At 68.5% G+C, this 57135-nt stretch carries 56 protein-coding genes (2 of these 56 running past the window's edge); 33 read left to right on the forward strand and 23 right to left on the reverse strand.

The annotated features are described in order from the left end of the window. A protein-coding gene (locus A3CU_RS0106225) for an acetyl-CoA C-acetyltransferase (RefSeq protein ID WP_027941550.1) crosses the window boundary here: on the forward strand, positions 1 to 683 show its 3' portion. Its footprint begins 589 nt before the window's first position; 683 of the gene's 1272 nt are visible here — the last part of the coding sequence; its start codon lies beyond the left edge, outside the window; its stop codon occupies positions 681 to 683. Position 684: 1 nt separating this feature from the next. Here A3CU_RS0106225 and A3CU_RS0106230 read toward each other — a convergent pair whose 3' ends face one another. Continuing rightward, positions 685 to 1185 carry a DoxX family protein gene (locus A3CU_RS0106230; protein WP_027941551.1) on the reverse strand — a complete coding sequence of 167 codons (501 nt, stop codon included), beginning with the start codon at positions 1183 to 1185 and terminating at the stop codon, positions 685 to 687. 155 nt (positions 1186 to 1340) lie between these two features. Here A3CU_RS0106230 and A3CU_RS0106235 point away from each other — a divergent pair, with 155 nt between their 5' ends. Then, complete coding sequence (locus A3CU_RS0106235; protein WP_027941552.1) at positions 1341 to 2537, forward strand: ATP-binding protein; 1197 nt, start codon at positions 1341 to 1343, stop codon at positions 2535 to 2537. A 319-nt stretch (positions 2538 to 2856) separates the two neighbouring features. Here A3CU_RS0106235 and A3CU_RS0106240 read toward each other — a convergent pair whose 3' ends face one another. After that, complete coding sequence (locus A3CU_RS0106240; protein ID WP_027941553.1) at positions 2857 to 3540, reverse strand: TetR/AcrR family transcriptional regulator; 684 nt, start codon at positions 3538 to 3540, stop codon at positions 2857 to 2859. 135 nt (positions 3541 to 3675) lie between these two features. On the opposite strand from A3CU_RS0106240, the gene A3CU_RS0106245 reads away from it, so the two are divergent. The 3 genes from A3CU_RS0106245 to A3CU_RS50900 all read left to right on the forward strand — a co-directional run bounded on the left by A3CU_RS0106245 (position 3676) and on the right by A3CU_RS50900 (position 5902). Next, on the forward strand, positions 3676 to 4608 hold the full coding sequence (locus A3CU_RS0106245; RefSeq protein WP_027941554.1) for an NAD-dependent epimerase/dehydratase family protein: 933 nt from the start codon (positions 3676 to 3678) through the stop codon (positions 4606 to 4608). An 83-nt stretch (positions 4609 to 4691) separates the two neighbouring features. After that, positions 4692 to 5618, forward strand: coding sequence for a bifunctional helix-turn-helix transcriptional regulator/GNAT family N-acetyltransferase (locus A3CU_RS0106250; RefSeq protein ID WP_027941555.1), 927 nt, complete (start codon positions 4692 to 4694; stop codon positions 5616 to 5618). 2 nt (positions 5619 to 5620) lie between these two features. Further along, positions 5621 to 5902 carry a hypothetical protein gene (locus A3CU_RS50900; RefSeq protein ID WP_084143105.1) on the forward strand — a complete coding sequence of 94 codons (282 nt, stop codon included), beginning with the start codon at positions 5621 to 5623 and terminating at the stop codon, positions 5900 to 5902. A 49-nt stretch (positions 5903 to 5951) separates the two neighbouring features. On the opposite strand, the gene A3CU_RS43650 is transcribed toward A3CU_RS50900, so the two are convergent. From A3CU_RS43650 to A3CU_RS0106280, 6 genes are all read right to left on the reverse strand, one after another. Further along, entirely contained in the window at positions 5952 to 6719 is a 768-nt protein-coding gene (locus tag A3CU_RS43650) for a hypothetical protein (RefSeq protein WP_052371488.1), read from the reverse strand. Continuing rightward, on the reverse strand, positions 6716 to 7054 hold the full coding sequence (locus A3CU_RS0106260; protein WP_027941556.1) for a PadR family transcriptional regulator: 339 nt from the start codon (positions 7052 to 7054) through the stop codon (positions 6716 to 6718). Before A3CU_RS0106260 ends, A3CU_RS43650 begins: the two co-directional genes overlap by 4 nt. A gap of 2 nt (positions 7055 to 7056) precedes the next feature. Then, positions 7057 to 7875 carry a CPBP family intramembrane glutamic endopeptidase gene (locus A3CU_RS43655; RefSeq protein ID WP_169739597.1) on the reverse strand — a complete coding sequence of 273 codons (819 nt, stop codon included), beginning with the start codon at positions 7873 to 7875 and terminating at the stop codon, positions 7057 to 7059. 310 nt (positions 7876 to 8185) lie between these two features. After that, positions 8186 to 8767, reverse strand: a complete 582-nt coding sequence (locus A3CU_RS0106270) for a peroxidase-related enzyme (RefSeq protein ID WP_027941557.1) — start codon at positions 8765 to 8767, stop codon at positions 8186 to 8188. Positions 8768 to 9090: 323 nt separating this feature from the next. Further along, a complete protein-coding gene (mctP, locus tag A3CU_RS0106275) occupies positions 9091 to 10683 on the reverse strand; it encodes a monocarboxylate uptake permease MctP (protein WP_084143121.1) in 1593 nt (530 codons plus the stop codon). A 92-nt stretch (positions 10684 to 10775) separates the two neighbouring features. Beyond that, positions 10776 to 11054 (reverse strand): DUF3311 domain-containing protein, encoded by a 279-nt coding sequence (locus A3CU_RS0106280; RefSeq protein ID WP_027941559.1) that lies wholly within the window; start codon positions 11052 to 11054, stop codon positions 10776 to 10778. Positions 11055 to 11492: 438 nt separating this feature from the next. Here A3CU_RS0106280 and A3CU_RS0106290 point away from each other — a divergent pair, with 438 nt between their 5' ends. Further along, positions 11493 to 11747, forward strand: a complete 255-nt coding sequence (locus tag A3CU_RS0106290) for a helix-turn-helix domain-containing protein (RefSeq protein WP_027941560.1) — start codon at positions 11493 to 11495, stop codon at positions 11745 to 11747. A 6-nt stretch (positions 11748 to 11753) separates the two neighbouring features. Here A3CU_RS0106290 and A3CU_RS0106295 read toward each other — a convergent pair whose 3' ends face one another. From A3CU_RS0106295 to A3CU_RS0106320, 6 genes are all read right to left on the reverse strand, one after another. Next, a complete protein-coding gene (locus A3CU_RS0106295; RefSeq protein ID WP_027941561.1) occupies positions 11754 to 12629 on the reverse strand; it encodes an LLM class F420-dependent oxidoreductase in 876 nt (291 codons plus the stop codon). A gap of 190 nt (positions 12630 to 12819) precedes the next feature. Then, positions 12820 to 14643, reverse strand: coding sequence for a phosphoenolpyruvate carboxykinase (GTP) (locus A3CU_RS0106300; RefSeq protein ID WP_027941562.1), 1824 nt, complete (start codon positions 14641 to 14643; stop codon positions 12820 to 12822). Positions 14644 to 14941: 298 nt separating this feature from the next. Then, positions 14942 to 15628, reverse strand: a complete 687-nt coding sequence (locus A3CU_RS0106305) for a hypothetical protein (protein ID WP_027941563.1) — start codon at positions 15626 to 15628, stop codon at positions 14942 to 14944. A gap of 91 nt (positions 15629 to 15719) precedes the next feature. Next, complete coding sequence (locus tag A3CU_RS0106310; RefSeq protein WP_027941564.1) at positions 15720 to 17555, reverse strand: dynamin family protein; 1836 nt, start codon at positions 17553 to 17555, stop codon at positions 15720 to 15722. Further along, positions 17552 to 17962: a nucleotide exchange factor GrpE gene (gene grpE, locus A3CU_RS0106315; protein ID WP_245616897.1), complete on the reverse strand. Its 411-nt coding sequence runs from the start codon at positions 17960 to 17962 to the stop codon at positions 17552 to 17554. The genes A3CU_RS0106310 and grpE overlap by 4 nt, the downstream gene beginning before the upstream one ends. Before the next feature lie 5 nt (positions 17963 to 17967). Beyond that, positions 17968 to 19476 (reverse strand): dynamin family protein, encoded by a 1509-nt coding sequence (locus tag A3CU_RS0106320; protein ID WP_084143122.1) that lies wholly within the window; start codon positions 19474 to 19476, stop codon positions 17968 to 17970. A gap of 460 nt (positions 19477 to 19936) precedes the next feature. On the opposite strand from A3CU_RS0106320, the gene A3CU_RS0106325 reads away from it, so the two are divergent. The 5 genes from A3CU_RS0106325 (at position 19937) to A3CU_RS43660 (ending at position 23883) form a co-directional block, all read left to right on the forward strand. After that, positions 19937 to 20875 (forward strand): ABC transporter ATP-binding protein, encoded by a 939-nt coding sequence (locus A3CU_RS0106325; protein ID WP_027941567.1) that lies wholly within the window; start codon positions 19937 to 19939, stop codon positions 20873 to 20875. A gap of 9 nt (positions 20876 to 20884) precedes the next feature. Next, positions 20885 to 21655, forward strand: a complete 771-nt coding sequence (locus tag A3CU_RS0106330; RefSeq protein WP_027941568.1) for an ABC transporter permease — start codon at positions 20885 to 20887, stop codon at positions 21653 to 21655. Positions 21656 to 22064: 409 nt separating this feature from the next. After that, positions 22065 to 22568 carry a hypothetical protein gene (locus A3CU_RS0106335; RefSeq protein ID WP_027941569.1) on the forward strand — a complete coding sequence of 168 codons (504 nt, stop codon included), beginning with the start codon at positions 22065 to 22067 and terminating at the stop codon, positions 22566 to 22568. Between the two features lie 48 nt (positions 22569 to 22616). Next, positions 22617 to 23336 carry a tRNA (guanosine(46)-N7)-methyltransferase TrmB gene (gene trmB, locus A3CU_RS0106340; RefSeq protein WP_027941570.1) on the forward strand — a complete coding sequence of 240 codons (720 nt, stop codon included), beginning with the start codon at positions 22617 to 22619 and terminating at the stop codon, positions 23334 to 23336. Between the two features lie 82 nt (positions 23337 to 23418). Continuing rightward, positions 23419 to 23883 (forward strand): MarR family winged helix-turn-helix transcriptional regulator, encoded by a 465-nt coding sequence (locus A3CU_RS43660; protein WP_052371490.1) that lies wholly within the window; start codon positions 23419 to 23421, stop codon positions 23881 to 23883. Here the strand turns inward: A3CU_RS43660 and A3CU_RS0106350 are convergent. Both A3CU_RS0106350 and A3CU_RS43665 read right to left on the reverse strand, forming a co-directional pair. Then, a complete protein-coding gene (locus A3CU_RS0106350; protein WP_027941571.1) occupies positions 23846 to 25792 on the reverse strand; it encodes an FtsX-like permease family protein in 1947 nt (648 codons plus the stop codon). The genes A3CU_RS43660 and A3CU_RS0106350 overlap by 38 nt on opposite strands. Next, positions 25789 to 26511 (reverse strand): ABC transporter ATP-binding protein, encoded by a 723-nt coding sequence (locus A3CU_RS43665; RefSeq protein ID WP_052371510.1) that lies wholly within the window; start codon positions 26509 to 26511, stop codon positions 25789 to 25791. The genes A3CU_RS0106350 and A3CU_RS43665 overlap by 4 nt, the downstream gene beginning before the upstream one ends. Positions 26512 to 26621: 110 nt before the next feature. Between A3CU_RS43665 and A3CU_RS0106360 the strand changes: the two genes are divergently transcribed. From A3CU_RS0106360 to A3CU_RS0106370, 3 genes are all read left to right on the forward strand, one after another. Beyond that, positions 26622 to 28352, forward strand: coding sequence for a sensor histidine kinase (locus A3CU_RS0106360; RefSeq protein ID WP_245616899.1), 1731 nt, complete (start codon positions 26622 to 26624; stop codon positions 28350 to 28352). A 94-nt stretch (positions 28353 to 28446) separates the two neighbouring features. Then, positions 28447 to 29097 carry a response regulator gene (locus A3CU_RS0106365; protein WP_027941573.1) on the forward strand — a complete coding sequence of 217 codons (651 nt, stop codon included), beginning with the start codon at positions 28447 to 28449 and terminating at the stop codon, positions 29095 to 29097. A gap of 91 nt (positions 29098 to 29188) precedes the next feature. Continuing rightward, positions 29189 to 30493 carry an amidohydrolase family protein gene (locus A3CU_RS0106370; protein ID WP_027941574.1) on the forward strand — a complete coding sequence of 435 codons (1305 nt, stop codon included), beginning with the start codon at positions 29189 to 29191 and terminating at the stop codon, positions 30491 to 30493. A 248-nt stretch (positions 30494 to 30741) separates the two neighbouring features. Here the strand turns inward: A3CU_RS0106370 and A3CU_RS0106375 are convergent, their stop codons facing one another. Next, on the reverse strand, positions 30742 to 31425 hold the full coding sequence (locus A3CU_RS0106375) for an SDR family oxidoreductase (RefSeq protein WP_027941575.1): 684 nt from the start codon (positions 31423 to 31425) through the stop codon (positions 30742 to 30744). A gap of 57 nt (positions 31426 to 31482) precedes the next feature. Between A3CU_RS0106375 and A3CU_RS0106380 the strand changes: the two genes are divergently transcribed. Next, positions 31483 to 32811, forward strand: a complete 1329-nt coding sequence (locus A3CU_RS0106380; RefSeq protein WP_027941576.1) for an MFS transporter — start codon at positions 31483 to 31485, stop codon at positions 32809 to 32811. A 145-nt stretch (positions 32812 to 32956) separates the two neighbouring features. After that, on the forward strand, positions 32957 to 33604 hold the full coding sequence (locus A3CU_RS0106385) for an HAD family hydrolase (protein ID WP_027941577.1): 648 nt from the start codon (positions 32957 to 32959) through the stop codon (positions 33602 to 33604). Between the two features lie 121 nt (positions 33605 to 33725). On the opposite strand, the gene A3CU_RS0106390 is transcribed toward A3CU_RS0106385, so the two are convergent. Both A3CU_RS0106390 and A3CU_RS0106395 read right to left on the reverse strand, forming a co-directional pair. Next, positions 33726 to 34817: an inositol-3-phosphate synthase gene (locus A3CU_RS0106390; RefSeq protein ID WP_027941578.1), complete on the reverse strand. Its 1092-nt coding sequence runs from the start codon at positions 34815 to 34817 to the stop codon at positions 33726 to 33728. Positions 34818 to 34865: 48 nt separating this feature from the next. Then, on the reverse strand, positions 34866 to 35417 hold the full coding sequence (locus tag A3CU_RS0106395; protein ID WP_027941579.1) for a PadR family transcriptional regulator: 552 nt from the start codon (positions 35415 to 35417) through the stop codon (positions 34866 to 34868). Between the two features lie 207 nt (positions 35418 to 35624). Here A3CU_RS0106395 and A3CU_RS0106400 point away from each other — a divergent pair, with 207 nt between their 5' ends. From A3CU_RS0106400 to A3CU_RS43675, 3 genes are all read left to right on the forward strand, one after another. Beyond that, entirely contained in the window at positions 35625 to 36023 is a 399-nt protein-coding gene (locus A3CU_RS0106400) for a DUF5318 domain-containing protein (protein WP_027941580.1), read from the forward strand. Between the two features lie 67 nt (positions 36024 to 36090). After that, positions 36091 to 38706 (forward strand): transglycosylase domain-containing protein, encoded by a 2616-nt coding sequence (locus A3CU_RS43670; protein WP_043840659.1) that lies wholly within the window; start codon positions 36091 to 36093, stop codon positions 38704 to 38706. An 85-nt stretch (positions 38707 to 38791) separates the two neighbouring features. Beyond that, positions 38792 to 40363: a glycosyltransferase family 87 protein gene (locus tag A3CU_RS43675; RefSeq protein ID WP_052371491.1), complete on the forward strand. Its 1572-nt coding sequence runs from the start codon at positions 38792 to 38794 to the stop codon at positions 40361 to 40363. 3 nt (positions 40364 to 40366) lie between these two features. Here A3CU_RS43675 and A3CU_RS0106415 read toward each other — a convergent pair whose 3' ends face one another. Beyond that, on the reverse strand, positions 40367 to 41140 hold the full coding sequence (locus A3CU_RS0106415; RefSeq protein WP_027941581.1) for a deoxyribonuclease IV: 774 nt from the start codon (positions 41138 to 41140) through the stop codon (positions 40367 to 40369). Positions 41141 to 41284: 144 nt separating this feature from the next. On the opposite strand from A3CU_RS0106415, the gene A3CU_RS0106420 reads away from it, so the two are divergent. From A3CU_RS0106420 to dnaB, 11 genes are all read left to right on the forward strand, one after another. Continuing rightward, the gene (locus A3CU_RS0106420; protein WP_027941582.1) at positions 41285 to 42115 is read left to right on the forward strand and encodes a hypothetical protein; all 831 of its coding nucleotides are present in this window, start codon (positions 41285 to 41287) and stop codon (positions 42113 to 42115) included. Between the two features lie 156 nt (positions 42116 to 42271). Further along, entirely contained in the window at positions 42272 to 43126 is an 855-nt protein-coding gene (locus tag A3CU_RS0106425) for a hypothetical protein (protein ID WP_052371492.1), read from the forward strand. A gap of 79 nt (positions 43127 to 43205) precedes the next feature. Further along, entirely contained in the window at positions 43206 to 43529 is a 324-nt protein-coding gene (gene rpsF / locus A3CU_RS0106430; RefSeq protein WP_156960254.1) for a 30S ribosomal protein S6, read from the forward strand. An 11-nt stretch (positions 43530 to 43540) separates the two neighbouring features. Continuing rightward, positions 43541 to 44020 (forward strand): single-stranded DNA-binding protein, encoded by a 480-nt coding sequence (locus tag A3CU_RS0106435; protein WP_027941585.1) that lies wholly within the window; start codon positions 43541 to 43543, stop codon positions 44018 to 44020. Positions 44021 to 44055: 35 nt separating this feature from the next. Further along, positions 44056 to 44304: a 30S ribosomal protein S18 gene (gene rpsR, locus A3CU_RS0106440; RefSeq protein WP_027941586.1), complete on the forward strand. Its 249-nt coding sequence runs from the start codon at positions 44056 to 44058 to the stop codon at positions 44302 to 44304. Positions 44305 to 44316: 12 nt separating this feature from the next. Further along, a complete protein-coding gene (gene rplI, locus A3CU_RS0106445; protein ID WP_027941587.1) occupies positions 44317 to 44775 on the forward strand; it encodes a 50S ribosomal protein L9 in 459 nt (152 codons plus the stop codon). 167 nt (positions 44776 to 44942) lie between these two features. Next, entirely contained in the window at positions 44943 to 45353 is a 411-nt protein-coding gene (locus tag A3CU_RS0106450; RefSeq protein WP_027941588.1) for a hypothetical protein, read from the forward strand. Beyond that, a complete protein-coding gene (locus A3CU_RS50535) occupies positions 45350 to 45985 on the forward strand; it encodes a DUF3558 domain-containing protein (protein ID WP_084143106.1) in 636 nt (211 codons plus the stop codon). Before A3CU_RS0106450 ends, A3CU_RS50535 begins: the two co-directional genes overlap by 4 nt. Before the next feature lie 19 nt (positions 45986 to 46004). Beyond that, positions 46005 to 47354: a PPE domain-containing protein gene (locus A3CU_RS0106460; protein WP_027941590.1), complete on the forward strand. Its 1350-nt coding sequence runs from the start codon at positions 46005 to 46007 to the stop codon at positions 47352 to 47354. Next, on the forward strand, positions 47351 to 48160 hold the full coding sequence (locus A3CU_RS0106465; protein ID WP_052371494.1) for an ESX secretion-associated protein EspG: 810 nt from the start codon (positions 47351 to 47353) through the stop codon (positions 48158 to 48160). The genes A3CU_RS0106460 and A3CU_RS0106465 overlap by 4 nt, the downstream gene beginning before the upstream one ends. Before the next feature lie 421 nt (positions 48161 to 48581). After that, positions 48582 to 49985, forward strand: coding sequence for a replicative DNA helicase (gene dnaB / locus A3CU_RS0106470; RefSeq protein ID WP_027941592.1), 1404 nt, complete (start codon positions 48582 to 48584; stop codon positions 49983 to 49985). A 17-nt stretch (positions 49986 to 50002) separates the two neighbouring features. Here dnaB and A3CU_RS53395 read toward each other — a convergent pair whose 3' ends face one another. Continuing rightward, positions 50003 to 50299 carry a hypothetical protein gene (locus tag A3CU_RS53395; protein ID WP_027941593.1) on the reverse strand — a complete coding sequence of 99 codons (297 nt, stop codon included), beginning with the start codon at positions 50297 to 50299 and terminating at the stop codon, positions 50003 to 50005. Between the two features lie 5 nt (positions 50300 to 50304). On the opposite strand from A3CU_RS53395, the gene A3CU_RS43680 reads away from it, so the two are divergent. Further along, positions 50305 to 50805: an alpha/beta fold hydrolase gene (locus tag A3CU_RS43680; RefSeq protein ID WP_052371495.1), complete on the forward strand. Its 501-nt coding sequence runs from the start codon at positions 50305 to 50307 to the stop codon at positions 50803 to 50805. Between the two features lie 131 nt (positions 50806 to 50936). Here A3CU_RS43680 and A3CU_RS43685 read toward each other — a convergent pair whose 3' ends face one another. After that, the gene (locus tag A3CU_RS43685) at positions 50937 to 53933 is read right to left on the reverse strand and encodes a beta strand repeat-containing protein (RefSeq protein ID WP_052371496.1); all 2997 of its coding nucleotides are present in this window, start codon (positions 53931 to 53933) and stop codon (positions 50937 to 50939) included. Positions 53934 to 54078: 145 nt separating this feature from the next. Continuing rightward, entirely contained in the window at positions 54079 to 54930 is an 852-nt protein-coding gene (locus A3CU_RS0106490; protein WP_027941594.1) for a hypothetical protein, read from the reverse strand. 265 nt (positions 54931 to 55195) lie between these two features. Between A3CU_RS0106490 and A3CU_RS0106495 the strand changes: the two genes are divergently transcribed. Together A3CU_RS0106495 and macS are read left to right on the forward strand one after the other, a co-directional pair. Continuing rightward, positions 55196 to 56386: an AI-2E family transporter gene (locus tag A3CU_RS0106495; protein ID WP_027941595.1), complete on the forward strand. Its 1191-nt coding sequence runs from the start codon at positions 55196 to 55198 to the stop codon at positions 56384 to 56386. Continuing rightward, a protein-coding gene (gene macS / locus A3CU_RS0106500; protein WP_027941596.1) for a MacS family sensor histidine kinase crosses the window boundary here: on the forward strand, positions 56383 to 57135 show its 5' portion. The gene runs 399 nt beyond the window's last position; only the first 753 of its 1152 coding nucleotides appear in the window; it begins with the start codon at positions 56383 to 56385; its stop codon lies beyond the right edge, outside the window. The genes A3CU_RS0106495 and macS overlap by 4 nt, the downstream gene beginning before the upstream one ends.

Raw genomic sequence — 57135 nt, forward strand, 5'->3', positions numbered from 1 at the left:
CCGCGGCCAGCCACCAGCGCCTGGCCGCCGCCTACGAGCGCGGCTTCTTCGACGACCTGGTCACCCCGTACCTGGGTCTGAAGCGGGACCAGAACCTGCGCCCCGACTCCACGCCGGAGAAGCTCGCCAAGCTCAAGCCGGTGTTCGGCGGCCGGCCCGGAACGATGACCGCGGGCAACTCCACCCCGCTTTCCGACGGCGCTTCCACCGTCCTGCTGGCGACGGAGGACTGGGCGGCGCGGCGGAACCTGCCCGTGCTGGCCTACCTGACCTTCTCCCAGACCGCGGCCGTGGACTACGTGCACGGCGGCGAGGGCCTGCTGATGGCGCCCGCCTACGCGGTGCCGCGGATGCTGGCCAAGGCCGGGCTCTCCCTGGCGGACTTCGACTTCTACGAGATCCACGAGGCGTTCGCCTCTCAGGTGTTGGCCACCTTGAAGGCCTGGGAGGACCCCGCTTTCGCCAAGGAGCGCCTCGGCCTGGACGCCCCGCTCGGTTCCATCGATCGGAACAAGCTGAACGTCAACGGCTCGTCATTGGCCGCCGGGCACCCGTTCGCCGCGACCGGTGGCCGGATCGTGGCCACGCTCGCGAAGCTGTTGCACGCCAACGGCTCGGGCCGCGGCCTGATCTCCATCTGCGCCGCGGGTGGCCAAGGCGTGACCGCGATCCTGGAGAAGTAGGTCAGTTGCTGGAGATCTTCTTCGACGCCTTCTTCGAAGCCTTCTTTGCGTTCTTCGCGGCGTGACGAGCGCGCCAGGCGAGCGACGGCCTGCCCTCGGTGTCGGCGACGGCGAGCATCAGACCGCCGGCCAGCCCGGCGTTCTTGACGAAGTGAATGATCCGATCGTTCCGCTCCTCGGCGTCCTTGGCCTCCCAGAACGGGTGGCCCGCCACGGTGGTCGGCACGAGCGTGCCGAGCAGCGCGAGCGCGGACAGCCGGGGCGCCTTGCCGAAGGCGAGCGCGCTGCCCGCCACGATCTTCACGAGCGCGTCGGCCCGGACCAGGGTGACCGGGTCCGTCGGTACGTTCTCGGGCACCCGGTCGCGGCCGACCTTGTCCATCGCCTTGTCCACGAAGGGCTTCACCATCTGGGCGAGCCCCTCGGTCTGACGCAACGCGTTGATCCCGCCATAGATGAAGGACGAGGCGAGCAGGGGACGAGCCAGTTGACGCAGCATCATGGTTCAGAACGTACCCACTCAGTCCACCTACCACACTCTAAGCAAATCTTGTATTAAAGCTAGATTGGTGTAGAGAACGGTAGCGGCGGCGACACGCCATAGCGGTCTCTCGGGAAATCTCGGGTCGACGCTAGAAAGCCCGATAGCGTCCTGGCGTGGACCCCATCCGCAACCCGTTCGCACCCGGGGCCGGGCAACGTCCGCCCGAGCTGGCCGGGCGGGAACGCGAGCTCAAAGCCTTCGAGGTGGTGCTCCAGCGAGTCGCGCGGGGGAGGCCGGAACGCAGTCTCGTCCTGACCGGCCTGCGCGGCGTCGGCAAGACCGTGCTGCTGGGCGAGTTGCGGTCCATGGCGGTCCGGCACGGCTGGGGCGCCGGCAAGATCGAGGCCCGGCCCGAGGCCGATCTTCGACGGCCGCTTTCCGCCGCGCTGCACCGCGCGATCCGGGACCTCGCCGTGCGGCACCGCGCGCCGGACCGGGTCGAGGAAGTGCTCGGCGTGCTCAAGGCGTTCGCGCTCAAGGCGAACAAGCCGGACGCGAAACTGCGCGACCGGTGGCAGCCCGGCATCGACGTCCCCGCGGCGCAGGGCCGCGCCGACTCGGGCGACATCGAGATCGACCTGGTCGAGCTGTTCACCGAGGTCGCCGAACTGGCCGCGGACGTCGGCACGGGCGCGGCGCTGCTCATCGACGAGATCCAGGACCTCAAGCCGGCGGACGTGTCGGCACTGTGCGCGGCTTGCCACGAGCTGTCCCAGTCCGGGGCGCCACTGGTCGTGGTCGGCGCGGGACTGCCGCACGTGCCCGCGGTGCTGTCGGCCTCGAAGTCGTACTCGGAGCGGCTGTTCTCCTATTCGCGGATCGACCGGCTCGACCGGAGCCAGGCCGACCGCGCGGTGACCGTGCCGATCGAACGCGAGGAGGCGGCGATCGAGCCCGAGGCGCTCGATGCGCTCTTCGACGCCTCCGGCGGATACCCCTACTTCATCCAGGCATATGCGAAGGCCGCCTGGGATGCCGCTCCCGCCGACCCGGTCACCCGGGAGGACGTCCGGATGGCCGCGCCCGAGGCCGAACAGGAGCTGGCGGTGGGGTTCTTCGGCTCTCGATACGAGCGGGCGACCCCGGCCGAACGCGAGTACCTGGTGGCCATGGCGGAACTGACCCAGGGACGGGACGAGGGCGCGGGCACCTCGGACATCGCGGTCTACCTGGGCCGCAAGCCCTCGTCACTGTCGCCCGCCCGCGACAGCCTGATGAAGAAGGGCCTGGTGTACTCGGCCGAACGGGGACACATCGCGTTCACCGTGCCGCACTTCGGGCACTACCTGCTGGGCCGCACCGACGATTGAACTCTCTAGGCATATCTAGAACCCAAGCTAGATACGGGTATGGTTCGCGATAGCGCGACGGGTCAGCCATTCAGTTCAACGTTTCACCCAACCGAGTGAGCTGGAACACATAAGATCCAACGTGTAACGCGGCCCGCAAGGGCGGCGATACCCCAGATGACCCCGTGATGCTGGCGGACCCCCGACCTGGCAGCATCACGGGGTTTTCCAATTCCGGGTGCCGGTGGGTCTCCTGCCATGAAGTACACGCGGTCGCCTTGGCGCAGGTCATCCCCGAAGGAGCGAGTCCCGTCAAAGGGCCGCCGACCCGCAGGCAGGGTCAGCGCGGGATCCCGGCGAGGTCGGCCATGAGGCCCATGTGGTGGTCGAAGTATTCGGCGCGCGCCTCGATCATGCTTTCCAGGCGGCCGAACACCTCGAAGTTGATCAGGCCGAACAGGTGGGTCCAGCCGATCAGCACCCGGTCGAGCCGATCCTCCGGAAGATCACCGGGGTGTTGGTCGATCAGGCGACGCAGGTCCGTGCGAACGGGTTCGGGAACCGGCGACGACAATGGTTCCAGTTGTTCCGCGCCGTCGATGACGATGTAGGCGAGCAGCAATATCACCTTCGCCGCCGGCTCGACGGTCTCCTGCGGCGCAGCGTAACCAGGCACCGGGTAGCCGTAGAGCAGGCCGTATTCGGCCGGATGCGACAGCGACCATGCGCGCACCGCGTGACAGACGGCGAGCCACCGGCCGCGCAGGTCGTCGCGCGGCACGGCCGCTTCGGCCTCGGCCGCCGCCTTGCCCAGCGCCTCGTACCCATCGGTGATCAACGCGGTGAGCAGGGCGTCGCGACTCGGGAAGTACCGATACAGAGCCGAGGCGACAATGCCCATGTCCCTGGCCACCGCGCGCAGGGAGAGGTTGCCGCCTTCCACCGCAAGGCGCCTGCGTGCGACTTCCTTGATCTCCTGGCTCATCTCCGAGCGGACCCGGGCGCGCAACGAAGGTGCGGACATACCCACAGTGTCGCACAAGTCCGAGAACACCTGAACCGAACGAGAACAGTGTTCTTGACCGTGCTCTCATCGTGCGAGTACGGTGTGCTTATCAGAGAACGGCGTTCTCGTCCGATCGGAAAGGATGTCTCCCGCATGTCCCTCCACGTCGTCGTCGGTGCCGGCCCGGTCGGCTCAGCCACCGCACGGCTGCTCGCTGCCAAGGGCGAGCAGGTTCGCCTTCTCACCCGGAGCGGCCGCGGCCCGGAAGAGGCCGGGATCCAACGCATCGCCGCGGACGCGACCGACTCCGCGGCCCTTGCCCAGCACGCCGAAGGCGCCGTCGCCCTGTACTGCTGCGCAGGCCCGGCCTACCACCGCTGGTCCACCGACTGGCCACCGCTTGGCGCGGCCCTCATCCGGGCCGCGGAGGTCAGCGGCGCAGTGCTTGTCACCACTGGCAACCTCTACGGCTACGGCGAGGTCGACGCCCCGATGACCGAGCAGTTGCCGCTGCGTCCCAACTCCGTGAAGGGCCGGGTGCGCGCCAAGCTCTGGGCCGACGCACTGGCCGCACACCAAGCCGGTCGAATCCGCACCACCGAGGTCCGCGGGTCGGACTACCTCGGCGCAGGCACGCTCTCCCCGTTCAGTGTCCTGGTCCTGCCCAAAGTGCTCGCGGGTAAGCGCGGTTCGGTGCCGGCCGACCTGGACGCGCCACACAGCTGGACCTATGCCGGTGACGTGGCACGCACGCTGGTCGCGGCCGCAGCCGACGAGAACGCCTGGGGGCGACCATGGCATGTGCCCACCGCGCCGCCGCTGTCCATCCGTGCGCTCGCCACCCGCGCCGCCGAACTCGCGGGAGCGCCGGCAGCCCGGGTGGCCAAGATGCCCGGCTTCGCACTCCGCCTCGCCGGGCTCTTCAACCCATCCGCGCGGGAGATGCTCGAGATCCAATATCAGCTGCAACGACCGTTCGTCCTCGACTCGTCCGCCGCCACCACCGCCTTCGGGATCGAACCGACCTCGACCGACGAGGCGCTTCGGGAGATGATCGGAAGCTCGCACGCACCAGTCGCGAACTGATCAAGAAAACCCGCCAAACGGGTTGACCGGGCATGGTTCTGGGATATTCTTTGACGAAGTCAACGAAGTCGTTGGAGTTGTCAATGAATCAGCCGTCGATGGAACGTATCGCGCAGGTAAGGGCATTCAACCGGCTCTACACGGGGGTGATCGGCGTCCTCGATGAGGGGCTCGTCGGGTCTCCGTACTCGCTCAGCGAAGCCCGCGTCCTCTACGAGCTCGAGCAGGAAGACGTCACCGAGGTCACCGAGTTGCGGCGCCGGCTCGATCTGGACGCGGGATACGCGAGCCGGCTGCTGACCAGGCTGGCCGAGCGCGGCCTACTGGACAAGGAACGCTCCCCGGAGGACGCGCGGCGCCAGATCGTCCGGCTCACCGAAGCCGGCCAGGCCGAGCAGCACGTACTCGAACAGCGCACGATCGACCAGATCGGCGCGTTGCTGGACCGCCTGAGCGAGGAAGACCAGGGCCGGCTGGTCTCCGCCATGCGAGTGATCGGCAACCTGGTCGGCGGCACCCGGCCGGACTCGGCACTGGTACTGCGGCCGCCCCGCCCCGGCGACTACGGCTGGATCGTGCAACGGCACGGTGAGCTCTACAGCCGTGAGTATGGCTGGAACGTCGCCTTCGAGGCGCTGGTGGCCCGCATAGTCGCCGACTACGTCGAAACACGCGACCCGGAACGGGAAGCCGCCTGGATCGCCGAACTCGGCGGCGAACGCGTCGGCTGCGTGTTCTGCGTACGCGGCGCCAAGGAGAAGACCGCCAAGCTGCGCCTGCTGATCGTGGAACCCAGTGCCCGGGGACATGGGATCGGAAAGCGGCTGGTCGCCGAATGTCTCGCGTTCGCCACCGCCCATGGCTACACCGAGATGGAGCTGTGGACGCAGAACGTACTCACCGCGGCGAGGCATATCTACAAGACTTCCGGTTTCGAGCTTGTCGACTCCGAGCCCAACACCGACTACGGGGCCGAGCTGATCAGCGAGACCTGGCGCCGTCCGCTCTAGCGGTGTTCGTTGTCTACTGCGCGACCTGCGACCGCCGCACGTTGATGGGCATCGACGAGGTCGAGTGGGTCTACAACCTCACACCTGGCGTTATCTCGGTGGCCGGCAACTGCCCGCATGGGCATCCGGTCGTCGTACTGACGGGTGACTCGTTCACGCCACGAGCAGACCCGCGGACACCCCCGTACCAGCTGTCGCCGTGGGCCCGCGCCTACCGGCACAGGTGGTGGTCGCAGATGGCCCGCAGGCTGCGCGGGCGACGAAGGCACGGGCAGACAGCCTGACCCGCAATGCGGCAAGCCCAAGCGCTCGGCTCCCGACGGCACTCGCTCACTATTCGCGGTCGGCGCGCGCTTGGGCCCGCTTGAAGAGGAGTAGGGCGAGCACGATGACTCCGAGAACGCCAACGGCCGCGCCGATCAGGGCTCCGCTGGCGAAGTTGCCACCGACGTAGCTGTCCCCGACGACCATCACGACTGCGATAGCGGAGGTAATGGCCACCGCAACGACTATCAGCAAGCCGATCAGGAACAGGTAGAACCGCCGACTGTAAAAGGACTTCCGGTTCGGCCGGCGCTGCGGAAGGTCGATCGTCGCCGCCGGGCCGATCAGCGCCGCCTTGGACCGCTTGAAGTATGCGTAGCAAACCCATACGCCGCATGGCTCCCAGCCATCTGGCGCCAACTCGCCCTCCAGCGCCGTGGCGTCCGCCTCGAGAGTCTTTCTGCCGACGAGTTCTCGCCGGTACTCCCACTGCTGCGGGTCCTGCCCATCCCGCCGGCAGACGAACCTGCCGGTGCGGTCGACGCGTTCCACCTCCCAGCCCTGGTCGCCGAACGTTTCCAGCCAGCGCAGCTCCTCGAACGCATCCGCCCGCCAACGCCAGAGTTCACCGTCGGGCGAGCCGAGGGGACCGTCATCGTCGTTTCCCACCGGCAGCAGTTGCGCTGCGAACTCCGGCACCGGACCGAACTCGGTCTCGGGGTCCGTGCCGGTTTGCTCGAGGTGCGCTCTGAGGTCGTCGATCGTGACCGCAACCCGGTCTTCAGGAATGCCCGCTGCCTGCAGCCGTTCGGCGAGCGGGCCGAAGTAGGCGTTCAAGCGATTCCTCCCTTGGCCAACAGATTCCGTACGGCGACATCGAAGGACAACCAGAGTTCCCGTTGTTCTTCGAGGGTTTCGAGCCCGCGTTGGGTAACCCGGTAGTAACGACGGCCGGGTCCGCGCTCGGACGCACGAAACTCCGCTTCCACCAGCCCGCCTTCCTCCAACCGGTTGAGCACCGGGTAGAGGGTGCCACCGCGGATCTGTCCGAGCCCGGCGTTATCGAGGGTCTTGGCTATCTCGTAGCCGTAGCTTTCACCATCGGTCAGCGCGGCGAGTACGAGTAGGTCGAGGACTCCCTTGAGCCAACTCGCGCGTCGGTCGGTTGCCACACTCAACTCGCTTCCACGGTCTGCGCGGTCTTGTCGTGCGCGATGGGTCGATCGGTACGGAGAAAACGGGGAGCGAAAACCAGACTGACGATGTCCATGACCGCGTGCAGGAGGATCGGCACGACGAGACTGCCCGTGCCCAGGTAGAGCCCGGTCAAGATGATGCCGACGAGGGTTACCCGTACCGTCCCCAGCCAGCCCTGGTAGAGGTGCGCGAGTCCGAAGAACAACACCGCCAGGCCGCCCGCGACGTACGGGTCGAGACCGAAGACCCCGACTCCGAACCCGATCAGGAAGCCTCGGTAGACGAGCTCTTCACAGATCCCGGCCGTGACCGAGACCGCGACGGCGAGCCGACGCTCATCCGCTGTCCGAGGCAGTATCCCCTTGAAGGTCTCCAGGTTCGCTCGTTGCAGCTTCAGGTACCCGTCGCCGAATCGGACACCTGACGTGCGTGCCTTACGTGCCACGAGCCAGCCGGCAGCGCCCACCACCAGCAGGCCGAATGCCATACCCGCGAGCGCCGACGAACTGAGTGGCAGAGCGGCCGCGTCGAACCATTTCGTTGGGAGGGCGAGCCCGATCTGGGAGAACCTGGCGCCAGGTGACACGGCGATGATCAACGCGACGATCGCGACAAAGCTCCACTCCAGACCGATGATGCGCCAGTAGGAGCGCTTGAGTGCGCGGTCGTCGTGGTCCCTTCGCTGCTCCAGTCGGTCGTACATCCGCTTACCCAACAGCGGATCGAGGATCAGGACGACGAACAAAGGTATGGACAGCACCACGGCCGGCGTCGAGAACTCCGGCGAGCTTCCCATGTCGATCCCCTTCACCAGGCTCGAGGTCACCAGATGGTGTCCGATGCGATCTAGACTGTAGACCAAGCTAGTTAGCAATACAACCTAGATAGCGAAACCGCCACCCCGGCTACCAGAGGAGACGACATCCGCCGTAGAAGGCGGCTCGGACCTTGTGCCAGGAGATGCACAGCAACGCGGGGTGTTGAGGGACCCTCAACACCCCGCATTTACGCCCAGCGCCGGCGCGCCACCGACAGTCAGGCTGACCGGTTTGGCTCGCGGGCAAGGACATCCGCCGGATCGGCGAAGGCGAGACCCGCGAACCCGGTCAGGAACCGCGCTTCTGGCGACCCATCAGGTAGAACTCCGGATTCGGCCGGAGCGCGGTGAGATGCGCGAGACGGTTGGACATCGCGAACAGCGCGGTGATCGCGCCGACGTCCCAGATCTCGTCCTCGGTCAGCCCGGCCGCGCGCGCGGCAGCGAGGTCGGCCTCGCCGAACTGCGCCGAATCCTGGGCGAGCGCCAGCGCGAGGTCGACGATCGCGCGGCCACGCTTGTCGAGTTCGACCTGCCACGGGTTGCTCGACACCCGGTCCGACAGCTCCGGGTCCTTCGCGCGGATGCGCAGGATCGCGCCGTGTGCCACCACGCAGTAGGTGCAGTGATTGGCGCCGGAGGTGGCCACCACGACCAGCTCCCGCTCGGCCTTGCTGAGTCCTTCGGTCCGCTCCATGAGCGCGTCGTGGTAGTCGAGGAACGCCCGCAGCTCGGCGGGCCGGTGACCGAGTGCCCGGAAGATGTTGGGCACGAAGCCGGACTTCTCCGCGATCGCGCCGACCCGCTCACGCAGGTCTTCCGGTAACTCCGCCAGCTCCACCACCGGGAAACGGCTCACCTGATCACTCATGGTTCCACTGCTCCTACGCGAGTTTGCGCGCGACCGCGATCGCGTCGACGGGCCGCTCCATCCGAGATCAAGTCACGTTCTCGGCATACGCGCCCCGCCGCCCCGATAAGGGGGTCTGGGGGTTTGCCCCCAGTCGGGGTGTGGGGGCGGAGCCCCCACAAGACATGCCTTCGGGGCGCGCGTGCTGGTCACCTTGGTTGCCGCGCCTTGGCTACTCATGGTTCGACCTTACGCCGGACGGCCGGGCGCATGTGGCTGTCCGCACACGCGCCCGGCCGGTTCCCGGCTGTGTTTTTCCGGGGGCTTGCCCCCAGACCCCTTGATCAGTGCACGCCCACGGCGCGCAGGTCCCGGTCGTGCTCGTCGGTGTGGTAGTCGGCCGGCTCGGTGTCGTCGGTGCCGTTGAACACCTTGGCCCGCCGCGCGATCACGGTCACCACGACCGCCACCACCAGGTTCGCCACCAGCGCCACGAAACCGGGGTAGATCTGCATCTGCGAACCCGCGAACGGATGCCAGCCGAAGATCGACAGATTGCCCAGCGGCAGCGCGGTACCACCGAAGTGCGCGTGGCCAGTATTCGGGTTCGGGATGCCGTAGAGCATGATCACCCCCCACGCCATGCCGACCACCCAGCCGGCGATCAGGCCCCACCGGTGCAACCACCGCGTGTACAGCGTTATCGCCACCGCCGGCAGGGTCTGCAGGATCAGCACGCCGCCGATGAGCTGCAGGTCGATCGAGTACAGCGGGTCGATGAACAGGATGAACGCCACCGCTCCGAACTTCACGATCAGCGACGCCAGCTTGGCCTGCTTGGCCTCCTGCGCGGGTGTCGCGTTCCGGCGGAAGTACTCCTTGTAGATGTTGCGAGTCCACAGGTTCGCGGCGGCGATCGACATGATCGCCGCCGGCACCAGCGCGCCTATCCCGATCGCGGCGAACGCGATTCCGGCGAACCAGCTCGGGAACTGGGTGTCGAACAGCACCGGCACGACCGTGTTGGAATCAACATTGCCGGTGGCGGCGTTCGTGATCGGCTTGGTACCGGCGCTGAGCGCCACGAAACCGAGCAACGCGAGCAAACCGAGCAGCAGCGAGTACGCCGGCAACGCGATCATGTTCCGCTTGATCACGTTACGGCCGCGCGAGGCGAGCACGCCGGTCAGCGAGTGCGGGTACAGGAAGAGCGCCAGCGCCGACCCAAGAGCCAGCGTCACGTACTGCAACTGGTTGCTCGGGCCCAGCACGATCGACCCGGACGGCTTACCCGTCTTCGGGCTCGGTGCCGCGAGCTTCTGCTGGCTCACGTCGAAGATGTGCGACCAGCCGCCGAGCTTGGCCGGCAGGTAGAACACCGCCACCAGGATGACCAGGTAGATCAGGATGTCCTTGACGAACGCGATGAGCGCGGGCGCGCGCAGCCCGGACCGATAGGTGTAAAGCGCCAGAATGACGAACGCCACCAGCAACGGAAGGTGCCCGGCGAAGCCGCTGCCATTGAGCCCCATGGTGCGCAGCACGGCCTCGATGCCGGCCAGCTGCAGGGCGATATAGGGCATGGTGGCGACGATTCCGGTGATCGCGATCAGCAGGGCGAGCGTCGGCGAACCGAACCGGCCACGCACGAAGTCGGCCGGGGTGACGTAGCCGCGCGAACGGGACACCGACCACATGCGCAGCGCCGGGAGGAACACGATCGGATACAGGATCACCGTGTACGGCAGCGCGTAGAACCCGAGCGCGCCCGCGCCGAACACCAGCGCCGGGACGGCCACGAAGGTATAGGCCGTGTACAGGTCGCCGCCGACCAGGAACCAGGTGATCCAGCCACCGAACTTGCGCCCGCCCAGGCCCCATTCGTCCAGGTGGTCCAGGGTGTTCCCGGCACGCCAGCGGGACGCGACGAAGCCCATGACGCTGACCCCGATGAACAGCACGATGAAGATGCTCAGCTGGGCCCATTCCAGGGTGCTGCCCTGGCCGGCCGCGAGAATCGTTTCCGTCTTCACCGGTGCTCCCCCTCGTCCAGGTCGTCCACGGTGAGCCGGTCGGGTTTGCCGACGACGACCGGCTTGCCCTTGGTCATCACGTAAACGATGGCCACCGAAGCGACACCGACCAGAACGAACAGGAACTGGAACCAGTAGAAGAACGGAAGTCCGAACACCCTTGGTTTGTCAAAATTGAACCAAGGGGTAACCAACATCAGCAGGGGAACCAGGAGCACCAAGTTCCACGCACTGACCTGAAGCCCCGTTACGCGACCAGCATCTTTGCCAGGCATAAGACCACTCCTGTCGGCTTGTACGCGGCAACCCTAGAACTTCGAAGCCTCGCCGTCATCGGTGTGGAATGTATCGATTCGATCATTATTGCCCGGTTCGCGGAAACAAACCGACATTCAATCCCGCACGGCAATACCGTTCCGGGGAGCGCTGGGGCTACTTCGCCGACCCGTCTCGGCGCGGCGAGGCCCTTCTAGCGGCTTTCTTGACGGACACCACGACCAGCAGCAGGTAACCCACCGCCAGGATCAGCATGGCGACGGCTGCGAGCCACATCTCGGACCTCCTTTCCACACCCGGTAGTCCCTGTGACGAGGTGATCATGCGCAAGGTTGCCCTTCCGGCGGTTTTTCCTCGGTTGCGGTCGTGGTAGATGCACAGCCCGTGCACAGTTTTGTCCACAGGTTGTGGATGGTTCAACCGATTAAACTGAACTCATGGTGCGAGTACCGCTGACGGAAGCCGAACGCGAACGCGGCGAGCGGCTCGGTGCCATCCTGCGGGAGGCGCGTGGCTCCCGGAGCATGGTCGAGGTGGCCGCCCAGGCCGGAATCTCCGTGGAAACCCTGCGCAAGATCGAGACCGGTCGCATTCCGACGCCGGCGTTCTTCACGGTGGTCGCGGTGGCCGACGTGGTCGGCCTGCCGCTGGAGGCCCTCCGGGACGCGGTCGTCGGTGTGCCCGCGGGTTGAGCAGCCCTAGCGGAGCCGGGCGATGACCTGGGCGAAGGCGTCCAGGCTGGGCTCCAGCACGGTCACGTAGTTCAGGCCGAACCGCTCCTTGTTCTCCTGCAGTTGTTCGGCGATCTGCTCCGGCGTGCCCACGAGGAGGGTCGGCAGCTCGCCCAGCTGGTCAAGGGTGAGCGTCGGCCCGTATTGCCGGAGCTGTTCGAGCACGCCCATGCGGTCCTCGGTCACCGCGACGTACTGCACCAAGACGTTCAGCTCCACGTCATCGGCCCGCTCGCCGAGTTCGGCCCGGACGAACTCCACGCGATTCTTGAACTCGTCGGCGCCGGCCAGCCCCGCCATATTGCCTTCGCGATCCGGTGCCGCGCCGGTGAAGGCGATGACATCCGCGTGCTTGGCGGCCACGCCCAGTGTCCGGCGTCCCCAGCCACCGACCAGCAACGGCGGTCCACCCGGCCGCGCCGGCTGCGGCTTGTACCCGGGGTCGGCATACAGCCGGCGAAGCTCGGCGATGGTGCGCTCGAGATGGTCGATCCGCTCACCGGCGCTCGGAAACGGCAGGCCCGCGGCGTCGAACTCGGCCTTCACATAGCCCGCACCGAGACCGAGCTCCAGCCGGCCGTCGACGAACTGGTCGGTGGTCGCGACCTCACGCGCGAGCAGCGCCGCGTTGTAGAACGGGACATTGAGAACGAACGTGTTCAACCGCACCCGCTCGGTGACCTCACCCGCGAGGACAATCGCCGGGAACGGGGCATGCATACCCAGGTGGTCGGCCACGCCGATCACGTCGAAGCCGAGGTCCTCGGCCTTGCGGCACTTGTCCACCCACTCGGCCCGGCTGCTCGGAACCGTCATGTTCACGCCGACCCGAATCCCACCCATGACCCGAGCCTAGCGAAATGCGGGACTCACGCGACGAGAATGTCGAACTCGCACGACCGGAATGTGGGACTCGCGAGACGGGAACGTGGGACTCGCGAGACGGCAACGTGGGACTCACGCGACGAGAACGTGGGACTCACGCGAAAACCACCTCGCCGGCGAGCCGGCGAGGTGGTTTCTCGTCGTGGGATCAGCCGAGGCGGGACTTGAGCGCGTCCAGCTCGTCGCGCAGGGTCGACGGCACCCGGTCGCCGATCTTGTCGAACCACTCCTCGATCAGCGGGATCTCCTGACGCCACTCCTCGGGCTTGACGTCGAGCGCCGCCTGGATGTCCTCGAGCGGCTCACTCAGGCCCGCCGTGTCGAGGTCCTCGGCACGCGGAACGAAGCCGATCGGGGTCTCGACGGCGCTCGCCTTGCCCTCGATCCGTTCGACGATCCACTTCAGCACGCGCGAGTTCTCCCCGAAACCCGGCCACAGGAAGCGCTTGTCCTCACCGCGGCGGAACCAGTTCACGTAGAAGATCTTCGGCAGCTTCGCGGCGTCCGCGTGCTTACCCGTGTCGATCCAGTGCCGGAAGTAGTCACCCGCGTGGTAGCCGAGGAACGGCAGCATCGCCATCGGGTCGCGGCGCACCTCGCCCACCTTGCCGGCCGCGGCGGCGGTCTTCTCCGAGGACATCGTGGCGCCCATGAACACGCCGTGCTGCCAGTCGCGGGACTGCGTCACCAGCGGAACCGTGGTGGCGCGGCGGCCGCCGAACAGGATCGCCGAGATCGGCACGCCCTTCGGGTCGTCCCACTCCGGCGCGAGGATCGGGCACTGCGACATCGGGGTGCAGTAGCGCGAGTTCGGGTGCGCGGCGGGCTCGTCCGACTCCGGCGTCCAGTCCTGCTTCTTCCACGAGGTCAGGTGCTCGGGCTTGCCGTTCATGCCCTCCCACCACACGCCGCCGTCATCGGTCAGGGCGACGTTGGTGAACACCGTGTTGCCCTTCTCGAGCGTGCGCATGGCGTTCGGGTTGGTGTGCCAGTCGGTGCCCGGCGCGACGCCGAAGAAGCCGAACTCCGGGTTGACCGCGTAGAGCCGGCCGTCCTCACCGAACCGCATCCACGCGATGTCGTCACCGAGAGTTTCCGCGCGCCAGCCCGGAATCGTCGGCTGCAGCATCGCCAGGTTCGTCTTGCCGCAGGCACTTGGGAAGGCCGCCGCGACGTAGTACGCCTTGTTCTCCGGCGAAATCAGCTTGAGGATCAGCATGTGCTCGGCGAGCCAGCCCTCGTCGCGGGCGAGCACCGAGCCGATCCGCAGCGAGTAGCACTTCTTGCCCAGCAAGGAGTTTCCGCCGTAGCCGGACCCGTAGCTCCAGATCTGCCGTGTCTCCGGGAAGTGCGAGATGTACTTGACGTCGTTGCACGGCCAGGGCACGTCCTTCTCGCCTGGCTCCAGCGGCTTGCCCACCGAGTGCAGCGCCGGCACGAACGCACGTTCCGTGCCGTCCTCGGCGACGAACTTCTCCAGCGCCTGCGCCCCCATCCTGGTCATCACCCGCATCGACGCCACCACGTAGGCGAAGTCGGTGATCTCGATGCCCAGCTTCGGGTCATCCGAGCCCAGCGGGCCCATGCAGAACGGGACGACATACATCGTCCGGCCACGCATGCAGCCCCGGTACAGCTCGGTCATGGTGGCCCGCATTTCGGCGGGGTGGAGCCAGTTGTTCGTGGGGCCGGCGTCCTCCTCGCGTTCGGAGCAGATGAAGGTCCGCTCCTCGACCCGCGCCACGTCACTGGGGTCGGAGGCGGCCCAGAACGAGTTGGGCCTGTCCTTCAGCGGCACGAAGGTGCCCGCTTCGACGAGTTCGGAGTTGATCCGCGCGGCCTCCTCGTCGGATCCGTCGCACCAAACCACGCGATCCGGGGTGGTGAGCTCGGCGATCTCCCGCACCCACGCAAGCACACCGCTGTGTGAGGTCGGTGCCTTGTCCAGACCCGGGATGGCTACTGCAGTCATTCCTTCTCCTGACCTCGACGACGGAAGCATCAAGCGCACCGGGTGGCCCGGTGTGCAAGTTTCGGGGATTTTTTGAGAGTAACCGTGCCGCGACCGCACAACCGAGCCCTGACCTGTCGGTTCTCTCACAAAAACGATCAGGGAATCGATTCAGATATCGCCGGAACGGCCTATCGACAAAAAGGTTTCCTGTCCGCCGCGATCTTGCCGACACCGCACGGACGACAAAGCCGCCTCTCCGAGTGGAGAGGCGGCCTCGGCCTGGTGGCCGTTCATCGACGGCGACTTGGGGCTTTTGTCAGTTCTGTGAAATCCACTGCCCCGTCACGGAATCAATCTTCGCGACGCCCTCGACGTGCTGGTAGCCGGAGCCACCCCACAGGTGGTCGCTGTCGGCGGAGACCCCGCTGCTGCCGGTCGTCTCGGTCCACTGCCCCGGCCCGGTGTGCTGGTAGGTGTGGGACTCCCCGGTCGGCGTCACGACCGTTTCGATATCGGCCTTCCCGTCGCCGTCGACATCGGTGAACAGGATGGTGTTGCCCTGCGAGTCGGTCACCACCGCGGTGTCCGCCGTGCCGTCGTTGTTGGAATCCACCGTCGCCGGCCCGACATCCACCTGGCCGTCCGAGGTGTCCGCGACGATGCTGCCGGCATGCGCGGTGTCGGTTTGGTGCCCACTACCGGGATCCCCATCCGAAGCGACCCAGTCACCGGTCGAGTCGTCGTACGTGGCCTCCTGGACCACGTTGCCCTCGGTGTCGGTGTGGATGTACAGATCGGCGTGGCCGTCGCCGTTGGTGTCCGTGTAAGCGGTGATCGTGCCGTCCGCGTTGTCCAGGCGGACGGTGTCGTAGACCCCGTCGTGGTTGAGGTCCATGGTCTCTTCGGCGGTGTAGGTCTGGCCGTCGACGGTGATCTCCATCTCGCCGTCGTGGCCGGTGGTGTTACTGGCCTCCGTCGCTGAGCCGCTGTCGTCGATCCACACGCCGAAACTCCCCACTCTTTGGCCGCTAGGTGCCGGTGTCGTTTCTTCTATGACTCACCGTATGCCGGTTCGGTTCCAGACCACAACCGGCTTACCCCTGGTCGCGCAGGGTGCGGATGCGGGCGAGCAGCGATTCGGCGCGCTCGGCCGCATCGGCCGCCTCCTTGATCCGCCGGGTGACCGAGGCCAGGCTCTTCGCCCGTTCCTGCGCGTCCATCTTTATCGTTTTGTCGACTTCCTTCAGCTCGGCCTCGATCGCCTCGATCCGCCGGGCCAGTGCGTCGTCCAAGGCGAGGGAAAGCTGTTGCTCGGCCTCGATCAACTGCTCGGCGACCAGCTGGTCCAGGGTCGACCTGGCGTCGGCGATCGACTCGACCAGCCACTGCTTGAGATGTTGCTTGCCCGCCGCGTGTTTGCGCGTGCGGGCCATCCACCAGCCCGCGCCGAGACCGATCACGATCGTCGCGGGCAGCACGATCGGATTCAGCACCGCCACCCCGGCCAGCGGCAGCGCGGCGATCTTGCCCGCGCCGACGCCACCGGACACGCCCATGAACACCAGCAGCTTGTCCTCTGGTGTCGGCGGCCTCTTGTCCGGCGGCCGGATGATCACCTGCGGGCCGCCCGTGCGCAGGAACTGCGCGCGGATGATGTCGAGTTCCTCGGCGGAGAACAGCTCGGCCAGCGCCACCTCGGTGACCCGGTTGAGGCGGTGCGCCATGGTCCCCGACACGCGCTGCGAAATCATCTGCAGTGCCGCGTCGACCTGTTGCGGAAGCTCGGCGAGCTGATCGCGTTTGGCGGCCTCGATCCGCTGCCGGAAATACGACTGCGCGTCGCGCATCTGGCGGGACGACTCGTGCACGAGGTCGACCCGCGCCCGCTGGATCTCGCCACGCAGCTTCAGCTGCCAGCCGCGGGTGGCGGACCGGCGATCGGAGGCCAGCTGGTCGCGCCGGTCCCGCAGCGCCTCCGCCTCGGCCTCACCCGTCGAGAGCGCCCGCTGTTCCGCACTGAGCACCGCCTGCCGTTCGGCGAAAGCACTCGACAACGCCCGCAGCGTGTTCGCCTCACCGAGCATCGCGGAACGGCCGACCAGCAACTCCTGCATGGCCGACTGCAGCGCGATCACGCCGGAGTGCTCGCGCATCATCGCCGCCGCCTGCTCGGTCGGCGCCTTCGCGGCCATCTCGAACATCCGGGCCGACACCGGATGAAAGACCGCGTCGGCGAACCGGGGGGCGTGCTCGGACAGCAGCTCGCGGTCGGCTTCGAGCACCGTGCGCCAGCCACGGAACTGATCGGTCTTCGACAGCGCGAAAAGCACCGTCTCGACGCGGTCGCCCATCTTCCGCAGGAACTCCAGCTCCCCGGAGGTGAACGGGGACGACGCGTCGACGACGAACAGCAGCGCGGTGGCGTTGGCGGCCGCTTCCATGGCGAGCTCGCCGTGCATCGAGCTCAGCCCACCGACCCCTGGCGTGTCCACAATAGACAGCCGGGCCAGGATCGGGACCGGGCCGGTGACCTCGACATAGCGCGGCGGAAGCTGCCCCTCGGGCAGCTCCCGTGACACCGAGACCCACCGCGTGAGCTCGTCGAGGCCGATCGCGACCGGCGCGAGCTGGCCCGGATAGCACGCCTGCGCACCCCAGTCGTCGGCGTGGTCGAAGACCAGGTACGTGCCGGTGGCCACATCGGCGTCCACAGGGGACAGACCGGGCATCGCGAGCAGCGCGTTCACCAGCGAGCTCTTGCCGCGGTTGGTCTCGCCCACCACGACCACGGAGGGCTTCTTCGGCCGCGTGCGGCGGATGTCCTCGACCCACTTGGCCGCCTGCGGGTCCGCCTCGCGCAACTGGGCGAGCAACGCCGCCCTGGCCTGGCTGACCTGGGCGGGCAGCGCGGAGAGCACCGGCGGAGTCATCGCTTCTTGTACACCATCACCACGGGCGCACGCAGCAGCCGCTCGTGGTCGGCGAACCCGACCACCTCCGTCTCGGCGACCAGTCCGTCCAGCGCCGGATCGTCGGTCTCGACGGCGCCGGCGGCCTCGTGCACCGCCGGATCGAACCGCTGCCCGTCCGGCCGGAGGGCGACCACCCCGATCCCGGCCAGCCCCTGTTCGATGCGCTCGACCACGCCGCCGCTGCGGGCGCGATCCAGCGCGTACAGGCAGAGCTGGATCAGCAGCTGCCGGTCCGCAAGCGCCCGCGTCAAAGCGGCATTCACGTCCCGTTCGGACTCCCCGGCCGGCACGCCGGTTCCGCCGGCCTCCTCGATGATCTTGGTCAGGGTCGCCGCGGGAATGGGCCCGGTCGGCAAGTCGTCCACTTCGCTCACCCCCGGTTCTCGCGCAGTTGTTGCCAGATAAGGAAGTATGCCCGGTGCACCACGTGCGCCACCCGGCCCTGGGCGGGCGTCGCTCCGAACGACGCGAACGAGCGCCACCACCCGGCTCGTTCGAGGGCGTGCGCGGCGAGGTCCTCGCGACTGCCGCCGGGCATGCCCAACTGGTCGGCGACCTCGGCGTTGCTGCCGACCCGCAGTACCTCCTCGGCCAGATCCTCCGGCATGTCCACCGCGCCGGCCACCACCAGGGTCAGCGCTTCGAGCAGCCGAAGCTGGTGTGCCTCGGGTTTGGCCAGCAGCACTTCGATCGCGTCGTGCACGCGCTGCCGCTCGGCCGGGTCGCCCGAGGCGTGCGCGAGCGCGGTCACCGACGCGAGCGCCGCCGCGGCCTTGATTCCGTCCGCGCGGGCGGCGAACACCACGTTCAGCCGAGCCCGCACCGCGGCCAGGCCGGAAGCCTCCAGCAGCAGGCGGCGCAACGCACCCGCGGTGATCTCGGGTTCGGCCCGGATCGCCTCGATCGCCCGGCGAATCCCGTAGAGGTCGAGGCGTTCCAGCAGCCGCACCCTGGTGCCCGCCGGCACCTCGCAGTCCCAGCTGGTGAAGATGTCGGCCGCGACGAACATCGTCTCCAGGGTCGGATCGTCCAGTTTGGACATCTGGCGGAGCGCATCGAAGTCGGCCGAGGTGAACCCGCCGGACTCGGCCGACTCGGCGATCAGGCCGATCACCGGCAGCACGTCGGCGACCCGCGGCTTCAGCAGCGCGGCCTGTTTCTCGGCCAGGATGGTCGCGGCCTTCCACACGTCGTTTTCCGCGCCCTGCACCGACTCCGGGGCGATCGTGTCGGCCTTGTTGAGCACGGCGATCGCGTTGACCGGGCCCGCCTCACGGCTCGCGGTCGCGGCGGTGAACGCGGCGAGCGCCTGGTGGTCGTCGGCGCGAACGCCCTGTGTGACAACGTAAAGCACGGCCTCCGCACCCGCGACCGCGTTGCGCGAGGTGTCGTCGAGTTCGTCGGAGCCCTCGCCCTGCTTGGCGGCGCCCAGCAGTTCCTCGGTTCGCGACACGGACGCGGCGTCGAGGGAGCCGAGGCCGGGGGTGTCGATCACCGTCATGTCTTCCAGGACGGCGTTGGTCAGGTACGCCTCGATGTGCGAGACCTCGGAGATGTCCGCGCCACCCAGGTCGGCGGGGATCGTGCCGTCGGCGGCGAAGGGCAGCACCTGCTTGCGGCCACTGGTGAAGACCACTTCGATGCGGTCCACCGTGCCGTACTGGAAGCGCGTGACCAGGCGGGTGCACTCGCCGACGTCGGTCGGCGCGACCCGGCGCCCGATCAGCGCGTTGACCAGAGTGGACTTGCCGGACTTGATGCGCCCGGCGACGGCCACCTGTAAGGGCGCGGACAGGCGGCGCATCACCTCGGCGAACCCCGCCGCGGTACGGGCCGAAACCTGCGGCTGCAACCGTCGGCACAGGTTCGCCACCGACATCGACAGCGGGCCAGCCAGGCGGCCCGGGTCCGTCACGTCGCCCCCTCCTTTCGGGTGAAATCCTGCCAGAACTCCGGTCAAGGACCTAATGAAGGTGGCCGGCGCTGGTGAACCCGGGCTGTTGAAAGCGATTTTCGATAATCGTCACCGGAACGGCGCCGGATCGACGCGGCCGCATCCCCTGGTCGCCCCTGTGACGACCGCGGTCTTCCCGGTCAGCTCGCCAGTCATGATCGGTACGATAGGGAGCACCCCTGACAAGAACGGGCTCAAAAGGTCAGGGGCCACTCAGGGTCATCACCGATCGCGCAGCGCCGCGGGACGCGGGAAGCTACCACCGGGCGCGAACGAAGCCAGACTCGCGGACGATCGACTTCGACCCGTCGGGGGCGCACGGGGTCACGACCGGCCGCGAGATTTCAGGCAGCAGGGGAACCACAGGCTCGACCAGGGAGCAAGCATGATCGAGGCAAGCGGCCTCACGAAGAGGTACGGCAAGACACTGGCCGTGAACGACCTGTCCTTCAGCGTCGCGCCGGGCAAGGTCACCGGCTTCCTCGGCCCCAACGGCGCCGGCAAGTCCACCACCATGCGGATGATCCTGGGGCTGGACAACCCGACCTCCGGCACGGTGCGCATCGACGGCCGGCGCTACCAGGAGCTCAAGCACCCGCTCCGCAAGATCGGGGCCCTGCTCGACGCGAAGTGGGTGCACCCGAACCGGTCGGCCCGCGCGCACCTGAAGTGGATGGCGGTGTCCAACAAGATCCCGGTCAGCCGGGTGGACGAGGTGCTCGACGCCGTCGGGCTGACCAGCGTGGCCGGCAAGCGCGCCGGCGGGTTCTCGCTCGGCATGTCCCAGCGGCTCGGCATCGCCGGGGCGTTGCTCGGTGATCCCGAGGTACTGCTGTTCGACGAGCCGGTCAACGGTCTGGATCCCGAGGGCATCCTGTGGATCCGCCAGTTCATGCACCGCCTGGCGGACGAGGGCCGGACCGTCTTCGTGTCCAGCCACCTGCTCTCCGAGATGGCGCTGACGGCCTCCGAGCTGGTGGTGATCGGCAAGGGGCAGCTGATCGCACAGTCCAGCACGAAGGAATTCGTGGCCAGGGCGACGGAGGTCACGGTGAAGGTCCGCAGCCCGCAACTCGACCAGCTCCGGGTCGTGCTGCAGCACGCCAGCGCCACCATCACCGATGAGGACGGTGGCATCGAGGTCTCCGGCATGGACAGCGACAGGATCGGCGAACTGGCCGCCGCCAACGGGATCGTGCTGCACGAGCTCAGCCCGCGCACCGGCTCGCTGGAGCAGGCCTTCATGCAGATGACCGGGGACGCCGTCGAGTACCACACCGAACTCGAGGCCGAAGCCCGCCACGTGCTCGAGCCGACTCGCTAAGGGGAGACCATGACTCTGCTCGCAGTTGAGCGCATCAAGCTCTTGACCACGCGCTCGCCCTGGTGGTGCGCCCTGATCGCGCTGGCCCTGACCATCGGGTTCGCCGCGCTCATGGTGGGCACCTCCACCGACACCGAGTTCACCGCGACGGTGGCCTCCACCCAGTTCGGCGCGAACTTCGGCATGGCCGTCGTGATGGTGCTGGCCGCGCTTTCGGTGACCACCGAATACCGCTTCTCCACGATCCGCACCACGTTCCAGGCGGTGCCGAACCGGGTCGCGGTGCTGATCGCCAAGACCGCCGTGGTCGCCGCGCTGGCGCTGGTCATCGGTGAGCTCAGCGCGTTCGGTTCCTGGGGCGTGAGCCTGCTGATCAAGCCCAACGCCGATCTCGCCCTCAACAGCTCCGCGGACTGGATCAACGTGGCCGGAGTGGGCGCGGTTTACGCGCTGGCCGCGGTGATCGCGGTGGCGGTCGGCATCCTGGTCCGGCACAGCGCCGGGGCGATCGCACTGGTCCTGATCTACGCGCTCGCCGTGGAGAGCCTGATCCGGCTCATCCCGACCGTCGGCCCGAAGATCTACGAGTGGCTGCCGTTCAACGTCGCGCAGAAGTTCCTGACCGGGGACGGGGCGTCCAACGCCGGGCGCAACGCACTGGCGGGCCCGCCGTTGTCCACCGCCGAGCTGAGCCAAGGGTGGTCGCTGGCCTATTTCGCCGGCATCGCTCTCGTTCTGCTGGCCGTGGCCATCGGCGCCGCGAAGAAACGGGACGCCTGACCGAGTAAATATTGTAAACGTTCCACAGGGGACACTCCGGCGAATTTGCAAATTCGGGGCGCAGGTCGCCGGAGAAGGGGAATAAAAAGACCCGGGCCGCCAAATTCGGGGGGTGGCCCGGGTCTTTAATTTCGGCCGCCACGGATAGCCCCGAGTGACCTCTCGATGACCCACTGGCCACCACCACGGCAGGCAAAAACGCCGTTCAATGGATTAATCAACGAACCGCCCGGGTAGCGACACCGTTAAAACCTCGTAAAGCATTTGTGGCCACCCTCACACAAACCTGACAGACCAGCGCTGACCAGGGAATATGGAAACCGAAGTTCGGAGGTGACCTCCCTTGGCAGCGGATATCGGACGAGGAATCGACACAACATTTCCGCACCATGATCCGTGGCCTCCCGTCGTGGAGCCGTTGGACCTGCTGCGGTGGTCGCAGGCCATCGAACTGCCGCGCGACACCGGGATGGCGACCAAGCCGTCGGAATTGCGGCGCGCCTGGGTCCATCACGCTCCCGAACGAGACGTGGTCGCACTGTTCCGTGCGGTCTCGGCCGAAGGAGAACCCGTGCCCGCGCCGTGGTGGCTGCGGGCGCTGGCCGAAGGCCGGCTCGAAGACCGGGACACCGGCTTTCGGATCGAGGACCGGATGGCGCAGTTGCTCGCCCGGCGCCCGGGCTGGGTGTTCGTGCCGTGGGCCGCGGACGGCGAGTCCGGGTACTGGGAGTTCATGCCCTCCGAGCAGGGCAGATCCGGGCACCGGATCCCGACCACCATCCTGAACACCAGCCGCCACGACGGCTGGATCGACGTGCTGCCCGCACACAGCGGCCGCACCCCGGCGCCGATCCAGGTGGCCGGCCTGGCCGGGCTGCGGTCCCGGCTGGGTGAGTTCGAGGCCGTTCGCTGACGCGCGGGCCCCGGCTGGATGGTGCTGGCCCACGGTTACCTTGGGAGTGTGAAGAGCGATCAGCAGCCACGCCTACGCAGCGTGGTCAGCTACGTGCAGCGGGGCGGCCGGATGACCGTCGGCCAGCAGCGTGCCTGGGAAGAGCTGTGGCCCGAACTGGGCCGTGAGGTGTCCGAACTGGCACCGGGCCCGATCGATTTCGCCGAGTGGTTCGGCCGGTCGGCGCCGGTGCTGCTGGAGATCGGTTCCGGCATGGGGGAGACCACCGCGCAGCTCGCGGCGGCCGAGCCGGAGGTCAACTACGTCGCGGTGGAGGTGTACGAGGCCGGGCTCGGCCAGCTGATGCTGCGTACCGAGCGGCTCGCTCTGGACAACCTTCGCCTTCTCCACGGTGACGCCGTACTGCTGCTCACCGAGCATGTCGCGCCCGACTCGCTGTCGGGTGTGCGGATCTTCTTCCCCGACCCGTGGCCGAAGAAGCGGCACCACAAGCGCCGGCTGATCCAGCCGGAGTTCATCCGCCTGCTGTCCTCGCGGATCGCTCCCGGCGGGATCCTCCACCTGGCCACGGACTGGGAGCACTATGCCGAACAGATGCTGGCGGTCTGCGCGGCCGAGTCCACACTGCGTAACCGGTTCCCCGACTGGGCACCACGGCCGGGCTGGCGTCCCATCACCAAGTTCGAACAGCGCGCGAATGAGGAAGGCCGGGTCAGCCGCGACCTGATCTTCGAACGGCTGCCCGTGAAGTCCGGTAGCCGGCATTAAATACACACTTTGATTGACATAACGACAATAACACCCCGGATTACTTGCGTGATCTGGGTTAAACCGGCCTGCTAGCCTATTAATGGTGAGCGGGGAAAGAACGGCCTATTTGGTGAAACGGCTCGAGTTGGCCGTGCGGGGGCGGCTGGACTCGGCGATGCGCCCGCACGGCCTGACCGTCGTGCAGTACACGGCGTTGACGGCGCTGAGACGACAGCCCGGCCAGTCGTCGGCGCAGCTGGCGCGGCGCTCGTTCGTCAGCGCACAGACCATGCAGGAGCTGATGACCAAGCTCGAACGTCAGGGGCTGGTCACGCGCACGCCATCCGATGGCAACCGCCGGGTGCTGAGCCTCCGCCTGACCGAGTTCGGAATGGCGAAGCTGATCGACACCGACCACGAGGTGGACGAGATAGAGCGCCAGATGCTCGCCGACCTCGACGAAGACCAGGTCGAGGCGCTGCGGCAAGCCTTGCGGCTGTGCACGCAGCGCCTCACCGGCCCGCTCCCTACTCGTCTGAGAGCGGCTCCGCCTGAATTCGCTTGAGCGCAGGCGTGCAGACCAGGGCCGCGAGCACGGCGACGCCGAGCCCGAGCACGACCGGCGCCGCTAGCCAGGGGGTGAGCACGGCGGTCGCCGACTCGCGTCCCCGGGTCGCGACGGCGAACAGGCCGAGCCCGACCGCCACTCCCGCCCCGCCCGCGCCGATCGTGGCCACCAGCGCCGGTATCGCGGCCTCCGCACGAAGCGCGCGGGAAAGCACCCGTACTCCGGTGCCGGCGGCCATCAGCGGCCCGAAGGTCCGGCGGCGGTCCAGCACCGAGCCCGCGGTCGCGATCGCCACGCTGCAACCGGCGAGCAGGGCCGCCGTGACCAGGCCGATCACCGTCACACGCCGCAGGTCCGTCAGCTCGTCCCCCTGATACGCCAGGTAATCCGATCGGCTGAACAGGGACGCCTGGCCCGCGGTGGCGCGGATCAGCGCGGTCCGGATCACCTCGTGGTCGGCCGGATCGGTGTGGACGGTGATCTCGTTTTCTCCGCTGAGGACCGCCCGCTCGGTCTGGTGGTAGCGCGCGAGTTCGGCGTTGATCGGCGCCAGCAACGGTCCGGCCTCGGTCTCGGTGTGCACGCTGATCGCCGAGTCCCCATCACCGGGGGCACCGGCCATACCCGAGAAGCTCGGCATCAGGGTCAGCGCCATCGAACCGACGAACACCGCGAGCACCACACCGGCCGAGGCCCGGTAGGCGCCGCGCGGGTCGTCCCGCAGCCGCCGGCCGGCGAGCAGTCCCGACGGCCGCCGCCAGGCTCGCACGAAGATCGCGCCCACCGCGAAGGTCAGCCACGGACCGACCACCACCGCGGAGCCGATGACCATGGCGAGCCCGAGCAGCAACAGCTCGAAGCCGGCGTGGTGGTCGAGCACGGCGTAGGCGAAGACCGCCAGCGAGACCGGCACCGCCAGCAGGCGCCAGGCGCGCAACGGCTTCGGGGTGTGGGCGCTGACCGCACCGACCGGGTTGGCCACCACCCGCCGCAGGCCGAGCACCGCGGCCAGCAGCACCAGCACCACGATCCCGGCGGCCAACAGCACCGTGGTGACCAGCGGGAGCCGGAAGTCGCCCGGCAGCCAGGTGCCACCGCCCCACGGAACCAGCGCCGCGAGCCGGTCCAGCAACGGGCTCACCGCCACACCGAGCAGCGCACCGACGATCGCGGCGATGCCGGTTTCCGTCGCCACCATGCCGGTCACCTGGCCGGGAGTGGCGCCTGCGAGGCGTAACGCGGCGAGCCGCCGTTCCCGGCTGGCCGCGGTCAGCCGGGACGACGACGCGACCAGCACCAGGCTCGGCACCAGCAGCACGACCATGCCGATCCCGGCGAGGAACTTCAGCCCGGGGTCCGCGTGGGCGCCCTGGGCGCTGCCGAATCCGGCCACGGCCATCTGGTGGGCCCCGGGCAGGGTGTCCGGCGTGTACCCGACCAGCGCCACGAGCTGGTCCGGATATGCCAGCGCGGCGTCGGAGAGGGTGCCCACGACGTGGTCGGGAAAGCGGTCGGCGAGCTGGGCCGCGGGCAGCGCATGCATCCGTTCGAACAGCGCGGGCGAGACCACCACCTCGCCCGGCCCGGGCAGTGCCGGTACGCCCGCGGGCAGACCGATCGTCGCCGGATCGACGGTGGGCGCCACGTTCACCACGGTGATCTGGTCCCCGTTGCTCAAATCGTTGGTGGCGTCGACCAGCATGGTCTTGGCCCCTGCGTTTCCGCCGAGGTTGTGCGGCTCCTGCCAGTACGAGCGTTGCGCGCGCTGCCCGGCCGCGGACGGCAGACTCGCCAGCAGCAGCACCAGCCCCGTGGCGACCGCCACGCCGACCACGGTGAGCAGGCTGGAGGTCCGGGTGCGCCGGTCGCCGCGCAACACCCGGAACGCGAACCGGACGGGATTCACGCTGGTTCCTCCGCGAGTTCGCGCGCGACCGGCTCAGTCTCGGTCGCGATGCGGCCGTCACGGATCACGATCGTGCGTGGCAGCGAAGCGGCGAGCTCGTGGTCGTGGGTCACGATGAGCACGGACGCGCCGGCGTCGGCCGCCGCCGCGAGCATGGCCCGCATGGTGTCCCGGCCGGTCCGGGTGTCCAGCGCGCCGGTCGGCTCGTCGGCGAAGATGATCTTGGGTCGATGGGTGAGCGCCCGCGCGATGGCGACGCGCTGCGCCTGGCCGCCGGACAGCTCGCCGGGGCGGCTGCCTTCCCGGCCACGCAGGCCCAGCCGGTCCAGCCATTCCCGGGCCGCGGCGATCGCCTGACCACGCCGGACGCCGTCGAGCAGCATCGGCAACGCGACGTTCTCCTCGGCGGTGAGTTCGGCGACGAGCAGGCCCGACTGGAACACGAATCCGAACTCCCGGCGGCGCAGTTCACTGCGCTTCTTCTCGGAAAGGTGATCGATGCGCGCCCCGGCCAGGCGGATCTCACCCGCGTCGGGCCGGATGATGCCGGCCAGCGCGTGCAGCAGCGTGGTCTTGCCGGAGCCCGAAGGGCCGACGATGGCCACCGCCTCGCCCGGCTGGACGTCGATGTCCACCCCGGCCAGCGCATCCTGCGTTCCGTACTGTTTTCTCAGCCCTCGGCCGGAAAGCAGCCCGTGGGTGTTCCACTCCTGAGTCATGTCCAGCACCTTCACAGCGAGCCCTACCGGCTCGGATCGGCCATCCGGCCGATCCGGACTGGCTGGACGGCCAGGACCGGACCGGGGTGGACGTCCTCTACCGTCGCGTTGTGCGGATCGACTCGGAGCGGTTGCTCGCGGCCTGGCGGTGGCTGGGACTCGAAGGCACGGTGCTGCTCGCCGCGCTGCTGGGCGACCTGCTGATCGTGCTCCCGGCGGCGTTCGACAACGTCGGTCCGAAGGGCCGGGATCTGCTGCTCCTGCCGGGCATCTTCGCGATCTGCGGGTGCGCCCTGTGGGCCCGGAAACGGCCGGCGGAAGCCGCGTTCGCCGCGTCCGGCGTGCTCGTCGCGTCGACCATGCTGATCAGCGTCACCGATGCGAGCGCCTATTCGGCCCTGCTCAGCAACCTCTCGCTGAGCGAGACCGTCGCCGGCCTGGAACTGGCGTTCTTCTGCGTGAGCCGGTCCAGCGTGCCGGTGGCCTTCTTCGCCGTGTCGTCTCTGGTGGTCACGAGCCTGTTCGCGGTCGTCCGCCGGCCGCACGGCGGGTACCTCGGCAGGGACCTGGTCCCGACCTTGCTGTTGGGTCTGGTCCTGCTCGTCGCGGTGATCGTCACGGGCATGCGCTTCCGCAAACACGGCGAGCCGCGCAAACCCACCGGCCTGGCCGGCCTGCTGCGTGACCAATGGCCGCTGACCGGCGCACTCTGCCTCCCGCTGTTCCTGGACCTCTACCGTCTGCTCACCATCGGGGTGCGCGCCTTCCCGCTGGCGCTGTGCGCGGTGGCCGCCGCCGCGACCGCGGTGCTGACCACCAGGCACCCGCTGCGTGCCGGGCTCGGCCTGGCGGGGGTGATCCTGGCTTCCGGTCCCGCCGCCGTGTTCGCCGGACGGCACTTGAGCTTCGCTAGTCAGCCCCTGCTGCTCATCGAGATAGTCGCCGGCCTGGTGGCGGTCGTCCACCTCGTCCGGCACGTGGCGGTCGTCCGGTCCTGGCCGGTGATCGCCGTGCTGTCGGCCGCGGTCGGAGTCACTTCCGCAATCGACGAACTGGCCGACGGCGGCTCGCTGGGTAGCCTGCGCACCCTGTTCGCCGCCGGTCTGCTGCTGCTCGGGATGGCCGTCGCGATCGGGCTGTACCTGCGGGCCCGCGACTCCGAACGGGCCCGGGTGGTCGAGGCCGCGGTGACCGAAGCACAGACCTCCGAACGCATGGCGCTCGCGCGTGAACTGCACGACGTGGTCGCCCACCACGTGACCGGGATCGTGGTGCAGGCACAGGCGGCGAAGCTGACGGGAGCGCAGAATCCGGCGCTGGCGCTGGAGGCGCTGGATCGAATCGAGGAAGCCGGGACGGGTGCGCTCACCGCGATGCGCCGCCTGGTCCGCAGCATGCGCTCGCATGCCGAGGACACCCAGCAGGCCACCACCGACCTGGCCGCCGACCTGCGGCGGCTCGTCGAGGACGGCCATCACGGCGTGCGCACCGAGGTCGCCCTGCGGCTGCCCGGCGGCGTGCCGCAGGAGGTGGGGCGGTCGGCATTGCGCCTGGTGCAGGAGTCGCTGACCAACGTCGGCAAACACGCGACCGGCGTGACCTGCGTCTGGGTGCTGGCGGAGGTCGTCGGGGGAGAGTTGCACCTGAAGGTGCAGAACGACGGGAAGCCCGGTGGTCCGCCACCGGGCGAGGGCCAGGGCAGCTGGCGAAGCGGGGGATACGGCCTGGTCGGCATGCGCGAGCGCGTCGAACTGCTGCACGGCCGGCTGGTCGCCGGTCCGGTTCCCGGAGGCTGGCTCGTCGAGGCGTGGCTGCCCCTCGAAGCGTCCACTGTGGAATGAGTGTGGTTCGGATCATGGCCTGGCGCACAGGTTCTTCAGCAGTACGGAATGATGGCCCGACCCAGGCAGGTACCGAACGAGCGGAAGGAGCCGGATGATCCGGGTGCTCATCGCGGATGACCAGGCCATGGTGCGCACCGGGTTCCGCATGATCCTCGACACCCAGGACGACATCGAGGTGATCGCCGACGTCCCCGACGGCGTCACGGCGGTCAGCAAGGCGCGCGAGTTGCGTCCCGACGTCTGCCTCTTGGACATACGGATGCCCGGGCTCGACGGCCTGCAGGTCACCAAGCAGCTCGCCGGGCCCGGCGTGGCCGACCCGTGCAAGGTGGTCGTGGTGACCACCTTCGACCTCGACGAGTACGTGCACACCGCGTTGCGCAACGGCGCGAGCGGCTTCCTCCTTAAGGATGCCGGGCCCGCGCTGCTGATCGAAGCGGTCCGGGCGGCGCATCGAGGCGACGCGCTGGTCTCGCCGCAGATCACCGTGCGGCTGCTCAAGCATTTCGACGGGGCCGCGAAGCGGGACGTGAACGCGCCCAAGGAACCGTTGACCGCTCGCGAACTCGACGTGGTCCGCGCGACGGCACGCGGCCTGACCAACAACGAGATCGGCGCCGAGCTGTACCTGTCGCTGTCCACGGTGAAAACCCACCTGGCTTCCGTGCAAAGCAAGGTCGGCGCGCGCAACCGGGTCGAGATCGCGGCCTGGGCCTGGCGCAGTGGGCTGATGGACGGCTAGCGGTCTCGGGCTTCCACTGACGAGAGCAACGCGGATCGGCGTTGCCGGGCTGGGCGCCGGGCCGGTACCGAGACGTGGCTAGGATCGGCGGATGTCACGTCGGTTCAGCGCACCGATCATCCTCCCCTGCGACACCGCCTGTTCGGTGATCCGCGACGGCGTGGTGGACGTGCGGGACGGGCGGATCACCTACTGCGGGCCGGCCGCCGACGCGCCCCAGTGGGACGCGCTGGTGACCGAACTCCCGGGCATCCTGTTGCCGGGCCTGGTGAACACGCACGCGCACAGCCCGATGACGCTGCTGCGGGGAATGGGCGGCGACCTGCCGTTGCTGCGCTGGCTCAACGAGATCATCTGGCCCGCGGAGGTCCGGCTGCGCCCCGAAGACGTGCGGGCGGGGATGTTGCTGGGTTCGCTGGAAATGCTGCGCGGCGGCGTCACCACCAGCGCCGAAATGTACTTCCACGCCGAGGAAATGGCCGACGCCGTGCTGACCAGCGGTGCGCGTGCCGTGCTCGGCGGGCCGATCATGGGCCTGCCCGGGCTGGACTGGCGGTCGATGATCGCCACCACGGAGCGCTGGATCGACACCGACGGGCTGCGCTTCGGGCCCGGCGAGCGGATCGAGCTCTCCTACGCGCCGCATTCCGCGTACATGCTGCCACCGGAGGCGTTGCGGCTGACCGGGGAATCCGCGGCGGCGCGCGGCGCACTGGTACAGATTCACGTGGCCGAGGCGGCGGACGAGGACGGCGAGCAGCGGGCGGAGTACGGTTCCGTGCCGCGCCTGCTGGACCAGGTGGGCCTGCTCGACGGGCGGGTCATCGCCGCGCACGCGGTCCATCTGTCCGATGAGGACATCGCGCTGTTCGCCGCACGCGGCGTCGGCGTGGCGCACTGCCCGGGCTCGAACGCCAAGCTGGCTTCGGGAATCGCCCGGCTGGCCGAGTTGCGGGCGGCGTCCGTGCCGGTCGGGCTGGGCACCGATGGCCCGGCCAGCAACGACGACCTCGATCTCTGGGCGGAGATGCAGCTTTCCGCGCTCCTGGCCCGTCTATCCACAAAGGACGCGACCGCGGTGCGGGCGCCGGACGCGCTGCTGCTCGCCACCCGCGGCGGCGCGGCCGCGCTGGGACGGGACGACCTGGGCGCACTGGAGCCCGGCCGGTGGGCCGATTTCGTGCACGTCGACGCCGACGATCCCGCCTTCGCGGCCGGGCTGGACGTCCCGGACGAGCAACTGCTGGCGAACCTGGTGTGGGCCGCCGGTTCCCGCTGCGTGGCCGACGTGTGGGTGGCCGGGGAGCGGGTGGTCGCCGGCGGCGAACCCGTGCGCGTGGACCGGGCGAAGGTACAGGCCGAAGTCCGCGAGGCCGCCACCCGCCTCCGCGCCTAGGTTGCCGACGCGAGTCCCACCTTCCCGTCGCGCGAGTCCCCCATTCCCGTCGCGCGAGTCCCACCTTCCCGTCACGCGTGTCCCACGTTCCCGTCACGCGTGTCCCACAATCCCGTCACGTGAGTCCCACAATCCCGTCGCGCGAGTCCCGCCTTCCCGTCTACCGGAACGTGGAACTCGCGGTACGGCAACGTGGAACTCGCGGTACGGGAGTGGGGGACACGCGGTACGGGAGTGGGGGACTCGCGCTAATGCGGGTTGGGGCGGATGACGAGTTCGGTGAGGTGCGCGTCGGGAGTGGCCGACACCGCGGCGAGGACCGCGGCCGCGACCGAGTCGGGCCGCAGGTAATCGCCCGGCGCGTATTCCCTTCCCTCGTGGGCGATCAATTCCCGCTGCATCTCGGTGTCCGTCCGGCCGGGGAAGATCGAGGTCACCCGGATGGCGTTCTCCTCGGCCCGCAGCACATCGGCGAAGGCGCGTACGGCGAACTTGCTTGCCGCGTAAGGACCCCAGCCCTCGCGCGCGCTGAGCCCCTGCCCCGAGTTGATCACCACCACGTGCCCGTGGGCGGCCCGCAGCGCCGGCAGGAGCCGGCGGGTCAGCTCGACCACCGCGACCAGGTTCACCTCGAGGTTCCGGCGCCACACCGAAGGCGCCGACCGCTCGACCGTGCCGAGTTCGGCGACGCCGGCGCAGTGCACCAGCACGTCGAGCCGGTCGATCTCGGCGGTGGCCCGCCCTAACGCCTCGAAGTCGGTCAGGTCCACCGGCCACGGCCGGGCCCCCGGCAACTCCTCGGCGCGTTTGGCGAGCGCGTCGGCGTCGCGGCCACCGAGCAGGACCCGATACGACGGCTCCAGCACGTGGGCGACGGCCGCACCGATACCGCGCGATGCACCGGTGACGAGCGCGATGGGCGTTTCCGTCATATCCCCACGGTAAGGGAATCCTTGACTCGCCGTGGCGCGTGTGGTTGTGATTCGGACATGTCAACGACGACAAGCACGCTGGGCAACCGAGTTCTCGCCAAGGTGGCGATCAGGATCATGCCGTTCCTGACGCTGCTGTACTTCGTCAACTACCTGGACCGCGTCAACATCGGTTTCGCCGGTCCCAACGGGATGAACAAGGAGCTGGCGCTGTCTTCGACCGCGTTCGGGCTCGCCTCGGGAATCTTCTTCATCGGCTATCTCATCCTCGAAGTGCCGAGCAACCTGGCACTGCACCGGTTCGGCGCGCGCCGCTGGATCGCCCGGATCATGGTCACCTGGGGCGTGGTGGCCATCGCGATGGCCTTCGTGCCGAACTCGGCGACCCTGGTGGTGCTGCGGTTCCTCCTCGGGGTGGCCGAGGCCGGGTTCTTCCCCGGCATCATCCTGTACCTGACCTACTGGTTCCCGGCGGCGCAGCGCGCGAAGGCGGTCGCGCTGTTCATGGTCGCCATCCCGGTATCCACCGCGATCGGCTCGACACTGTCCAGCCTGCTGATCAACGCCGGCCATGGCGTGCTGGGGCTGTCCGGCTGGCGCTTCATGTTCCTGGTCGAGGGGGTGCCGGCGATCCTGCTGGCCGTGGTCGCCTGGTTCTACCTGACCGACCGGCCGGATCGCGCGAAGTGGCTGTCCGCCGAGGAACGCGACTGGCTCTCGGGTCAGCTCGACGCCGAGCGCCGGGCCACCGAGTCCGAGCACGGCTGGACCCTGCGCAAGGCGCTCACCCATCCCCGGATCCTCGGGCTCGCGTTCGTCTACTTCGCGGTCGTCTACGGCGTCTACGCGTTGGGATTCTTCCTGCCCACGATCATCGCCGGCTTCGGCGAGCAGTTCGGCACCAAGCTTTCGGTGCTGCAGGCCGGGCTGGTGACTGCGGTGCCGTACGTGATCGGGGCGCTGATCATGGTGCCCTGGGCGCGCCACGGTGACCGCACGGGCGAGCGGACCTGGCACGTCGCGGCGCCCATGATCGTCGGCGGCCTGGCGATCCCGGTCGCGCTTTATCTCGGGAACCCGTACCTCACCATGACCGCGGTGACCATCTGCGCGATCGGTGTGTGCGCCGCGCTGCCGACGTTCTGGGCGCTGCCGTCGAACTTCCTGGCCGGTTCCGCCGCCGCGGGCGGTATCGCCCTGATCAACGCGCTGGGGAATCTGAGCGGGTTCGCCGCCCCCTACATCACCGGCTGGTTACGCGACCTGACCGGCAGCCAGCGGACGGGGCTGTGGGTCGTCGGCGCCTGCATGGTCGCCGGTGCCGTCGTCGCCGTCGTGCTCCGTGGCAAGCCGCGGGACCGGCGCCGGCCCGAAGCCACAAGTTGACCGGAAGCGCGGAGCAGCGGACACGGCGACCACTGAGCGCGCCGCGGCCGAAGGTATGGGGGATGCGAAGGCGGGCCGGAGGTCCGTCTCCGCATCCCCATCGGCGCGCCGGCCGCCGAAGATTCAGCCCAGGTAGCGTCGCGGTATGGACGCGATCATTTTCGACCTGGACGGCGTGCTGGTTGATTCCGAGCAGACCTGGGACGAGGTTCGCCGGGCGGTGGTGGCCGAGCACGGCGGTCGCTGGACGGGTGAGGCGACCCGTGCCATGCAGGGCATGAGCACCCCCGAATGGGCCCGCTACCTGGTCGAAGAGCTCGGTGCCGCGCTGACCCCGGAGCGGATCGCCGAGGTCGTGATCGAGCGGATGGCCGACCGTTACGCCGGGGGTCCTCCCGTCCTGCCCGGCGCCGAGGACACCGTGCGTGCGGTCGCGCAGCGATATCCGGTGGCGATCGCCAGCTCCTCACCACCGGTGCTGATCAACGCTTTCCTCGACGCGACGGCGTTGACCGGTGCCGTGCGGGTGGCCGTGTCGAGCGAGCAGGTTCCGGCAGGCAAGCCCGCACCGGACGTTTACCTGGAAGCAGCCCGCCGGCTCGGCGTGGCGCCCACGTCCTGCGCCGCGGTCGAGGACACGACGAACGGCCTGCGCGCGGCGATGGCTGCGGGGATGACCGTCTTCGCGGTGCCGAACCCGCATTTCCCGCCGGACGGGGAGGTGCTCACGAAGGCGGCCGTAGTGCTCGGCGAAATCGGGGAGCTGCCCCGTTCCCTGTCGGCCCTGGGTTGACGGTGGTCAGCGCGTTCCAGCTCGCGGCAGCTGGCACGGCCTGATCGGGTTCGCGCGCACTGGCCACCTGGGGCGGCTGAACCGGCTGGTCCGCAAGAGTCCGGACCAGCCGGTCAGTGGGTCAGCGTTCGATCTCGCCGCGGATGAACGACTCCACCGCGTCATGAGCTTCGGAGTCGGAGTACTGCACCGGGGGCGACTTCATGAAGTACGACGACGCCGACAGCAGCGGCCCGCCGATGCCCCGGTCGAGCGCGATCTTGGCGGCTCGCACCGCGTCGATGATGATGCCCGCCGAGTTCGGCGAGTCCCAGACCTCGAGCTTGTACTCCAGGTTCAACGGGACGTCGCCGAAGGCGCGGCCTTCCAGCCGCACGTAGGCCCATTTCCGGTCGTCGAGCCACTGCACGTAGTCCGACGGTCCGACGTGCACGTTGGCCTTGCCGAGGTCGCGGTCGACCTGGGAGGTGACCGCCTGCGTCTTGGAGATCTTCTTCGACTCCAGCCGCTCGAGTTCCTTCATGTTCTTGAAGTCCATGTTGCCGCCCACGTTGAGCTGCATGGTGCGGTCGAGCTGAACCCCGCGGTCCTCGAACAACTTCGCCAGCACGCGGTGCGTGATGGTGGCGCCGACCTGGGACTTGATGTCGTCACCGACGATCGGCAGGCCGGCGTCGGTGAACTTCTGTGCCCACTCCGGGTTCGACGCGATGAACACCGGGATCGCGTTCACGAACGCCACACCGGCGTCGATCGCGGCCTGGGCGTAGAACTTCTGCGCCTCGTCCGAGCCCACCGGCAGGTAGGACACCAGCACGTGCGCTCCCGAGTCACGCAACGCGGCGACGACGTCGACGGGCGCCTCGTCCGATTCCTGGATCGTCTCCTGGTAGAACCGGCCGAGCCCGTCCAGGGTGTGCCCGCGCTGTACCGCGATGCCTAGCGGAGGTACGTCGGCGATCTTGATCGTGTTGTTCTCGCTGGCGAGGATGGCCTCCGACAGATCCCTGCCGACCTTCTTGGCGTCGACATCGAACGCCGCCACGAACTCCACGTCACGCACGTGATACTGGCCGAAACGGACATGCATCAGCCCGGGCACGCGGCTCGCGGGGTCGGCGTCACGGTAGTAGTGCACGCCTTGTACCAACGATGCCGCACAGTTGCCGACGCCAACGATGGCCACCTTCACGCGGCCGCTGTCGTCGCCCATGCCGGTCTCTCCTTCGCTCATTTGTCAACGGGTGTTCACGTCGCGGCTTCAGTTCTGGAGCCCGCGTTGTTCGGCTTGCTCACTCGCGATCAACTCGTTGAGCCAGCGCACTTCGCGCTCGCTGCTCTCCAAGCCCAGACGATGCAGCTCACGGGTGTATCGGTCGATCTTCTCCTCAGCCCTGGCGAGTGCGGCGCGCAAACCTTCGCGACGTTCCTCGACACGGCGGCGGCGACCCTCGAGAATCCGCATCCGGACCGCGGCCGGAGTTCGGGAGAAGAACGCCAGGTGAACGCCGAAGCCCTCGTCGTCCCAGGTCTGCGGACCGGCGTCGGCGAGCAACTCGGCGAAGTGCTCCTTGCCTTCGGCCGTGAGCTTGTACACCTTTCGCGCGCGCCTGCCCCAGCTCCGGGACGGTTCCGCGGCTTCATCGGCCTCCTCGACGATGAAGCCCGCCCGCTGTAGCCGACGGAGCGTCGGATACAGCGAGCCGTAAGAGAACGTACGGAACATGCCGAACGTGTCGTGTAGCCGTTTGCGCAGCACATAGCCGTGCATGGGCGCCTCGTGCAGTAGCCCGAGGATCGCGAACTCCAGCACGGTGCACCTCCCTCCCGGGATCAAACAGCCTGGCTACCAACCCTAGCGCCCGATTATATCGGGCTGATACATCGAAGTGGCGAAACTAACGGAGGTGATCTTCCGGGAAGTTCATCAGGAAGTTACCCAAAAGTAGGCCGGCGCCCCACCCAATCTTTACCCAGAACAGCCCATCGCCCATCCGGGCCAAGCACGTACGCTGTCAGCGTGCGGAACCAGCGACAAGTAGTGGACTACGCGCTGCAGCGCCGGGCGCTGCTGGCCGAGGTCCGCTCTGGTCGGGTTGGCACCGCGGACGTGTGCGACGCCAGCCCGTACCTGCTCAGAGCGGCGAAGTTCCACGGCGAACCGAGCGACGTTTCCTGCCCGGTCTGTCGTCGGGACAGCCTCACCCTGGTGTCCTGGGTCTTCGGAGACGAGTTGCAGCATGCCTCCGGCTCGGCCCGCACGCCGGCCGAACTCGCACGCATGGGGAAGATGTTCGGCGAGTTCACCGTCTACGTGGTGGAGGTCTGCCGGGCATGCGCATGGAACCACCTGGTGCGGTCATACGTCCTGGGCACAGGGAGCCCGCGCGGATCTTCGAAGAAGACCGCGGGCCAGTGACCGAAGGCGTGCGAACGGACAAGCACAGGGCGGCGTACCCCGATCCGCCGGTCTGGGAGGCTCAGGCGTGAACGACCAGTACAACCGCTCCTGGCCAGGCCAGGAGCCCGATGAGCCGCGCCGTGCCCAGTGGCCGGCGGGTGACGAACCGCAGTGGCCCGGCGGAAACGAGGCACCACCGCGTGCGCCTCGCCGTCCCGCACCGCAGTGGCCCAACGGTAACGAACAGCAACGGCCGGCGCGCCGGCCCGAACCCGACCGCACCCAGCGGCGCGTCCCGCCGCCGCCCGGTCGCCGGCCCCCGTCACGCCAGCCGGGCCGGCCGCAGGGCGCCCCGCCCGACCGTCCGCCGCGCGACGGCTACCGCCCGCCGGTCCCGACCGAGCCCGAACCCGAGCCCAGCCTGCTGACCCACACCGAACTCGGCAGCGCCGGATATACGAACGACGGGTACGAAAGCGGCCCGATCGATGCGCCGACCGAGTTCGCCGACGATGATCCCGGCGAGCCCGAGACCGACAACGAAGGTAAGGCCAAACCGGAACTCACCCGGCGGCAACGGAAGAAGCGCCTCTGGCGGCGGGTCCGGCGGACGCTCTATGTCATGGCCGGACTCGGCGTGGTCATCCCGGCCGCCGCGTTCACGATCGCCTATTTCCTGGTGGATGTGCCCACTCCGGAGCAGGTGCTGGCCGATCAGAGCCAGGTAGTGACGTACTACTACGCCGACAACACCGTGATGGGCAAGGACATCCCGGACAGCGGGAACCGACAGATCCTGAAACCGGGCGAAATCCCGGAAGTGATGAAGCACGCGGCCTACGCTGCCGAGGACGCGACCTTCGAGACCAACAGCGGCTTCGACCTGACCGGCATCTTCCGCGCGGTCTACAACAACTTCACCGGCGGCACCGGCGGTGGCTCGACCATTTCGCAGCAGTACATCAAGAAGGCCACCGAGAACGAGGAACACACGCTCACCCGCAAGGCGACCGAACTGGTCAAGTCCTTCAAGCTGAATCGGACGCAGTCCAAGGACGAGATCATCGCCGGCTACCTGAACATCGTCTTCTTCGGGCGGGGTGCCTATGGCGTGCAGGCCGCCGCGCACGTGTACTTCAACAAGGACGCCGCGCAGCTCACCCCGTCCGAGGCGGCGTTCCTCGCCGGCCTGATCCAGGGGCCGAGCCGGTCGGAGAACACGGAGTACACCACCCGGCGCTGGAACTACGTGATGGACAACATGGTCAAGTACAACTGGTTGCCCGCCGCGGACCGGCAGGCGGCCCAGTACCCGACGCCGCAACCGAAGTCGCAGGCCAAGGCCCAGGCCATCAGCGGACCGAACGCGTTCATCCAGGCACAGGTGGAAGACGAGCTTGCCAACGCGGGCTACCCGAAGGAAAGACTGCAAACGGGCGGCTACAACATCTACACCACCATCGATCCCAAGGCACAGCAGCAGATGGAGCAGGCCGTCAACGACATCATGAAGGGCCAACCGGACGAGCTGAGAGAAGCCATGGTGGCCGTCTCGCCGAAGGATGGCGGCGTGGTGGCCTACTACGGGGGGCCGAACAAGCCTGGTGTCGACGAGGTGGACTGGGCGAACACCATGCGTAACCCAGGATCGTCGTTCAAGCCGTTCGACCTTACCGCCCTGTTGCAGACCGGTAAGGGGCTCGGCGAGACCTACAACGGCACCTCGCCACAGGAATTCGGCAAGAACGCCGACGGCACGGCACGTAAGGTCACCAACGCCGGCGCGGCCAACAGCTGCTCCGAACAGTGCACGGTGGCCGAAGCGATGAAGATCTCCGCCAACACCGTGTTCTACGGCATGGTGTACAACGACGGCACCCCCGAGCACGACGGCCTCGGCTACCAGGCTGTGGTCAAGGCCGCCAATCAGGCCGGGATCAACAACCTGGACGACGTGCATGACGCCAACGTCTCCATCGGCGGTGGAACCGCCCGGGCTACGGCGCTGGAGATGGCCAGCTCCTACGCGACCTTCGCCGGTGACGGTGCCCGTCACCCCCAGCATTTCGTCGCCAAGGTCACGAGCCCGGGCGGGGAGGTCGTCTACCAACCGCCAACCGACGCGAAACCGGCCTTCGCCAACAGCCAGGACAAGTCCAAGCAGATCGCCGGCAACGTGACGACGGCGTTGAAGCCGGTGATCGGGTTCACCAAGCTGACTTGTCCGAGCAACCACGAATGCGCGGGCAAGACCGGAACCCAGCAGTACAAGGACACCGGAATGAACAGCGACGTCTGGATGGTCGGTTACACCCCGTCCATCGCCGTGTCGAGTTGGGTGGGTACGCCGACTCCTGGGCCGATCAAGGACAAGAACGGCAAGTCGATCTCCAGTAGCGGCCTGCCGGCTCTGATGTGGCAGGAATTCCTGACCAACTACCTGAAGGACAAACCGGCGGAGAAGTTCCCGACGGTTCAGCCGATCGGAAAGACGCCGGAGCAGGCGACCACCTCCACGGTGACCACGACGACTCCGCCGACGAACACCACGACGCCACCGTCTTCACCGCCCGAGAGCTCGTCCCCGGAGACCCCGTCGTCGTCCAGCGAGAGGACCAGGACCAGGACCAGCCCACCGAGCAGCAGCAGGCCCAACGGCGGAATCATCCTCCCACCCGGCAACACGGATTCCAGCGGCTGATCGATCGGGTGGTTCGCCACCGACATGCCCCGACGTGTTGTCGGTCCTCACTTTCAGGCAACCCGGGTGCCCGTAGCATCGGCGCGTGTCCAGCCCGACCGAGCACGCAGCGACACCCGAGTCCGCGCCGACCTCGCTGGAGGCCGGTGAGAGAGTGCTGCCGAGCCGCACCGAACCGCTCGTCGCCGCGGCCAGCAAGCCGATCGGCGGCCCGCTGGGCGAGCACGCCGCCATCGGTCGCCACTGGTTCTGGTCACCACAGCGGGTCGGCCTGCTGCTGGCCACGCTAGCGCTGATGCTGTGCTGGCTGGGCAAGGCCAGTTGCATCCAGCAGTTCACCGACGAAAACGGGCAGAACCAGCTCGACTGGCGGGCCGGCCGTCCCTTCGTGGCGATGTGCTACTCCGACATCGTCCCGCTCTACAGCGCGGAGCGGCTGAACCTGCCCGACACGTTCCCGTACCGCACGAGCTGGGTCGACAACCCGGGGACGCCGAAGGAGCAGGTCCGGTACATGGAGTACCCGGTGATGACCGGGCTGTTCCAGTGGATCAACGCGAAGCTGGCCGCGGGCTGGACCGCGGTCTCCGACACCGGGTGGCTGCCCGGTGCCCTGCCGGTGGCGATCTACTTCAACATCACGGCGTTCTGGTTGGCGGTGGCCTGGCTGGTCACCGTGTGGGCGGTGTGCCGCGTAGCGAACCGGAGACCGTGGGACGCGGCGCTGGTGGCGATCTCACCGCTGGTGCTCGTGCACGCGTTCACCAACTTCGACGCGCTCGCCACCGCTTTCGCCGCCACCGGGCTGCTGGCCTGGGCGAGACGAAAACCCGCGCTGGCCGGGCTGTTGCTCGGGCTCGGCGCCGCGACGAAGCTGTACCCGCTGCTGTTGCTGGGACCGTTGCTGGTGCTGTGCATCCGCGCCGGGAAGCTGCGCGCGTGGACGCAGACCGCGGGCGTCACGGCAGCGACCTGGCTCGCGGTGAACCTGCCTTTCGCGCTGACCGTCAACCAGGGCTGGCGTGAGTTCTTCCAGCTCAACGCCACGCGCGGGATGGATCCCGACTCGCTGTACAACGTGATCTCCTACTTCACCGGCTGGAGCGGCTTCGACGGGCCACTCGCCACGGGCCAGGCGCCGACCTGGCTGAACGTGGTGGTCGGCGGGCTCTTCCTGCTCTGCTGCGGCGGGATCGCCTACCTCGCGCTCGCCGCGCCGGTCCGGCCACGAGTGGCGCAGCTGTGCTTCCTGGTGGTGGCGGCGTTCCTGCTGACGAACAAGGTGTGGAGCCCGCAGTACTCGCTGTGGCTGGTGCCGCTGGCCGTGCTGGCGATACCGCGCTGGCGGGCCCTGCTGGCGTGGATGCTCCTCGACGCGCTGGTGTGGGCGCCGCGGATGTTCTACTACCTCGGCGTGGACCACAAGGGACTGCCGGAGGACTGGTTCCTCGGCTTCGTCGTGGTGCGCGACCTGGCCGTGATCGCACTGTGCGTGCAGGTGATCCGGGAGATCTACGCCCCGGCCACCGATCCGGTCCGGCTGGCCGGGGACGACGACCCCGCGGGCGGGGTGCTCGACCGCGCCCGCGACGTCACGGTCCTGGCAGCCGCGCGCCGGGAACCCGGCGTTCCACTGGCCGGACGGCAGCCGGTCTGACCCTCAGGTGAGCGCTTTCCGCAGGTAGGTGATGTCAGCCGCCTGACCGTCGGCGGGCGTTTCCACCACGACGGGCGCGTCGGCCGCCGCCGCGACGGCGACGAGCTGGGCGGGATCGATCGTGCCACCGCCGTGTACGACGTTGGCATGCCGGTCGCGGGTCGAGCCGAACTCGTCGCGGGAGTTGTTCAGGTGCACCAGGTCGATCCGCCCGGTGATGGCCCTGACCCGGTCCACCACGCCGTCGAGTTCCCAGCCGGCGGCGAACGCGTGGCAGGTGTCCAGGCAGAACCCGGCGCCGAGCTCGCCCACCTGGTCCCACAGCCGGGCCAGCATGTCCAGCTCGCGGGCCAGCGCGCCGTCGCCGCCCGCGGTGTTCTCGATCAGGATCGGCACGCCGAACCCGCCCTGCTCGGCCTGCCGCTCGAACAGCTTGCGCCAGTTGGCCACTCCCTCGGCGGGGTCCTCGCCCTTGCGCACATGCCCGCCGTGCACGATGAGCCCACGTGCGCCGATCTCGGCCGCGGCCGCCGCGTGCTGGGCCACCACCTTCCGGGACGGGATGCGGATCCGGTTGTTCAGCGATGCCACGTTGACCACGTACGGCGAGTGGATGAACACGTCGACACCGGCCGCCTCGATCTCCCCGGCGGTCGGCCGGGGCACCGGCGCCTTCCAGCCCTGTGGATCCGCCAGGAAGAACTGCACGACCTCGGCTTCGCGTTCGCGGGCCGCGGACAACGGGTCGTCATCACGGACGTGGGCGCCGATTCGCATGCCGCAACGCTACCCACCCTTGGGGAGCCGCGCGCGCCCCGGCGGCCCCTCCAGTACCGTGCCGTCGGGTGTGCTGACCGTCACCAGTGGCCGGCAGCGTCGTTGTACTTATGAGTAACAAGCGGGTCAGGAGGTGGGAGCCGGATGCAAGGTCGAATACGCAGGACAGCGGCAGCCGGCGCGGCAGCATTCGTGCTGGCGGGGTCGATCACCCTCGCAGTCCCGACAGGGACCGCGTACGCCGACACCATAAGCGCCAGGTGCGGGGACACGGTCACCGCGAAACCCGGCGACAAGATCAGCACCCCGTTCGGCCTGCAGACGGTGATCGACGGCATCACCTCGCTCGTGGGTGGCCTGCTCAACGGGCTGTGCAAGATCACTGTGAACATCGTCGACACCGCCGTCGCGCCGGTGGTCGGCCAGCCCACCGCCGACACGATCAACGGTGCGGTGTCGTCGACGACCGGCAATGTCACCAAGACGATCAGCGGTGCCGGCGACGCGCTCGCAGGCGGCTCGACGCCACCGGCGCAGGGCAAACCGAGCCCGGGCGGTGGCACGCCGGTGGCGGGCAAGCCGCAGACCGGCCCGGCCGCGACCATTCCCGGGCCGAACAGCCCGGTGGTGGGCCAGGATCCGGTGAGCCTGCCCGTGCTGCCGTTCGAGTCCACCGGATACGCCCCGGCCCGCGACTACAGCGACCTGCCCTACGCCCCTGCCGCGCTCTGGTCGCCGTCACCGGGAATCCGTTATGGCGACGGGATACCCGGCTACGCCCCCGAGTCGACGACGCTGGGCGTGGACCAGTCGCCCGGCAAGATCGTCCAGAACACCGGCCGAGCCCAGGCGCTGGCCGGCGCGCCGGCCCAGGACCGGTTCCCGCTGGGCGTGCCCGCGCTCGCCGCGGTCATCGCGCTGTCCGCCGTCGCCGCCGCGCTGACACGCACCTGGGTCCAGCGAAACGCTCACTAGATCCCGCACCGCCACGCAAGCCACTTCGTGTCGGTATGTCACGCGAGCCACTTCGTGTTGGTATCTAGTATCTTTCCGGGCTGTCGCTCGTTGATGGCAGTGTCTGCGGGGTCGACAATGTCTGCGGGACCCCCGCCCCCTGGAGGTAATGAGCCCGTGCGCAACCGACTGGCGAGCAGGGTCCTGGCCGCGGCCGCACTGGCGATGGTCTTCACCATCGGGTTCTTCCCCGGCACCGCCTCGGCCGGCACGGTGCTCGCGGAGGCTTGCACGGGCATGGTCATCGGCAACATCGGCGACCAGGTCGCGGTGCAGGGCAAGGACCTCGCCGACGTGGTCCGGGCCGGGGCCGCCGAGCAGGAGATCTTCTTGCACCTCAACGGGGTCGATCCGGCCAAGCTCGCGCAGGAGATCTCGAACCAGGGCGTGCTCACCGTCGCCGAGATCCCGGACAGCGCGGTCAGCGCGCTTGGCGGGGACCAGGTAGCGACCGCGGTCACCCAAGCGCTGCGCTCCGCCGACGGCCTCGGCTTGGTCGCCGACCAGAAACAGAAGACCCTCGACTCGATCGGACACCACGTCGCCGAAAGCTGCGGTCTCACACTGTATGCCGGCAACTACAGTCCGCCCGCCGCTTCGCCCACGTCGCAGAACGCCGGCGCGCCCCCGCCCGGCCTGCCCGTGCCGCAGGCCCCGGCGAGCAGCGGCGCGGCGGTACCGCCCCGTGACTACGGCAACACCCCGGTCGCGGTGCCGGGCCTCGCGGCGCCGCCGGAGGCGAAGTATCCGGCCGGTGCACCGATACCGAACGTGCTGTCGCCCGAGGTCTCCACGCTTCCCGGTGAGACCCAAAGCCAGGCCGATGTCCGCAATACGGGCAATGCGAGCGTGCTCGCCGGTAATGACGCGCCGACCGGCGCGGTGCAGTTGCCGATGCTGCTGGCCGTGGTCGCCCTCGCCGGAGTGAGCGCGGCGCTGGTGCGAACCTGGGTGCTGCGAAAAGTGTCGTAGCCGAGGGTTACCCTGGACGCGACAAACCCTCCTGCCACGGACCGTCCGTGGCCGCGAAGCCCACAGGAGGTGAGTGGTTGTGTCACGCCATTACGAGGTAATGGTCATCCTGGATCCGACGCTCGACGAGCGCACCGTCGCACCGACGCTGGACACGTTCCTCAACGTGATCCGCACGTCCGGCGGCACCGTCGAGAAGGTCGACATCTGGGGCCGCCGCCGGCTGGCCTACGAGATCAAGAAGCACGCCGAGGGCATCTACGCGCTGCTCGACCTGCACTCCGAGCCGGACGCGGTGAAGGAGCTCGACCGGCAGCTGTCGCTGCAGGAGAACGTGCTCCGCACCAAGGTCGTGCGCAAGGTCGCCCCGCGCAAGGCCGCCAAGGTCGCGGCGAAGGCCTAGGGCGGAAGACCATGGCCGGAGACACTGTCATCACGCTGGTCGGCAACCTGACCGCCGACCCAGAGCTGCGCTTCACGCCCTCCGGTGCCGCGGTGGCCAACTTCACGGTGGCCTCGACCCCGCGCACGTTCGACCGCGCCACTGGTGAGTGGAAGGACGGCGAGGCGCTGTTCATGCGCTGCAACATCTGGCGCCAGGCCGCGGAGAACGTGGCCGAGAGCCTGACCCGGGGTGCCCGGGTCGTCGTGCAGGGCCGGCTCAAGCAGCGCTCGTTCGAGACCAAGGAAGGCGAGAAGCGGACCGTCGTCGAGCTCGAGGTCGACGAGATCGGGCCGTCGCTGCGGTACGCCACCGCCAAGGTCAACAAGGTCAGCCGTGGTTCGGGCGGCTCCAGTGGCGGCGGCTACTCCGCCGGTGCGCCCGCCGACGACCCGTGGGGCTCGGCCCCGCCCGCCGGGGGCGGCGGATTCGCGGACGAGCCTCCCTTCTAACCAACCACTCTTTTCGAATTCCCCAGGAGCAACACGTGGCAAAGCCACCCATTCGCAAGCCGAAGAAGAAGGTCTGTGTGTTCTGCAAGGCGGAGCAGAAGGGCCGCCCGGAACTGATCGACTACAAGGACACGAACCTGCTGCGGAAGTACATCTCCGACCGCGGCAAGATCCGGGCCCGCCGGGTCACCGGCAACTGCAGCCAGCACCAGCGCGACATCGCCATCGCGGTCAAGAACTCGCGTGAGATGGCGCTGCTGCCCTACACCTCGACCGCCCGCTAAGGAGGCCCGTCCATGGCGAAGATCATTCTCACCACCGACGTGGCCAATCTCGGCGGACCGGGCGACATCGTCGAGGTCAAGGACGGATACGCGCGCAACTACCTGCTCCCGCGGGGCTACGCGATCGTGGCCACCAAGGGCGCGGAGAAGAACGTGCGCACCATCCGCCGGGCCCAGGAGTCGCGCCGGATCCGGGACCTGGACCACGCCAAGGAGGTCAAGGCCGCCCTGGAGGGACTGGGCACCGTCCAGTTGTCCGCTAAGGCCGCCGAGAACTCGAAGAAGCTGTTCGGCTCGGTGACCACCGCCGACATCGCCGCGGCGATCAAGGCGGCCGGCGGGCCCCTGCTCGACAAGCGCGCCATCGAGACCGGTGGACACATCAAGACCACCGGCAAGCACCAGGTGAGCGTGCGGCTTCACCCCGACGTCGAGGCCGGAGTCCGGCTCGAGGTCAAGGCCACGCAGTAACCAAAGCCAAATCAACAGTGCCCCCCTCTCCGCGGAGAGGGGGGCACTGTTGTTTCGAGACGGCCACGACCCGAATCGATTCGCGCCCGGGAACCACCTGCGCTGCGCTAACATCCAACTGCTGATCTCGACGTGGGGACGCGAGACGGGTGAAGGGGTCTTTGCAGATGAGCCAGCCAGCACAGTCAATGAGGGCCGTCGACAATCTCACCACCGTGCCCCCGCCCCCGCCTATCCAGGTCGGCAACAACGGGTCTCCGGGGGGCTACTACTTCGAGCCGGACCGCGTCCAGAGCGTGATCGCGAAGTGGCAAGACCTGTTGCACGACCTGCAGTCGGACCGCAACGAGGCTCAATTAATCGCTGAAGTGCGGGCCCCCGCTCCCGACCCGGCAAGCAATCAGTTTACGGACAACGGGACGTTGCCGTCGGGTCGGACGCTGCTCGAACAGACCGACCGAATGATCCAGTACGTGCAGAACTACATCGAAGCGCTGCAGAAGGCCAGCGGGCAGATCCAACAAGCCGACACCGACGTCCAACAGGCTGTCTCACAGTCCGGACAAGGAGTCATGTGAGCACGCATCACGGTCTTCTTCGCATCGGCACCGTCATCGCGGCGGCGAGCGTCCTCGCCGCCTGCGGCAACGGAACGACCGGAAACTCACCCAGTTCCGGTGGCCCCACGTCGGCGGCAGCGGGTGGTCAGACCTCGACAGCAACCGGCGCTTCAAGCGGCAAGGCCCCCAAAGTGACATCTCCGCTGCCGACGGAAGGACTCGTCGCTGATCCCTGTAGCGGCCTGTCGACACCCCAGATGACCACGCTCGGCCTAGCCTCTCCGGGCGAAGCCTCCACCGGCCAGACGGGTCCGACCTGCCAGTGGCATGGCACCGCCGCCACCTCGAACAAGGCATTCCTCAATGTCATAACCGCCAACCAAAACGGCCTGAGTGACATTTATGCCGTCAACGACCGAAAGCCGTTCGCCTACTTCGAGCCGACTCAGGTCGACGACTATCCGGGTGTGTATGCGGAGTCGGTCGACGACCGCACGAACGGGTTCTGCTCCTTGTTGATCGGGGCCACCGATCAACTCGCGATCAGCGTGTCGGTGCAACTGCTGACCGGCCCGAACAAGGAGCACCCGTGCGATTCGGCCAACAAGATCGGGGCAGCAGTGATCGAACATGTCAAGGGCGCAGCATGAGAGGACTGGGTAGATTGTCATGGCCAACGGATCGTTGATCAATGACACCGCGCGCGGCGCGGCGATCGGTACGGTGATCATGCCCGGTGTCGGCACAGCCGTCGGCGGCGCAGTGGGTGGTCTGGTCAGCATCTTCTCGGGGGGACCGCAAGCCCAGCAGCACCAGACGAGCGTGGGCGGTCAGACGATCGACGCGCGACAGATCTACCAGCAGATCACCGGCGGAGAAGGTCCCGGCTCGTTGCAACAAGGCGCAGACGCGGCACGAAATTTGGAGAGAACGCATTCCAACCGAGCGGACCAGATCGCCGCGCTCAACAAGGAAATGGACGCCGCCTGGCAGGGTGGTTCCGCACAAGCCGCTCAAGCGGGGGGACACCCGCTCGAGACCTGGCTGAACGACTCGGCCCAGAACCTCGGCACGAGTAGCCAGTACATCGGCAACCAGGTCAATGACTTCTCGGTGGTCGCGCAGCGGGTTCAACCGCTCCCGGAAAACCCGCCGTCCATGGGTTTCCTGGACCACATCAACCCGTGGAGCGACAAGGACTCCGAAATCAAGGAGTACAACCAGAAGGGCCAGCAGAACGTCGACGCGTTCAATGCCTACTACCAGGCAAGCGCACAGAACGCCGCGGGCATGCCGCAGTACAAGGCATGGACCGGAAATCCCATCTCCGATGGCGGTGGCGGTAATGGTGGCGGCGGTAACGGCGGCGGAGGTGGCACCGGCGGCGGGGGCGGCTTCGGTGGCGGGGGCGGCACTGGCGGCGGAGTTGGCTTCGGCGGCGGTGGCGCTGGTGGCGGTGCGGGCGGCATCGGAACCGGCGGTGGTGGTGCCGGCGGCATCGGCAGCGGCGGCCATGGCGGTGCGGGCGACATCGGTGGCATCGGCAGCGGCGCGGGCGGTGTCGGCAGCGGCGGTTACACACCCCCGAGCTGGAACGACACCACCGCGGCCGGTTACACGCCGCCGAACACCAACTTCACCAGCGGCCTCGGTCCGAACAACTTCAGTCCGAGCAGCTTCGGACCCGGTGGCGGTAGCGGCGCCGGTGACGCCTCCGGTATCGGCGGGTTCGGCCCCGGTGGCGCCGGCTCGATGTCGGCGGGTTCCACCACGGGCGCCGCACCGGGTTCGGCCAGCGCCGCCGGCGGAGCCGGCGGCGCCTACGGCGCCGCAGGAGCTCGTCCGGGCGCGGCCGGCGCGGCGGGCCGCTCGGGAATGTCAGGCATGGGCGGCGCGCACGGTGGCCGGGGCCAAGGCGCGGAAGACGAAGAGCACCAGACCAAGTACCTGGTCAGTGAGGACCCGAATGAGCTCTTCGGCACCGACGAGCTCACCGCGCCTCCGGTCATCGGCGAATGAGACCGGGGACGGACGTGCTCGACAGACCGTTAACCCTCTATACCCCGATTCTGCTCAACCTGATCCGGCGCCGGGGCGGTGAACCCCACCTGACCCTGGCGAGCACGGCGACCTGGCTGGACGAGGAAGCCCGGCGCCAGGAAGACCAGCAGGTCAACGCCCTGCTGACGCAGCACGGGTTGATGGGACCGCGCGGACTGGACCGCGACCTGCTCGGGTTGGTCGAGTCCGTGGCCCAACCGAACATCGAGTACTACGGCTGGTTCGAGGGGCGGTTCCCCGGTGCGCCGGCGAACTTCGCGGTGTTCGCGGGGAGTGGGCGCGGCGGCGCCTTCATCGCCGTTCGCGACCTCGGGACGGACGCGGTGACCCTGGCCGCCGAACGGCCCGAGGAGCTCCTTCAGGGGTTCCTGAACCAGATTCCGCAGGTCCGTCCCGCGCAGGGGCAGCCGCTGGTCGTCGGCAAGAGCGAGCTCACCGGTGACCGGCGGAGCCGGGACGACGACGATGTCTCCATCATGCGGCCGGTTCAAGGACGCGCGACGGCGGGGGCCTCGCCGGTCCACGAGGTAAAACGCGTGATGAGTTCGGAGCGGGTCGCTGCCGGGAGCCTCTATGTCGCGGCGAGGAGCCGGGCGGGAACACGCCGGCGCAGTGAACGACCGCTGAATTTCATCGACACTCCCCAGGGCCGCTGGTTGATGGAGGAGCGGCCCGGCCGGGGCGACCCCCTGATCGTGTTCACCCCGGCAACGCCACAGGTGATCGGCGAACGGTTACGGAACGCACAAAGCGCACTCGTCTGAACGTGTGTCGGGCCACCCTTTCAGCCTAGAGGGTGGCCCTTTAACTGTCCGTAGCATTCATCCACAGGTCCGCGCACCCCAGGCTCCGTGTGGCACCCGCGCGACACGCCGGGAGCGCATCCGGCCACGACACGCCGGGTGGATTCAACCAATCTTTTCCACAGCTTTCACACAGGTCTTGACCTGCGATTTCTCACATTTGAACGGCACTTGTCCCCAAGTTGTACACAGATCTTCAGCCAGGTGTGCACGACTGGAGTCGATCATCCACAAGTTGTCCACAGGATCTCCGCAAACCGTCAACAGGCGGGTTTGCACTACCCCGTCCGAGGGACTTAGCGTGCCCGGCGACCGGTAGCGCCCGGTGTACCGACTCGGGCATAATCGAACTGGTGTTCGCTGAACAGGAGGTGTCCGCGCGGTGGCGCTGACGGATGACCGTGGTCCCGTGTTCCCCCCGGATCCCGGTCCCGAGGATCCCGGGCCGGGCGCCGGCGAGTTCGATCGGAAGCCGCCACAGGACATCCCGGCCGAACAGTCCGTGCTCGGCGGCATGCTGCTCTCCAAGGACGCCATCGCCGACGTCGTGGAGGCCCTGCGCCCCGGCGATTTCTACCTGCCAAAGCACCAGGCGGTCTACGACTGCGTCCTCGACCTCTACGGCCGGGGCGAGCCGGCGGACCCGATCACGGTGTCCGCGGAGCTGGAGCGGCGCGGTGAACTCGCGCGGGTCGGTGGCGCGCCGTACCTGCACACGCTGATCGCGACCGTGCCGACGGCCGCGAACGCGGGTTACTACGCCGAGATCGTGTCCGAGAAGGCCGTCCTGCGCCGGCTCGTCGAAGCCGGCACCAGGATCGTGCAGTACGGGTACGGCGCCGCCAATGAGGGCGGCGACATCAACGAGGTGGTCGACCGGGCCCAGGCCGCGATCTACGAGGTCACCGAGCGCCGCACCAGCGAGGACTACGTGGCGCTGGAGGAACTGCTTCAGCCCACGATGGACGAGATCGACGCGATCGCCTCCCGGGGCGGCTCGGCCCAGGGCATACCGACCGGCTTCGCGGACCTCGACGAGGTGACCAACGGTCTGCACGGCGGCCAGATGATCATCGTCGCCGCCCGGCCGGGTGTGGGCAAGTCCACGCTGGGCCTGGACTTCGCCCGGTCCTGCTCGATCAAGCACGGGATGACGAGCGTCATCTTCTCCCTGGAGATGAGCCGCATCGAGATCGTGATGCGGATGCTTTCGGCCGAAGCGCGGATCCGGCTCACGGACATGCGAGGCGGGCGGATGTCCGACGACGACTGGACGCGGCTGGCCCGGCGGATGAGCGAGATCAGCGAGGCACCGCTGTTCGTCGACGACTCACCGAACATGACGATGATGGAGATCCGGGCGAAGGCGCGCAGGTTGAAGCAGCGCAACGACCTCAAGCTCGTGGTCGTCGACTACATGCAGCTGATGACCTCCGGCAAGCGCGTGGAGTCCCGGCAGCAGGAGGTGTCGGAATTCTCCCGCCAGCTCAAGCTGCTGGCCAAGGAACTCGAGGTGCCCGTGGTCGCGATCAGCCAGCTGAACCGCGGTCCCGAACAGCGCACCGACAAGCGCCCCATGCTCTCCGACCTGCGCGAATCCGGATCGCTGGAACAGGACGCGGACATCGTGCTGCTGATCAACCGGCCGGACGCATGGGAGCGGGACGACCCGCGGGCGGGCGAGGCGGATCTGATCCTGGCCAAGCACCGCGCCGGGCCGACCAGCACCGTCGTGGTGGCGCACCAGTTGCACTACAGCCGCTTCGCCGACCTGGCCCAAGGCTAGTCAGATCAACTGCGCCTTCAGGCTCGAAGGTCCGCGGTCCCGGAGTCTTCTCGCGCGGGACGGGATGAACGATCCGCCGGCAGCGGCGGGTGTGGTGCGTTGGCTGTGCCCGGCAGTGATGTGACGTAGCCGGCCACGACACGGCCGATGGCGAGGAACGGCTCGGTGCTGCGTAGTCCACGGGCGAGGAGGAACGCTCCCTCAAGGCCGGTGAGCAGGGCGTGGATCACGGCCCGCGCGTCGGCGCCGGACAGTCCGCGGGCGGTGAGGTAGCTGGTTCCTGACCGCGTATGGACTGGACACCCGAATCGCACGGCAGGTGATCCTGCCGTGCGAGGCGTTCGACAACTTCCCGCCCGGTCTGCCCGGCACGATGGTGGCCCTCGTCGCCCGGCTCCCCGGTGGCCTCCAACTCGCCGCGCGCCAACTGCGCATCGGCCGGCTTCGCCGGCTGCCCCTGCTGTTCGGGCAGATGGCGCGCCGTCCGCTGCCGGACGATCTCGTCCGTGGCTGGACCGAGCCGCTCCTGAACCAGCCGGATATTCGCCGCGACCTGATCAGATACTGCCGTGGGCCGTTGCCCAAGGAGGCACTGGTCCGGAACACCGAGGCACTGCGCGAGTTCACCGGAGAAACCCTCGTGCTGTGGTCACCCGACAACCGGGTCATGCCACCCGAGCACGGCCGCCGCCTGGCCGAACTTCTGCCCGCAGGGCGATATGCCGAGGTCCCCGGCGCGTACGTGTTGTCGATGCTGGACGAGCCGGAGACGGTGGCGCGTGAGATCGGCGAGTTCCTCGTGTCCGCCACCGGCCGATAGCCGCGGTTGGAGCCGCTCCCGGACACGGGTGCGGTCGACCGGTCACGGGCCCCGGGCGCGAACGCGGGCCCGGAAGCGTCGTTGATTCCGGACCCGCTGACCTAACGAGCACACTCAGCCGTGGATTCGCCTCAGCCGAACAGGCTTCCGCTGTCCAAAGCCGACATCGCGGGCACATCGGCCTGCGGGAGCAGGTTCGCGGTGTCGGTCGGCAGTGCGGGAGCTCCCGGCAGTTGCGGCAACCCGGAGCCGAGCAGATCCGGCAGGACAGGCAGATCCGGCACACCGGACAGCGACGCCAGGTTGCCCAGACCGGACGGGTCGACAGGCAGGGCACTGACCTGCGGCAGTGAAGGCAGGTCGGCGCGGTCGGCGGGCGTCAGCGGCATCATCTGCCTCATGTCGGACAGGAACGGCAGCCCGGTCAGCGGGAGTGTCTGCCCCATGTCAGGCAGGGACGGCAGCCCGGTCGCCGGGAGTTCCGGCATGCTGATCGGCAGGTCGACCTGCGGCTGCTGGTCCGCCGCCTCGACGTCGGTGTCGTTCGTGGTGCTGGCATGGGCCACGCCCAGCAGACCCAACGGGATGTCGAAGACCTGAGCCACCACACCGACCGGCACCTCCATGACGCCACCGGACAGTGAGCGCGACGGGCCGGAAGTGGTGGCGGCGCCGCCGACGGTCCCGAACGTGTCGTTGTCCGCAATCGCGTTTGCGGCCCCGCCCACCGAGATGGCGTCACCGAACACCTGAGCGATCGCGGCAAGCGGCAGGTCGAAGATGTCGCCGGAGATGGTGCCGTCCATCCCCGAGGTCGTCTTGTCACCACCCGAGTTCGTGGTGACGGTGTTGACCGCACCACCCTGATCGAGCCCCAGCACGCTGACCGCATTGCCGAAGACCTGCGCGATCGGCATCAGCTCGGCGCCGACGATATTGCCGGCGATGGCACCGCGGTCACCGTTGGTCTCGGCGCTGCCTCCGGCGGTGGACTGGACGTCGTTGCTCGCGTCGCCGGCGGCCAACCCGCCCAGTACCGCGCCGTTGCCGAACGCCTGGGCGACCGCGGCACCCGGGCCCTCGATGATGTTGCCCGCGATGGCACCGCCCTCGCCGGTGGCGGTCAGCCGCCCGCCGGCCGTCGACTCCGTAGTGCCCTGGCCGGCCCCCAGGGCTTCACCGAGACCCCCGACGCCGAGCCCGTGCAGCTGGGTGGGCACCGACAGTGGCAGCGCGCCGAGGTTGCCCGCGGCCAAGCCCCTCTTGCCGTTCGCGTTGCCCGTGCCACCGGCCGTCGACGTGGTGTCCGTGATGCCGCTACCTGCGCTGCGGCCGATCAGCGAACCGCCGATGCCGTACGCCTGCAGCGGAGTCGACAGCGGAACCTGCAGCAGGTTGGCGCTGACCGTGCCGTGGTCGTCCTGGGTGTTGCCACCCCCGCCACTGCTCACCCGCTTGGTCTCGGCGGCCTCACCGCTGCCCTCGCCCAGCACCGAGCCGCCCGTGCCGAACACCTCGCCCGGTACGGAGACCGGGACCTGCACGATGTTGCCCGACCCGGCCGATTCGTTGCCTTGGCTGCCGTTGTAACCGCCGGTGCTGACGTCCTTGGTCTCGGTCGCCGAACCGGAGCCTTTGCCGACCAGTCCGGTGCCGACGCCGAAGAGCTCCGCCGTTCCGGCGGGCTGCGCACTCACGTCGTTGGCCGCGAGGAAACCGCCGTTGCCATTGGTGTACGTGGCGCCACCAGCTGTCGCCGCGACGTCGTTGTCGCACCCACGAGCGTGTCCATTGCCGACTACCCCGGCGCCCAGGCAGAACACCTCGGCCGGAACGGCCGCGGGCGCGTCCACGATGGTGCCCGAGATGGCCGAGTTCTGTCCGGTGGTGCTGGAGAAACCGCCCGCGGTGGCGTCACTGCCCAGGAACGGTCCCGTCATGCCGTCGCCGACGACCGAATTGCCGATCACCGACGCCGCGTTGCCGGCCAGGGTGCCGGGCACCGCGGCCTGCGGTTGCGCGACGGTGCCCGACAAGAACGAGTCGTCGCCGTCGGTATTGATGTAGGTCGGCGTACCGGCCATCCCCGGCCGGAGGTCGCCCGCGGTCGCGTTGGCGATCGAGCTGCCGCAGGGGACATCCGAATCGCCGACGAGGGAGGCCGCGTTGTCGGAGAGCTTCAGCGGCAGGGCGACCGGAACCCCGGCGACGTTGCCCGAGCCCGCGCCGCGCCAGCCGTGCGTCCGGATCCAACCGCCGGAGAAGGCGTCGCTGGCCGCGTCGAAGTTGCTCTCGCCGTGGCCGAGGATGCCGCCGATCGCGTTACCGGAGATCTGCACCGGGGTCGCACCCTGCGGGCTCACGACGTTGCCGGACAGCCCGCCGTGTGAGCCGCTGGTCGAGACGTTGCCGGTGGCGGCCGCGGCCTGGGTGGCGCTACCGGTGGCCCGGCCCCGGCCGGCCACACCGATCCCGTTGCCCGCGATCTGAACCGGGAGGGCCCAGTCGAGGGACACCGCGTTGCCGGACACGCCGCCGCCGGCACCGCTGGTGTGGACATCCGTGCGGTGCGCGTAGGTCTGCATCGAGTCGGAGTCGGCCGAGGCGTTGCCGAGGAGGCCGATCGCGTTGCCGGTGATCTGGATCGGCACCACCACGTTGCCGGCGACCTTGTTGCCCATCAGGGCGTCGCCATCCGGCTCAGCCCTCCGGTCGTCCGCCGGCTCGCCGACCGGCGCGGCCTCCTTGTTGGTCAGCTGCCCGATCCGCTGGCCGGTCTGGCCGGCCGCGTCGGTCACCTTGCCGGCCAGACCGTTGACGGCGCCGGTTACCGGCGAAGCGGCCCGCAGCGCGCCGGTCCGGGAGACCGGGTCGAGCGCCTTGTTCAGCAGGCCGGTGACCGGCTCGGTGCTGATGTCCTTCTTGATCTCGGGAACGTCGACCTGTTTCCCGAGGGTTCCGATGGCGTTCTTCGAGATGTCGATGGGAATGCTGGCGTTGAGGTCCAGCGGCCCGGCCGGAGTGTCCGGGTTGACGTTCTCGTCGGCAGATGCGATACCGGTGCCCAGCATCAGCAAGCCACCCGTGACCAGCGCGGTCTGGATACCGCGCTTTGCCCAGGTCTGCATTGACGGTTTCTCCTTCTTCCTAGTTCTTCGATAGCTGGAGATCGGCGCTCCAAGACCCGGAGCGCGGGCGCGCGAAGGCGCGCCCCGAGAGGAACCGGCGCCACGGCGCGCGAACGGGCGCGCCGGGTCCCCGGAGGAGGTGGAATCAGTCAGGCGTGACGCCGGGCTGCGCGCCCGGCGGGGCCGGCAGGTGACAGCTGCCGCGCGCGACGGCGCGTGAGAGGTTCGCGGGGGCGATGGTCAACGTCGAGGCGGGAAGCCCGAAGACCGGGCCGTCGGCATGGCAGCCGGAGGCGGAGCCGTTCGGCAGGAACGGGAGTTCCGCCGGTACCGACAGCTCCCGCAGCGGCGAGGACGGAGCGGGGTGCGGCAGGAGGCCGCCGCGAGCTCGGGTGTGGACGGTTTCGTGCGCACCCGAGTCCGACGGCACGGTGACCGTCGACGTGTCCGATCCGCCGCCGGCGTGTGCGGTCGGCAGGCGTAGCTCCGGCGACGGGACAGACTCACGCGCCTCGGCCGGCTTGGTAGCGGGCAAGGAGGGGACCTCGACCAGCTGGCCGGCGGAACCGGCGACGATGCCCAGCAGGTTCGGCGGGGCGAGCGCGCTGCCGATCAACTGCGGAATGTCCCGGGGCTGCCCGGTGATCCGCTGGACCGATCCGAGCAGACCCTGGGCCGGGTGGAGCGCGGCATCACGAGCGACGGTATGCACGACGTCGCGAACGTCGCCGGTGATCCGCTGGTGAGCTCCGTCTCCGGCCGGCTCCGAGTGAACGCCGAGCCCCTTCACTGCGCCGGCCAGTTGAGGCAGGCCCTGCGTGAGCTGACCGGTGATCTCCGTCGTATCCGTGATCGGATCGGCGGACGCGCTCGCGTTGCCTATCGCCCACGCGATCGCGGTGCCGGCCAGCGCGCCGCCGGCCACGAGCAGTGCACGCGTGAGCCAGCGGCCGGCGCTTGCCGTTCCCCGCCGAGTGGCCACGTTCACCCGCGTCACGGTTCTCCTGCAGCTCGAGGGCGCGATCGTGTCTTTTGTGAGACCGAAACGTCTTCACATCGATACCGGTGCGTCTTGCGCCGACCACACAACCAGGGCCCCTGACGAGGTCGCATCTCGAACTGGACTTGATAGCACCATCGTGTGAAAAGAGGTCCGCCCAGACCTGGTCCAGTACAGAGAGACAAAGCTCCCATACATGCGGTGATTGACTACCGACGCGAATACCCGCGCCCGAGTAGCCGACCTCGCTAGGGTGGACCACGTGACGGACGGCCATAAACCCGAATTTCTCGGCGAAGACGACCGAACCAGCGCCCTCGTACCGAAGGGGCTGCGCGTGAGCGCCGCGTTCGCCTGGCGGTTCCTTGTGGTGATCGCCGCGCTCTACGTCATCATGTGGCTGATCGGCCGCCTGTCCGTGGTGATCGTGCCGCTGTCGATCGCCCTGCTGATCTCGGCGCTGCTCGCCCCGGCGGTGGCCCAGCTCGTCCAGCTCAAGGTGCCGCGCGGCCTGGCCACCGCGCTGGTGCTGGTCGGCGGCCTTGCGGTGCTCGGCGGGCTGCTCACCTTCGTCGTCGTCCAGTTCACCGACGGCCTGCCGCAGCTGACGCAACAACTGCACGCGAGCCTGACCCAGATCCAGAACTGGCTGATCAACGATCTGCACCTGCGGCAGGAGCAGATCCAGCACGCCATCGACAACACGATCGGCTTCCTGCAGGACAACCAGGCCGTCATCACCTCGAACGCGCTGACCACGGCCAGCACGGTCGGTGAGTTCCTCACCGGCTTCCTGCTCACCCTGTTCGTCACGATCTTCTTCCTGGCCGGCGGGGACCGGATCTGGAGTTTCCTGATGCTCGGCGTGCCGGGCACGGTGCGCCGCCGCATCGATGTGGCCGGGCGCCGCGGGTTCGCCTCGCTGGTCAGCTACGTCCGGGCCACCGCGGCGGTGGCCGTGGTGGACGCGGTCGGCATCGGCATCGGGTTGTGGATCGTGCGCGTGCCGCTGGTGATCCCGCTCGCCACGCTGGTGTTCCTGGCCGCGTTCGTGCCGATCATCGGTGCCGTGGTGGCCGGCGCCGTCGCGGTGCTGGTCGCGCTGGTCACCAACGGGTTCGTCACCGCGCTGATCGTGCTCGGCATCGTGGTCGCGGTGATGCAGCTGGAAAGCCACATCCTGCAGCCACTGCTGCTCGGCCGCGCGGTGAAGCTGCACCCGCTGGCGGTGGTGCTGTCGATCGCCGTCGGCGTCGTGGTCGGCAGCATCGCCGGCGCCCTGCTCGCGGTACCGTTGCTGGCCGTACTGAACGCAGGTATCCGGTCGCTGATCCACGAACGCGACCCGCATCCCGAGGACGTCGACGTGCTGCATGACATGGAAGCGGTACCCGAAGACGAGCCGAAGCGCGTGGCCGAGGAAGTCGAGGCCGAGGCCAAAGAAACCACATGAACCGGCGGTTCGGCCCGACCGCCCGCGAGCCCGCCGCACCACTGTGGTGGGGCAGTATCGGCCTGCGCCTGCTCACCATGCTCTTCGCGGTCGGCGCGGTCCTCCTCTACCACGATCAGTACCGGCGCCCACGGCTTGCCTGGCTCGTCCTCGGCGTCATGGTGGTCTGGACTGTTTTGACCACCCTCGTCTACTCGCGCGAGGCGCTGCGCTGGCGCTGGTGGTGGTTCGTCGTCGCGGACGTCGCCGTCACCTGCGGGCTGATGCTCACCTCACCCTGGATCCTCAACCGCACCCAGCTCACCGGGGCCGACCCGTTGATCACCACGGTGTGGGTCACCGGGGTGCCGGCGGCCGCGGGCACCCGGTTCGGCGCCGGCGGCGGTGCGCTCGCGGGGGTTCTCGTCGGCGCCGCCACCGCGATCACCCGACAGCAGTTCAACGTCGACGTCGCCCGCGACTCGTTCCTGCTCATCGCAACCGGCCTGCTGATCGGGATAAGCGCCAGCACGGCCCGCAAGTCCGCGGCCGTGCTCGCCGAGGCATTGCGCACCGAGGCGGCGACGGCGGAACGGGAACGGCTGGCGCGCTCGATTCACGACAGCGTGCTGCAGGTGCTGGCCCGGGTGCGCCGGCGGGGTGCGGAACTCGGCGGCGAGGCAGCTGAGCTCGCGACGCTGGCCGGTGAACAGGAGATCGCGCTGCGCGCGCTGGTCACCTCGGAACCAACCAGCACCAGCACCGGTTGG

The organism is Amycolatopsis taiwanensis DSM 45107 (assembly GCF_000519205.1).
Taxonomy (GTDB): Bacteria; Actinomycetota; Actinomycetes; order Mycobacteriales; family Pseudonocardiaceae; genus Amycolatopsis_E; species Amycolatopsis_E taiwanensis.

Coding starts and splice junctions, on each gene's coding strand:
- A3CU_RS0106300 (WP_027941562.1), bottom strand. CDS start 14,643: ATGACTGCAGTAGCCATCCCGGGTCTGGACAAGGCACCGACCTCACAC.
- A3CU_RS0106435 (WP_027941585.1), top strand. CDS start 43,541: ATGGCCGGAGACACTGTCATCACGCTGGTCGGCAACCTGACCGCCGAC.
- A3CU_RS0106295 (WP_027941561.1), bottom strand. CDS start 12,629: ATGGGTGGGATTCGGGTCGGCGTGAACATGACGGTTCCGAGCAGCCGG.
- A3CU_RS0106385 (WP_027941577.1), top strand. CDS start 32,957: ATGGACGCGATCATTTTCGACCTGGACGGCGTGCTGGTTGATTCCGAG.
- A3CU_RS0106310 (WP_027941564.1), bottom strand. CDS start 17,555: ATGACTCCGCCGGTGCTCTCCGCGCTGCCCGCCCAGGTCAGCCAGGCC.
- A3CU_RS0106420 (WP_027941582.1), top strand. CDS start 41,285: ATGCAAGGTCGAATACGCAGGACAGCGGCAGCCGGCGCGGCAGCATTC.
- A3CU_RS0106230 (WP_027941551.1), bottom strand. CDS start 1,185: ATGATGCTGCGTCAACTGGCTCGTCCCCTGCTCGCCTCGTCCTTCATC.
- A3CU_RS0106250 (WP_027941555.1), top strand. CDS start 4,692: ATGAATCAGCCGTCGATGGAACGTATCGCGCAGGTAAGGGCATTCAAC.
- A3CU_RS43660 (WP_052371490.1), top strand. CDS start 23,419: ATGGTGAGCGGGGAAAGAACGGCCTATTTGGTGAAACGGCTCGAGTTG.
- A3CU_RS0106450 (WP_027941588.1), top strand. CDS start 44,943: ATGAGCCAGCCAGCACAGTCAATGAGGGCCGTCGACAATCTCACCACC.
- A3CU_RS0106270 (WP_027941557.1), bottom strand. CDS start 8,767: ATGAGTGATCAGGTGAGCCGTTTCCCGGTGGTGGAGCTGGCGGAGTTA.
- rplI (WP_027941587.1), top strand. CDS start 44,317: ATGGCGAAGATCATTCTCACCACCGACGTGGCCAATCTCGGCGGACCG.
- A3CU_RS0106365 (WP_027941573.1), top strand. CDS start 28,447: ATGATCCGGGTGCTCATCGCGGATGACCAGGCCATGGTGCGCACCGGG.
- A3CU_RS0106380 (WP_027941576.1), top strand. CDS start 31,483: ATGTCAACGACGACAAGCACGCTGGGCAACCGAGTTCTCGCCAAGGTG.
- A3CU_RS0106290 (WP_027941560.1), top strand. CDS start 11,493: ATGGTGCGAGTACCGCTGACGGAAGCCGAACGCGAACGCGGCGAGCGG.
- A3CU_RS0106330 (WP_027941568.1), top strand. CDS start 20,885: ATGACTCTGCTCGCAGTTGAGCGCATCAAGCTCTTGACCACGCGCTCG.
- A3CU_RS0106390 (WP_027941578.1), bottom strand. CDS start 34,817: ATGGGCGACGACAGCGGCCGCGTGAAGGTGGCCATCGTTGGCGTCGGC.
- A3CU_RS0106245 (WP_027941554.1), top strand. CDS start 3,676: ATGTCCCTCCACGTCGTCGTCGGTGCCGGCCCGGTCGGCTCAGCCACC.
- A3CU_RS43665 (WP_052371510.1), bottom strand. CDS start 26,511: ATGACTCAGGAGTGGAACACCCACGGGCTGCTTTCCGGCCGAGGGCTG.
- A3CU_RS0106240 (WP_027941553.1), bottom strand. CDS start 3,540: ATGTCCGCACCTTCGTTGCGCGCCCGGGTCCGCTCGGAGATGAGCCAG.
- A3CU_RS43685 (WP_052371496.1), bottom strand. CDS start 53,933: ATGCAGACCTGGGCAAAGCGCGGTATCCAGACCGCGCTGGTCACGGGT.
- A3CU_RS0106280 (WP_027941559.1), bottom strand. CDS start 11,054: ATGCCTGGCAAAGATGCTGGTCGCGTAACGGGGCTTCAGGTCAGTGCG.
- A3CU_RS0106320 (WP_084143122.1), bottom strand. CDS start 19,476: ATGTCGGTGGCGAACCTGTGCCGACGGTTGCAGCCGCAGGTTTCGGCC.
- A3CU_RS43655 (WP_169739597.1), bottom strand. CDS start 7,875: ATGGGAAGCTCGCCGGAGTTCTCGACGCCGGCCGTGGTGCTGTCCATA.
- mctP (WP_084143121.1), bottom strand. CDS start 10,683: ATGGGCTTCGTCGCGTCCCGCTGGCGTGCCGGGAACACCCTGGACCAC.
- A3CU_RS0106465 (WP_052371494.1), top strand. CDS start 47,351: ATGAGACCGGGGACGGACGTGCTCGACAGACCGTTAACCCTCTATACC.
- A3CU_RS0106370 (WP_027941574.1), top strand. CDS start 29,189: ATGTCACGTCGGTTCAGCGCACCGATCATCCTCCCCTGCGACACCGCC.
- A3CU_RS0106375 (WP_027941575.1), bottom strand. CDS start 31,425: ATGACGGAAACGCCCATCGCGCTCGTCACCGGTGCATCGCGCGGTATC.
- A3CU_RS0106415 (WP_027941581.1), bottom strand. CDS start 41,140: ATGCGAATCGGCGCCCACGTCCGTGATGACGACCCGTTGTCCGCGGCC.
- A3CU_RS0106325 (WP_027941567.1), top strand. CDS start 19,937: ATGATCGAGGCAAGCGGCCTCACGAAGAGGTACGGCAAGACACTGGCC.
- A3CU_RS0106460 (WP_027941590.1), top strand. CDS start 46,005: ATGGCCAACGGATCGTTGATCAATGACACCGCGCGCGGCGCGGCGATC.